Raw genomic sequence first — 55,686 nt, forward strand, 5'->3', positions numbered from 1 at the left:
ACCGATTTCTGTCCCACTCTCTATTTTTCAATGATGACAGGGCCATCTGGTGTCCCTACAATCACTTTTGAAATCATGTTCAAGAATAAACCGTGCTCTACGACGCCTACGGTGTGATCCAGTTCATTGGATAGAGCTTCTGCATCCTCGATCACCTTGAGATCCAAGTCAATGATAAAGTTACCTTGGTCGGTGACAAATCGTTGATCATCCGCCTGACGGAAAGCAGGATGGTAGCCTTTTTGCTCAAAATGACGGAAAAGATTTTCAGCCCCGTATTGCACTACTTCCACTGGAAGTTTGAAAGCACCAAGAGTTGCAACTTGTTTGGATTCATCCACGATCCAAATGCAATCTTTTGAATTGGTTGCGACGATTTTTTCCATGAGGAGAGCCCCACCGCCACCTTTGATCCCGTTTAATTGAGGATCCACTTCATCTGCGCCATCCACTGTCACATCTACCACTTCGACATCGTCGATAGCCTTGAGCGGGATGCCTAAACTTTCAGCCTGATCATAGGTCACACTCGACGTTGTGACAGCTGTGATCTGCAAGCCTTCTTCTTTGATGCGACGACCCAATTCAGCCACAAAATAATAAGCAGTTGACCCTGTACCGAGACCGACAATCATGCCGTCTTTGACAAACTCAGCCGCTTTAATTCCTACCTGTTCCTTTAGGTTTACCATCATAGACCTCCTTTTATATTCTATTACAGTATAGCATATTCTGTAATAGATTTCACTAATTATTTGAAAACCTTTCCATCTTTTAGTTCTAAAAGCAAAACCTTGCCCGTCCGCTGACTTTACGATAGAATAGAGATGAATCTACAGGAAAAGAGAAAGACATGATTACTAAAGAATTTGATACAATTGCTGCCATCTCGACTCCTCTCGGTGAGGGGGCTATCGGAATCGTCCGCTTGAGCGGGACAGACAGCTTTGCCATTGCGCAAAAGATCTTCAAAGGGAAAGATTTAAGCAAGGTGGCGAGCCACACGCTCAACTACGGCCATATTGCGGATCCTGATAAGGACGAGATTCTTGACGAAGTCATGGTGGGAGCCATGCGCTCGCCGAAGACCTTCACCCGTGAGGACATCATCGAGATCAACACCCACGGCGGGATTGCCGTAACCAATGAAATCCTGCAATTGGTCATTCGTGAAGGCGCTCGATTAGCTGAACCTGGTGAATTTACCAAGCGGGCCTTTCTGAATGGTCGGGTCGATTTGACCCAGGCTGAAGCCGTCATGGACATCATCCGCGCAAAGACCGACAAGGCTATGAACATCGCCGTGAAACAACTCGATGGTTCCCTGTCTGACCTCATCAACAACACGCGCCAAGAGATCCTCAATACCCTGGCCCAGGTTGAAGTCAATATCGACTATCCTGAGTACGATGATGTCGAAGAAGCAACCACTGAGATCATCCGTGAAAAGACCAGTGAATTTGAAGCCCTCTTGACCAACCTCCTCAAGACTGCCCGCCGTGGAAAGATCTTGCGTGAAGGGATTTCTACTGCTATCATCGGTCGTCCAAACGTTGGCAAGTCTAGCCTCCTCAATAATCTTCTTCGCGAAGAAAAAGCCATTGTTACCGATATCGAAGGGACCACCCGTGACGTTATCGAGGAATACGTCAACATCAACGGGGTTCCCCTCAAATTGGTCGATACAGCTGGTATCCGGGAGACCGAAGACATCGTTGAGCAAATCGGTGTCGAACGGTCGAAAAAAGCCCTCAAGGAAGCCGATCTAGTCCTCCTCGTTCTCAATGCTAGCGAGCCCTTGACCGATCAAGACCGCCAACTCCTTGAAATCTCTCAAGATAGCAACCGCATCATTCTCCTCAATAAGGTCGACCTCCCAGAGAAGATCGAAATCGACCAACTGCCGGAAGATCATATCAAGATTTCCGTTCTGAAAAACCAAAACATCGATCAAATTGAAGACCGGATCAATGCCCTCTTCTTCGAAAATGCTGGGCTGGTTGAGCAAGATGCGACTTATCTTTCTAATGCTCGTCACATCTCCCTCATCGAGAAAGCTGTTGAAAGCCTGCAAGCGGTCAACGAAGGCTTGGCCCTCGGTATGCCGGTAGACTTGCTTCAAGTCGACCTCACCCGCACCTGGGAAATTCTCGGAGAAATCACTGGGGATGCTGCACCAGATGAGCTCATCACCCAACTCTTCAGCCAGTTCTGTCTTGGAAAATAACAAAAATGAGGCTGGGACAAAAGTCCTAGCCTCTTAATTATTTTTGGATTGTCGAGCAAGACGCAGTGGTTGAGTGGGCTCTACTACGCTGATTTCATCAGCTTTTACAGCCCTACTCAACTGTGCGGAGGTGGGACGACGAAATCGAATTCTAACGAATTACCGATTTCTGTCCCACTCTCATTCTTTCTTTGTTTTATTTTGCTTGTTCTAATCGCTCGACGGCTTGATAAGCTTGGTAGATCAGGAAGAGCCCAGTAGCATTCAAGACTGGAATCGCAATCGGCAACTCGGTCACGATTTGTGAGAAAGGTGAATTGCCAACAAAATGGAGTCCAAACCCTGCTACTAAATATCCCCAGCCTGCTGGTGCCAGATCCTTACGTCCTCTGCTTGCTTGGACAATTAGGAAGAGCCCTAGCATAACAAGGCCTGTGTAAACCCAGTGAGACATGGGCGCATTGGCCACACGACCGAGAATCCCTGACACCGTGTAAGAGAAACCTCCTGGCAGGTCCTGACGGATATAGGCAAAGTCCTCGACGATCTGGAAACCAAGACCAGAGGCAATCGCCAAGAGGAAGATCGACTTGATGCGACGGACACTGAACAAATAGAGGACAAAGAAGATGGGAATCAACTTAAATGGTTCCTCAAAGAGGGGCGCAGCGATGGCACTCTCGTACTGGTTCCAAAAGTCGCTATTTGGAGCGATCGCTTGAATCATGTCATGGAAATAGGTATTGGCAAAGCTAGACAACCAACCGGCAACAAAGCCCCCTCCTAATAAAGAAAAGAGAACCGGTACCCAAGACAACTTCCACTTCTTCGCAAAATGAAAGAGAGCCCAAACAGCAGGAAGAGCATAAACCAAAAGGATCAGGGCAGAAAGTCCCACAATCCCGTACTGACTACCAGACATCCAGCCTTCTGTCAGTGACTGGGTCTCATAGGCTAGGCCGATCGCTAGCAAGAGTAAATAGAGAAACAAAATCGATTTGCGTTTCATAAAAGACCTTTCTAAAGTGAAATGAAAAAGGCTGGAAGACCAGTCTTTTCCGTGTAGTATCATTGTAACAGGATCAGCTTAAAAAAACAATAAATGTGGATTCGTGAGAAAAATGTAAAACGTAGATGGCGACAGATGGTTAACTAAATTTAGTTACTTAATCACCAAAGCTCCATTTTCCTCCGTTGCCAAGAGCTTCTCATCTTTATCATATATTTTAAGTTTTATACTGCTTGGTGTTTTTTGAGTTGCATTGTATTGCTTTACTATCTCTTCTTTTAAATCAAAAAGCGTCTTACAATAATCTTTTGGATTTATATTTGCTAAAGATAGCATATTTTCTGATACAGAGAAAACAAGGATCAGATACTCTTCATTATAATACACTCTCGCTATCTCATTTTCGCCATTGATTTGATTTTGAAGCATATAAGCAAATACTACATTAGGTTTTTCATTTCCAACCAATGAGGTAGGGGCTTGATTCATCCCTTTGACCACTGATTCTTTACTTTCCTTTGTAGAATCTTTTACATTCTGTTCAGTAGACTGCTCTTTTTTGTCTTCATTCTTCACTTCTTTTTGCGCGCACGACGACAGAAATAGCGAGAGAATGGTCATTGTTGCAAACATAGTTTTTTTCATAGATTTTCTCCTTTTATTTTTACAAGTAGAAAACGACCTGTAATTGACCAAAATTGCATAAGCTTCCTGTAAAAGATATTCCAAACCTTTAATCTTATAACCTAATAGGTCATTAGAACTTTAATAGTTTAAAAAATTTTTATCTAATATTATTTTACCATAATCTTTCTTACTTCAGTACTGCAAGAATCTGGCGAATCATGTCTGGATCCCCATCTGGCAAAGTCACCGTTTCAGCATGGTCCAAGATCCCTTGGGTAAATTGCGTCATAAACTCTTCACTATTAAGCTCATCCGCAGACTGTTGCCAGTGGCTCGGTACAGGATAGATCGTCACTGTCCCATCACCGTTGGATGCATAAGTGATATTTCCTTCTGCTGAATAAGAACCAAACAGATGGCGCACATCTTTTGGATAATCGACACCCAAGCCACCATTATAAATCTTTGTTCCAGCTGCACTATTTGAAATATTTAACTCTGAAGGAACGTTCTTGATCACATAAGCCCAGACACGCGCAGCTTCGACCTGAGCATCGGTGTAGCCTGGATAATCATTCTGATCCGCCTTCTTCGAAGATTTGACCTCGCTATCCGATCGAGTATTCCACTTCTTGGCCTTACTCGTCTTAGACTTACTACTGCTATCATCTGTATCTACTTGCTCCCGATCTTTCGGTTGCTCTTTCTTGCGATAGTAGAAATTGTCATCATCGCCATAAGCCGGTGACTGACCAGCCCAGATCCGATCCTTGGACTTATCCGAAGCATCGTCTTTGCCAGCTTTCTGACCCTTTGGCAGGAGCAAGAGACCGTAGCCTCCAACACCCGACTTGGCACTAACCGTCATCTCAGCGATCTGGTCCTTCTGCTTAAAGCTCGATGCATTAAGCTCAACATCCTCGCTGACCAAGCCCTTGTCATCAAAGACCAGCTCATTGCCACGCCCATCGATCCAAGTCCCCTTGATACTCGAGTAGTCCTTAGCCTTGATGGCTTTCAAATCCATACCAGACTGTTTCTTTTCCGAAGTGCTGGTCTGCTTGGTATCCGAACTCTTAGGCGACACCGTCCTATGAGGACGACCGCAGGAAGCCAAGACCAAAGCAGAAAGCACAATCACAAAACCCTTTTTCATATCAATCTCCCTTCACACACCTACTATTTTAGAAAAATAAGAAAGGAGAGTCAAAGAAAAAGAGGAGGGGGAGAATAAATTAATGACATAAAAGTCTGTAAAATTATGATTTGAATTTCTAAAGAAAAAGAAGCTCAATATATCGAGCTCCTAGACCATCATTTTTTGTTTTTCTTGTTTTGGAATCATTCGAAAGAACACAGCTCTAAAACAAGGAAACATTGATACTATCAACTCCACACATCCTACATAGACAGTTTCCCTTATTTTTTTAATATGCTTCAAAACTATATCTTGTACAAATTATTTAATCTTTCTAACTCTAATACATTCATACATACTTCTACTCCAGTACCTACCCCCTTACTATGAATAATTCCACAAGAAAACACAATCCTATCCTTACTCAAAATATTTGACAATACTACAAATGATTCCAAAACATAATTCTCTATAGTAATAAAACAATTATTTTCATCTTTAAAAAACTTTATAAATCCAATATCCTTACACCTATCACCCAAATGAAACCTAAGTGATTTTAAAAAATAATCAAAAAACACATCTCTCTCCATAGAAAACCCCTTCATTTTTAAAATATTCTGTTATATCATAAAAAAATAAGTTTTAGGACCATTCGAAACAACACGGCTCTAAAACGTCAACACTCTGTCATAAGTGAACTACTCCCCAAAAGTTAGACAGAAAAAATCTAACTTTTGGGGTGCAGTTCAACTGTCAGTTTTATCTTTTCTATCTCTGTCCCCTGCCGAAATATAAAATATGCTTAGAAAGCCTATTCTAATAGGCTTTTAGAAAATTTTGGTCTACTTTTTAGCTATCTTATTTTTTGACTGACCTTCGCTTTAATATTTTTTATCCCTCATAAATTGATTAATTTTATTCTTCTTAGTTGTTCTTTACTCCGGCAATTCCACCTTCAGGCTCATAACCGTCGGTTGTAATACTTTCTGAACAGCCGCGAGAAAGGCCAAACCGTTATCAGATGGGGAATATTGGAAAGTAATATGGATAACTTTTTTATCAAACTTATCGCCATATCTATCCACATATTGCTTGCTTTCGAGGAAGTAGATATAGTTATTGAGTTTTTCTTGCAGAATTTCCAGATGGACTGCTTCTATCTCTTCCTGCCAGCCGACTGAATCCACCAGAAGAAGCTCTAAATGATTATCAACTATACCAATAGCGTCAAGTTCGCTAGGTTCTAGTTCTGAAACAATAGTTTTTTTTACAAGAGCTTTAAACTCTTCAACATCAAACAACTCACGTTGATCTTCTATATTTGGTAGCATAGTTTCAGGATGATTACGTATATAGTTTCTATCAATATCATCTTGCTTACTTAAGGGCCAGTGCCCTGTTTCGGCATAAATCATCACCTCATATGCTTCCCTAGAAGATTGAAATGCTTTATCCATTAGTTCCTTAGTAATGGGATAGCATACTTCTGAGCCCATAGCTCCTCCAACTTCTTTAAAGAAGCTAATTTCGTAATAACCATCTGTTTCATATACAACAAATCCATCGCCTCTATGTACAATCGTATTGGAATGATTATAATCATCTAACTCATCTGCCTTTGGCCAAAGATGATGTTCACAATAAAACATTACTTCTAAAGCATCTTTTTCTGATTTTGAAACACGTTCTGCTAATTTTTGGCTAATGGGAAAGTTAAGCACTTCTTTCCCTCTACTCCACAGAATCTGATAATCATTGTTGTTTTTTAATATCGTACAATTTTTGTATTGTTGAATTTCTGTTGTCATACTATTTCTTTTTGTCTATTTCAATGGTGATACATAATCGTCTGGAAGTTTGCCTCTCCGGTCAATACATTTTTGTTCAGCAAGTGGAATTAATGTCTCAAGCTCTTCCTCAATAGGCGATGCCATCTTTTACCCATTTTCTAGTTTCTAACTCCAAATTAAAATAGAAATCTCTTCGACCAGATTTATCAAAACAATCCTCTTTAAGAGCCTCGCATACAATTCTCAGTTTCTTCTTACTTATCTCAGAAATATATAACATAGTAAATCCTGAAGGAGATTCAATTTGGTCGATTTTCTTACCTTCTAAATTATAAACCTCTAGTTCTGATGGAACGTCAAAATCGCTGGATGAGCGAAATATACTGAAGATACGCTGATATTTAGGGCTAAAGCGAAGATGATGTAAATGATGAAAACTAATCTGATGCTTCCCATTATGATTCCAATCCAGGGTTCCTTCTAGTAAATTTTGTTGCCATAACAATTTTCCTTCTAAACTAAAGTAGAAAATGATTTTGCTTACAAAGTTTTCTCCACTATAGACGATAACAATGTTCTCATCTTTATTATATTCCGCATGAATGATATCTGGTAGTTCTATCTTTATTACGCAACCATCCCACTCCCATGTGACCATCCGTTCACCGTAATCAATTTTCATCATCCTTCTCCTACTCTAACTCAGATAAATTCGAGATGTATTGTTTGCTCAGTCATCATGGAATCCACTTCCTCGACAAGTTTATCTATCTCGTTCTGTGTGATACGAATGTGGTTGTAGGTGGCTCCCAATTCTGTATACTTAACCTATATACAATAAAGCTTCCATCAGTCAACAATTCTACCTCTGCTTTTAAAGCATAGCCTTTTCATAGTCAAATGTGATGGTAGATCTTATACCAAAAATTTTCATTATTCTTCCTTTTCTTATATCTCTTTTAGGCCAAACTTGTAAATCACTTAGAAGTCTTTTAAATTTGGTATTCCAAAATGATGAGACTACCTTAAAAAATCAATGTTACGTTTTCCCCTATTATACCACACCATGGATATTTTATGACCTTTGCCAACATTTGGCTAAAGAAAAAACACTGGCGAATCAGTGTTTTACTTATCTATATTGTCCCCTGCCGGAATCGAACCAGCAACTACTCCTTAGGAGGGAGTTGTTATATCCATTGAACTAAGGGGACCGATAAAAAAAGAAGCGAGATCACTCCCGCCTCCTTGTTCGTCTTAACGACGGATTTCTTTAATACGAGCTGCTTTACCTTGCAATGCACGAAGGTAGTACAATTTCGCACGACGTACTTTACCGTAACGAACAACTTCGATCTTTTCAACACGTGGAGTGTGGATTGGGAAGATACGTTCAACACCTACACCGTTAGAGATTTTACGAACTGTGTAGTTTTCTGAGATGCCAGCACCTTTACGTGCAATAACAACACCTTCAAAAATCTGGATACGTTCACGGTTTCCTTCGACAACTTTCGCGTGTACACGAACAGTGTCACCAGGACGGAATGAAGGGATATCTGTACGAAGTTGACCTTCAGTCAAGCTTTGGATTAATGGATTCATTTTATTCTCCTATCTTTGTCAATCTTGAGGAAACTTCCTCAGCGGATAAACTGTATTTTTGTGCGTCCATTACACACAAGATACAGTTTACCAAATTTCCTAGAAAATGTAAAGAAATTTAAAGCAAAATTCCCAAAAAAATCGCCAAAAAACCAAGCAAGTAGGTTAATAATAAATAGCTATAAAATGCCTTCTTGTTACTAAGTAGTCTTTGGAGTTCATCATTCAAGGTTGAAAACGTGGTCAAACCGCCACAAAAACCTGTAGCAAGGATAAGATAGACTTCTTTTGATTCCACATGATTGTAGAATAAACCAATCAGAAAACAGCCCAAAATATTAGCTATGAGAGTTCCTAGAGGCAGTACTGAACCTTGATTATAACGTGAAAAGAAATAACGCATAAGAGCACCTAGTCCACAAGCAAGTGCTAGATAAAATACTACCATTTCTTCCTCCCTAGACAATAGGCCAATAAAAGTCCCCCGCCGACACTTAAAATTAGGTACACAAGCAAGCTAATATATCGTCCTGTGTCCAGCATTTTCACGGCGTCTAGTATAAAACTAGAAAATGTCGTTAATCCACCACAGAACCCAGTTCCAAGCGCTAGAACGACGCCTTTACTACTCCCTTTATAAACCAGATAACCTTTTACAAGATAAACCAAGCAGAAAATCCCTAGATAATTGACAAGAAGCGTCCCCCAAGGAAAATCTGGGCTTGCCGGCAACCATCTAGATACCTGATAACGAACTAATCCTCCTAACATGGCAGCTAGAAAGATTCCTAGTGAATAGAATTGTTCTTTTTTCATTTGATAGTTTTATCCTGATAATCACGCGAACGTTTGAGAATATCTGAAAAAGTCTCAACAATTGTTTCTTCGTATTTTTTATCGATGACGCGATTTCTGACTTTTTCAAAGATAACTTCTTCTCTTTTGGTATCCAAGATTAGTTTTCCTGTAGACTTTTTATAAGCAACTACACCCTCAACTAGATGCATTCTTTCTTCTAAAAGTCTTACGATTTGGTCATCAATTTGATCAATTTCTTGTCTAATAATATCTAAATCCATGTGTCTCCTCTTTATTTTGGATATAAATCGAGCCTGAAATCCATCGATCCAGCCTCTTTGTCATTAATTTGCTTTTGCTACGAGTTCTTCTGCAAAGGCTTCTAATTTTTCAATGTCTTCGTCTTCTGCAGACAAATCAACTTTGACACACTCAGAACCTTTTTCAGCACCAGTCGCAGCGAAGCAACGGTCGAAATCATCAACTGCTTTACAGAATTCATCGTAGAAGGTATCACCTGATCCTACCACACCGTAAAGTTTGCCTTTGAGATCAAGGCCAGCCAAATCTTCGTAGAAATCTTGGATCTCATCTGGAAGCTCTCCATCGCCGTATGTATAGGTCGCTACCACTGCGATATCCGCATCAAGGAAGTCCTCCGCATCCACAGTTGTACACTCATCCACATCTACTTCGACACCAAGATCACGGAATTTGTCCGCTACGATATCAGCAATTTCTTCAGTATTTCCAGTCATACTAGCAAAAACAATCTTCGCTACAGTCATAATTTCCTCCCAAAAGCTATTTCCCGTATTATACCACTTTTTCAAGCATTTTGCACGAAACCTTTCCCGATAAGCTGAAAGAAGGGACACGTTTCAAGAATTTGGACCGATTCAACCTAATCGCCCTCGTTTTCTTCTTGAATTGCTTTAATAGTTTTAATTTCTTCATCTAATTTCTTATCAAAATTAGCCTTATTTTTGAAGGGATACGAATAGGTGCGCCAAGTGTACCATTTGAGGCCTTCTTCACCCTTATAGTACCACTCGATTCTAGTAGGTAAGAATTCTTTGTTGTAGGTGATACGGACTTTGGAGAATTGGCTATCCTTGATAGAATATCTACCTTCAAATTCAGGCGGATATTCCTCTTTCATTAATTTATCATCCACAAATCTTTTCGGTGAACTTGTAATCTGATAGTTAGATTTCTTAATTTCATCAGTAGTAATTTTCTTACTTAACAGAACTGACGATAGTTCTTCATTTACTGCAGATTTGTAATACTGTTTACGATCCCAGTCCGCTTTATAACCACCATAAACTGTATCGTCTTTCACTGCCGTTTCATCATTATAGTAATATTCTTTTTTCTCAAGGTCCACCCCAACCTCAAAATGCTCATCGGTAGAATCTCCCATTTTGATCATAACAAATTGCTTTTTCTTTAAAACATTCAATGCTGATCGATTGTTACTGCAACTACTTATAAAAAACAGGGCAAGAATTGCCATCATTATTTTTGGCAAATGAAACAATAATTCCCATTTGCTTGTTAATCTTTTAATGTGTTTCATCTCTCTCATTCTAACAAAATATATACCTAAAAGGAAGTGTCTTCCTAACAATAAAGCTGGGCCCTAAATAAGCTCAGCTTTATTTCAATAACAGGTCAATCACCCTCATTTTCTTCTTGAATTTCTTTAATAGTTTCGATTTCTTCATCAAGCTTCTTATTAAATTCAGCCTTATTCTTAAATGGGTATGAATACGTGCGCCAAGTGTACCATTTTAGCCCTTCTTCACCCTTATAGTACCACTCAATTTTAGTAGGTAGAAACTCTTTGTTGTAGGTAATACGAACTTTGGAAAATTGACTATCCTTGATAGAATATCTACCTTCAAATTCTGGCGGATGTTTTTCATCTAATAATTTTTTATTGATGAATGAATCAGTTGAACGAGTGATTTGATAGTTGGAATCTTTTATATCTTCAATATTAATGTGGTGATTTAAAAGTGCTGAAGTGAGCTCAATATCCAAAGCTCTTTTATAATACTCCGCAGCACTATATTCCTGACTACCACCATACAATTTATTATTTTTTATTGCAGCTCCATGGTAATAAAAAAAATCTTTTTCTTTTAAATCAAAACCTGCACTGATTGATAATTTTTTATCATTATCTGAAATACTTTGAGTCTCAATATAACGTTTATTTATTAATATTGAATGAGTATCACTTATGCTCTTTGATGTACTCAGGGCTACGAGTATACTTATTATACCCGCGATCGCTAGGCTTAATGCCACTAGCATAACTTTTATATTTATTATACTCTTCCATTTTTTCTTTTTCTGACATTCCTTTTGTATTACGTTGCCATGCTTCATAGTCTTCATGTCCTCCTCCTTTTACAATATCCGCAAATTGACCTACATGAGCAGTTTTTTCATCTGTTTTACCCAAATCATTTTCATAGCGAAATAGTCTTTTTGCTTCAGTTCGAGTAGCTGGCTCAGGAGTACCATCCACATCAAGCATTCCATGTTTTCCTTGATAAATTCCCGAAACATCCGTATTATTACCTTTTGAAGGGCCGTAATTAAATGATTCCGTGTTAGCAATTTCCCTTAATTCATCTTTAAAATAATTATTTGGATTAGAATCATAGCGACCATTTGCTAGCTTGTGATTATCATAGGCATCCCATTGACTGTCAAACTCGCCGGTATCCAAATTCACAATAAATTCCACCATCCGGGCATTGTTCAAATCTTTTCCTTTAGCTGAATTGCCCTGAGGGACTTGAACTTTCATATTATAGGGACGTTTGAAGCCATCTTTTGGATTAAAGCGGTTATGGTAGTTAGAGCCGGTTGTGTAATCAAATTCAATATTATTTTCTTTACCATATGCTAACAGTTTCTCGTAATCATTTGCACCTTCGTAATGATTGCGAATATAGTAAATTGCTTGACGATCCAGATAGTAGCGGAAGAAATGAACTTGCTGCCTAAGTAAATCTTTTTTGTAATTAAGATGTTTATCACCGAATGCTTTTACAACATCACGTCTGAAATACATGTTGAAATCACCATGTGGTGGTAGATTCTCTGAAATCTTATGCGTTTTGCTTGTCAAATGCATAAACTGCTTTTTGTCCGTTTCTGCACCCAATTGCTTAAGAACCAGTTCTACTTTTGCTTTTGAATCTAGTTTACTACTAGCATACATTTCTGTATAGATATCGGATCCAATCTCCTTGGTTTCTGCATACAAAGCATCTCTCCTTGCATTTAACTCACTGCCTGTCTTGATATCTGCTGTTCTTTTTGAAACGCCTTTGACATAACCTTTGATGGCATCCTTATCCCAACCATCTATTTCTTTAAGGTTCACTGATTGTTCACGTAATCCCGTGAGAAATTGGTTATATTCGAAAGCTGTTACACCCTTTGGTTTCGTTGGCAAATATTCACTTTCAAACTCTTTATTCTTAATCGTTTCATTTACGAGATCTGACCAAGATAAATCCTTTGGAATAGAATACATTCCAGTATTTGGATCCCACGCTACGTTAATTTGATTGACAGCTATTTGAATAGCTTGGGCTAAAACATCAATTTCCCAGAAGATGCTTGGTGACGTTGCATTAAATGCTCTTAGTTTGTTTAATTTTTCTTGTAGTTTATTTCTAGCAGCTTTTACAATACCATCTAATATGTTTAAGCCTTGAAGTCGCTGTAATCTCTGCAACCGTTGAAAATCTCCAGCACTGGTCGATTGACTAGCTGCAATTTCATTGATCTCTGCATGAAACATAGCAATCATCCGATCACACTGTTCAATATCAGAAACCAACTTTTCTTCCTGTAAGTCCTCATCAGCCACCTCAGAGCGATAGGATTTTGGGAGCTTTTTCACACTTTCTTGTGTCGCATCCGCTAAAGCTACGCCGGCTTCTTTCAATGGCTTAACAACACTTGTCACAAAGGTTCTAAATGAGTCGTAAGCTTGGCCAGACAAGCGTGAGGCTGAGTTTTCTATTTGGGTTAATGATGTTTCTAGTGCCTCATAGGCTTTCAGTTGCTGCTCAACCATCGTCCCTGTGCTAGTAGCCTGACTATCCAAACTACCTCGATAAACTTCGATTCCCATCGTCACTCTCCTTTTCAAAGTTTAGTTTTTTTCGTTCGTGATAAATATCATTTAAATCATCTTCGATTGTTCTTTTTTGGATAGCTAATTCATCTATTTCTTCCAAATAACTAGTTGAAATTTTTCGCGATTCATGAAGGGCTTCCTCCTGAAGGTGGTCAAAAAAATTTCTAGAGGAAGGATAAGATTCAAATGCATTCCATAAAAAACGGTGTGCATCATAGCTATACGCTTCAAAGCGGTTCAAATCCTCTTCCAACTTTCTTGTTTCTTTTATAATGGCCCTTTCTTTCTGGAAAAGTTGGTCTTCTTTTTTTCTTAATTCTAACAGTCGTTGATCGTAATCCATCTTCCTACTCTTTCAACCTATTGCATGCTCGCAGCAGTCGCTTCATCCACTTCTGTAAATCCAGTTGAAACACTTTGTAGGTTGGTCCCGATTGATTCAATCGCTGCTGCAATTTCTTCTGCTTTGGTTTTAGCAGTATCAATGGCTTGATGGGCAGCATCATTACCGGATAGTTTGGTTTGTTCATCTTTTGAAGCTGATGCAACTCCCGAAAGTGTATCCCCACTATCTTTTAAAGAAGCCGCTAACTCTTGTGCTGTCTCAGCATTACTTTTAATTTCAATCATTCTAGTTCCTCCCATACTCAATCTATTCATTCATTCTACCAAAATATTGAATATCTGTAAAACCGCTTCCACTGCCCCTACATAGTGATAAATGCTTGCTGGATGGGCCTTTTTTATGTTAAAATTGACAGAGAAAATGAGGTAATGTATGAACGTAATGAATGACATTCTTGAAAAGATTCAAGCTTATGACACGATTATTATCCACCGTCATCAAAATCCAGATCCGGATGCAATTGGGAGCCAGGTGGGCTTGCGGGATCTCCTGCGTGCGCACTTCCCTCAAAAGCGGGTCTTGGCAACTGGCTATGATGAGCCGACCTTGACTTGGCTTGCTGAAATGGATGACGTCAAGGATGAGGATTATGATGGGGCTTTGGTGATTGTCTGTGACACGGCCAATACTCCCCGCATCGATGACAAGCGCTATTTGAATGGTGATTTCCTGATCAAGATCGACCACCATCCAAATGACGATGCTTATGGTGATCTGCTCTGGGTTGATACAGACTCAAGCTCTACCAGTGAGCTGATTGCACTTTTTGCTAAGGAATTAGATCTCGAACTTCCTGTTAGTGCTGCGCGTCTCCTCTATGCTGGGATTGTCGGCGATACGGGTCGCTTCCTTTATCCTGCTACTTCGACTCGGACTTTTGAGATCGCTGCAACACTTCGAAGCATTCCCTTTGATTTTACTGCCCTTGCTCGTCAAATGGATACGATCAATCTTAAAACCGCTAAGCTTCAAGGCTACGTCTATGACCATCTAGAGATCGATGAATATGGCGCTGCGCGTGTGACCTTGACACAAGAGCTCTTGAAAAAATTCGATCTACGTGATTCCGAGACTGCTGCGATTGTTGGGGCTCCTGGACGCATCGATACCGTGTCTGTTTGGGCTATTTTTGTCGAGCAGGCAGACGGTCACTTCCGTGTCCGGATGCGGAGCAAACGAAAGGTGATCAACGAGATTGCAAAACGCCATAATGGTGGTGGCCATCCACTAGCTAGTGGTGCCAACTCCTACTCTCTTGAAGAAAATGACCAAATCTACAAAGAGTTACAAGAAGTGGCTCGCACAAACGAAGGCTGAGAACGGTTTCTCAGCCTTTTTATCTTGGTAATGGGGTTTTCATTTGCGGTAGCGATTCTTAGCTCTTTCTTGCCATGGGCAAACCTTAATGCTGGAAATTTTGGTTCATACACCTGGAATGGCCTTCGCGGAGATGGATGGTTTGTTATTATCTTCGCAGTCGTTGCGATTGTCCTTGCTTGCTTGAACGATGTAAAAACTTCACTACCAAAAGGTTTTGCAATTGGTGTTATCGTATCAGGGTCTCTCTCAACTGTTGTAACATTGATCGATGTCTTCGGTGTGAACAAGTACGCTGTTAATTTCAATGGCTATGGGGTTTCAATTGGCTTTGGTTTGATCCTTGCTTTGATCGCATCAATCGCTATTGTTGTAACTGGTCTCTTGGCGATGTCAGGTGGTAAAATCACAAAAGGAACATTCGAAGAACTTTCTGAATCTGGTAAAGGATTTGCCCAATCTGTTGGACGCGTGACAACTTCTACTGTAAAAACTGCTGTAAATGAAATCAAAAAAGAATCACACGAACACACTGAGGGACAAGCTGATCAACCAGTTGAAGCACCAAAAGACCCAAATCAATCTGAACAATAATAAGATTAGATTCACCTTGGCTTAGCCAGGGTGATTTTTTTGATCATAAATTTAAATAAAATTAGTGAAAATACTTGTCAAGATCTTGGAAATTTGGTAAACTAGCTTAGTAACAATCTATGGCTCGGAAAGAGACCATGGCAGAAAGGAAATATTGCAAAATGAAAAAAGATATCCATCCAGAATATCGCCCTGTTGTCTTCATGGACACTACTACTGGTTACAAGTTCCTCAGCGGTTCAACTAAGTACTCTAGCGAGACTGTTGAATTCGAAGGTGAAACTTACCCATTGATCCGTGTTGAAATTTCATCAGACTCACACCCATTCTACACTGGACGTCAAAAGTTCACTCAAGCAGATGGACGTGTGGATCGTTTCAACAAAAAATACGGTCTCAAATAAGAACCAACACAGAACCACTTCCCTTTCGGGAGTGGTTTTTTTGATCTCCGTTTCTTTTATTGTGAACGCACAAAATAAGAGGTTAGGATGTTGATCCCAACCTCTTTTTTCATCTTAATGGAATTGCATACCACCATCCACGATAATGGTTTGACCTGTGATGTAGTTTGAGTCAGGTCCAGCAAGGAAGCTGACAGCCGCTGCTACATCTTCTGGTTCAGAAAGACGTTTCAAAGTGATATCTTTAGCGAATGTTTGCATACCCCATTCGTCATCTTTACCTGCGTTCTTACCAACTTCATGGGCAATGTCAAACATCATTGGAGTCTTGACGATACCTGGTGCGTAGGCATTGACAGTGATGCCTGAATCAGCCAAGTCACGCGCCAAAGTCTGTGTGATACCACGAACTGCAAATTTAGTACCACCATAAACAGTCAAGTTTGGATTTCCGACAACACCTGCTTGTGAAGTTGCATTGATGATTTTTCCGCCATGGCCAAGCGCTTTGAATTGAGCTTGTGCAGCTTGAGCACCCCAAATCACGCCACCAACGTTAATAGCAAATGTACGTGTAAATTGTTCTTCTGTAATTGTATCAAGTGGTGTAGTTGGCGCAACACCTGCATTGTTTACGACAACATTCAAATCTCCAAAATGGTCAACAACCTTTTGGAAAGCTGCAGCCACTTCTTCTTTTTTAGATACATCAGCAACAACCGCAAAAGCATTTTCAGCCGATAACTCAGCAACTGCTTTTTCAGCTGTTTCAGCATTGTAGTCCAATACTCCAACCTTAAAGCCATCTTGCACCAAGCGTTTTGCGATTGCAAAACCGATTCCTTGACCAGCACCTGTGACAATAGCTACTTTAGACATATGATTCCTCCTTGGTATCAACGATACCAGCAAACGTTCCTATCAGAACAGCAAGGGTTGACAATTAGTTTTGATGGGGTCTATTATAAATTTCCGACAAAACTATGCTAACAGTATACTCCTTTGTGAAAAAAGTGTCAAACTCTGGCCTGTTATTTTTTAAAAAAAGTTTATTTATATGATATTTTTATTTAGTGATAAATGAACGAAAGCGTGAAATAGAGTAAAGCTTTTAGCCAAACAGATAACTGTTCTATTCTGTAAAAGCTACATAAAAAGCCTTCTTTCGAAGGCTTCTCTTAAACTATTCGTTTGATGGGTCCCTTTAGTCATCAGATTCCGCAAATACTTGAGTGGCTTTGACTGCTTTCTTCCACCCCTTGTACAGCTCTTCCTTTCGGGATTCATTCATCTTGGGTTCAAAGATTTGGGCTGCTCCATGAAGAGATTTTAATTCTTCCAAGTCCTTCCAATAGCCTACGGTCAGACCTGCTAGGAAGGCTGCTCCTAAAGCCGTTGTTTCCAGGTTTTTCGCACGGGCAATCGCAATCCCAAGAATATCTGCCTGAAACTGCATTAAGTAATCATTTTTCGCTGCCCCTCCGTCTACTTTTAAGACAGGGATAGGAGTTTTTGCATCTACCTGCATGGTGTCGATGATATCGCGTACTTGATAGGCAATGGATTGAAGGGTTGCTTTGATAAAGTCTTCCTTGGTCGTTCCCCGGGTAAGTCCGAAGACAGAACCACGCGCCTCTTGATTCCAATATGGTGCTCCAAGACCCGTAAAGGCAGGGACCACATAGATTTCATCCTGGTTCTGGGACTTCAAAGCATAGGCCTCAGATTCAGGTGAATTGTCTATCATACGCAGGCCATCACGGAGCCATTGAATGGCACTTCCAGCGATAAAGATAGATCCTTCAAGGGCGTAGTAGACCTTGCCATTGATCCCATAACCAATCGTCGTCAGCAAGTTGTTTTCTGACAACTGCATCTCCTCACCCGTATTCATGATGATGAAAGATCCAGTTCCATAAGTATTTTTGACCATACCAGGTTCAAAGGCTAATTGACCAAAGAGAGCAGCCTGCTGGTCCCCCGCCATCCCTGCAATCGGCACTTGTCCACCGTAGAAATGGAAAGGAGCTGTCTTGCCATAGATTTCAGAGTTTGAACGCACTTCAGGAAGCATGTCTTTAGGAATGTTGAGGATTTCCAAAATCTCATCGTCCCATTTCAGTTCCTTGATATTGTAAAGCATGGTACGGGCAGCATTGGAATAGTCTGTCACGTGGGCAGCTCCATCCGTCAGCTTCCAGACCAGCCAAGTATCAATGGTTCCAAAGAGCAATTCGCCCTTCTCCGCACGCTCTTGCGCCCCTTCTACATGGTCCAAAATCCAACGAACTTTAGTCGCTGAAAAGTAGGCATCGATAACTAGACCTGTCTTTTGATGGAAGGTTTCTACATAGCCTTGGTTTTTAAGTTCCTCAGCCAGTGGAGCAGTTTGCCGTGATTGCCAGACAATGGCATTGTAAATAGGAAGCCCCGTGTTCTTATCCCAAACAACTGTCGTTTCTCGCTGATTGGTAATGCCGATTGCCTCTATTTGATTGGGCTTGATGCCACTTTCGATAAAAACCTCAGCAATCACCGACTGCACCGAGTTCCAAATTTCATTGGCATTGTGCTCCACCCAACCAGCCTGCGGAAAAATCTGAGTGAATTCCTTTTGACTAGAGCTAACTTGCTCGCCTTTTTTATTAAAAATGATAGCCCGCGAACTAGTGGTTCCCTGGTCAATCGCCATGATGAAAGTTTCTTGAGACATAAACTGCCCTCCTAAATTAGGTACTTAAAAATCTTGTTCTTTCATAAACTAGTATACTCTATTTCATCTAGAATTTGTATCCATTTTTTTAAGAAAATCCGGTCTAACATTTTCCTACTACTTCTAACTTTGTCAGACCAAGCAAAAAGAGCCCTGAGGCTCTTTTAACTAGTAGTTCAAATGCTTATCAAGATCTGCCTTGATCTAACCGATTTAAGAACTCCATGGTCGGACTGTCTTGGTAAAGCTCTTTGAGGGGAATCTTCTGATAGACCGCTATTTCATCCGCAGTCACACCGTAACGAATTAATAGATCATAAATACGATTTAAATCATGACGTAATTCATCCGTTATGAGGACATTATCGCTTGTTTCTTTTGTTTTCCAATAATAAGATGGCAGAACTTCCTTGGTTTCAATTAAAATAGTTTGCAACAAAGTCCCACCATGGCTGTCCTTCTGAGAGATATCGGCCCCAAGTTCCAACATTTTCTCAAAAACCTTGAAAGACTGGTCAGCCTTTTCCTTAGACGAATACATCTCATATTGACCATTCCAGCGTTTGATCATGCGCCGGCAGTCAAATACAGCTCGTCCACCCGCTGTTTGGAGGACTGGTTGACAAAATGGATTCAGCTCTGTCGGCTCTTCAATAAAGTTAAGATCTGCTCCTCTATCAAGAAGTAAGTCTGCAATATCTAAATGTCCCGATTTGATAGCGACTTGAAGGAGCGACTGTCCCTGATCTCTTTTAGGTTTGTCACCCGAAACAGCATTGACTTCTTCAGGCTTTTTATCCAATATCTGACGGACTCCCTCTATATCTCCTCTTCGCAACAACTGAAAGGTTTTTTGCATGGTTTTCCCCCTCTCTCATTATAGATAAGAATAACACTGTGTTGATACTTTGATCCTATCTCTAGGTTCTTCGTTAAACTGATTATAGCATTTTATGGAGTCTACATTGAAGTCCTAAAGGGTAAAGATGACAGACTCCCACCGAAAAAGTTACAATTCTATTTCTCTGATTTTCGTATAGCCACTAGCCAAGAGGCTACTAGGATTTCGAAAATAACTAGAAGGATAATCTGAGGAAGAGAACTTTGAACCAGCATAAGGACAGCCAGACTATCAATTAGCATATGAGCGAGGATACAAGGGACAGCTCCTTTCGAGTACTCCTTGAGCGCTCCAAATAGGAAGGTATTCCCTAAAATCATCAGGTAAAAGATGAGATAGTTGGACGAACCTGCTGTAATCCAAGGGAGTTGATAGATAGGAATATGCCAGAGGAACCAGACAATGGAAAGAACCATCATTTTAGGTATAAAGTGCTTACTAAAGGAAAGATGCTCTTGTAAAAACCAACGCCAACCGACTTCTTCCAGACCTCCATATAAAAAGGTCCAAGGAAAATAGAGGAAGAAGGCCAAGAGGGAGTTCCCAGTAAAGCGAACATTCATAAGCAAGATGGAAATCCCATAATAGATGACGGGGATGAAGAAAGCTAGGATCCAGGATAGGGAACTTTCTTTTTGAAGAAAAATCTTTTTGAAAAAATCACCCAAGGAGTTGACTTCACTCAACACCAGAGAAAAGACAGCAGCCACAATCATAGGAATCAAGTTCATTAGGATAAACAGTAGTGAGGTCCCCATACTACTTCCATCTGGGAAAAACCAAAGGATCACTTGCCCTACTAGAAATGTAGCAAGGAGGGCAGTCAATGCATACCAGATAGCAACTGATTGTTTTGAAATAAATTTGTTCATTTTTCCTCCTTTACAGTTACATACTTCTTTCTTGCAATCATGATTGCTAAACTAATAATAAGAATTTTACTAACGATAGATAGCCATACCTCTTCATTCACTATCATCTGAGACAAGGCATTGATACAGGCATGAGTCATGACACAGATCCATAAATTTTCCGTTTTATGATACAAGGCCGATAAGATAAAGCAGTTAGTTAGCAGACCTACTAGAAACGGAAACAATTGAATGACACCTAAAGAACCATCAATATAAAAGTATAGTAGATGCCAACTAGACCAGGCTGAAAAGGTGATCAAAGTAGCTGAAAGATAAGGTATTTTTTCCTGCAAAGTTGGCTGAAAGAAATAACGCCAGCCAATTTCTTCAATCCCACCGAAAAGAAGAGCCTTGAAAAAAAGTACTACTGGCAAGACCAACGATTGAGTGGTGATCTTACCACCTAAGATAAATGGGAAAAAGTCAAGCAACAAGAAAAAGAGCACTAAGCAATAATTTGCCAAACTGTCTTTGACTTGAAAAAAATCTTTTAGAATTTGTTTGAAACTAGATTGATGGTAAATAATGCTTGCAAGACTGCCCCACAAAGCTGATGACAAGCCACCTACAATAATAGCGATGATCCCAAATGATGATGTAAAATCAACTTTGACTCCTCCTGCTCTTAAAAACCAAACCAGAAGGCAGACTCCTAATACTTGACCAAAGGTCCCTAACAAATACATAGATAGGGCTTGCTTTCTATTCATTCGTGATTCCTTTTTCTTTCAATTAATTTCCAGTGCTATCTACCTTAAACCCATACCTGCCAGCATTTCGTTTGAGCTTCTCAACCAGAGCTTCATTCCGCTTACTTTTTCCAAAAAAGAAGGGAATAGTCTTTCCGTTTCTAAGCTCGATATAGAAAGCATAGCGAGCCCCGCCACCAGATCGTCCACGAAAAATTGCATAGGTGATTTGCTTGATCTCTTTCAGCGGGATCCTGCGACGACTGAAACACAGAGCGACATGGATATAGAAGATTCCATAGCTAATATGGAAAGGAGCAAAGAAGGGACCTCCACTACGTCTCACAATTGCCCTTCTTCTCAGGAAAAGGAGAACAGTGAAAACGAGCAAGAAAATGAGCACATATAGAATCGGAGCATACTCCATTATCTTTCTAAATTCTAACACGCTGTCTTTCATCCTCTACTTCATCTCAACCCATTTTTCATTATCCATGATAAAGGGCTTAGCCAGACCTTCGCCTGTGTAGTCTTGGTACTTGGTCTCCAAGTATTTGTAGACATCTTCCTTGGTCGTAAACTTGATGGCTTGATAGGGTTCTTCAAAGGTCAGCTTTTCGACAAAGAGATAGCCGTCCTTTGCAGGAACTAAAACGCCGACATGGCCGACAAAAAGGGTATTTCCATCCAGGTTATCATGAACGATAACAGAAAGCATGCGCGCATTTTCATTGAACTTGAAATGAGCAAAATATTCTTCCATCTTCTTGGCATGGACCTTGACATCCGTTGTCGCCTCTGTCGGAACCCGTGAATACAGAATGTTAAAGGCTTCCTTGTCTGCCTCATCGAAGATCTTCCCTTTGTCAATGGCATCATTGTCCACGAATAAAAGTTCACTATCCGCTTTCATCTTAGGAATCTCGATGCGATTCTTCAGAAGAGTATAGCTATTGATCCGGCAGTTGGTCCCGACGAAATCGCCCTTTTTCTTGGTCCACAAGTCACTGATCTTCTCAACATTGTAGTCTGTTTTCTTGAAGGTACTGAAGTCACCCGTCAAACCGACCGAGCCGACAATGCTATCGTAATCTGTTACTAGACCCAAAAACTTGTCTACACTGTCCTGATCCAAATAAGCAGACAAAAGACTCCGCACTTCTTCGACACTTGCCTTGCTATTGAGGTTGCTGTAGGTGCCCTTGTAGCGCTCCTTATCCGAACTAGATTTCTGCACAGTAGAACTTGCCTGCTTTTCCTTGGATTGCTTTTGGTTGCTACCACAAGCCGCTAAAGCAAAGATCGCCAAGGCACAGCTAGTAAGGAGCATGATTTTTTTAGATGGTTTCATAAAATGGTTCCTTCTAATGATTGTTGTAAGAATCATTTATTTTAAAGTTTCTTAAGTTCATTATAACAAGAAACAGATTGAAACAGAAAGAAAAAACATTTTACTTTTACACTGAGAATGCTAGCATTAAAATAGCTGCGGTGTTATTGACTGATGAAAAGTTGGCGATCTACTCTAATAAGAAAAAAGACAATATTAGAATTCTGGAATTCAGAAAACTAATATTATCTTTTTTATGTCAAACAAGCTTAATTTTTCAATAAAAACAATAGTATATGAAGATCATTCTTAATGAACAATAATATCTTCAGACTTTATAATATTTAATTCTTCATCAGAAATATCATTATATTGTGACAATCGATTCGCTTGGTTGGTAAAAGCCTTCTCAAAAAGATTTCTCATTTCTCTACCATTTGCAAAGTTCTCACTTTTTTCATTACTTAATTTGCTAAGGTATTGTGTTAAATAATCCCTTGCGTCGCTAGACAATCTCATATCATTTAATTTACAGAACAACTCAAAAATATCTAGAAGTTCATTTGGTGAATAATCTTCAAATGTAATACTTTTATTGAATCGAGATTTTAAACCTGGATTTGATTCTAAAAATCTATTCATGGGCTCTGAATAACCCGCAACAATTACAACAAAATCTTCACGCTGGTCCTCCATGGCTTTTAAAAGTGTATCAATAGATTCTTGTCCAAAATCATTTTCTCCTTTAGCCAAAGTATAGGCTTCATCAATAAATAGTACTCCTCCCATAGCTTCATTAATTTTCTCCTGAGTCTTAATTGCAGTTTGTCCAACATATCCTGCTACTAAACCAGATCTATCAACTTCAACTAATTGTCCTTTTTCTAACACACCCAATTTTTTATAAATTTTTGAAAGTAGTCTTGCAACTGTTGTTTTGCCTGTCCCAGGATTTCCCAAAAAAACTAAATGCTTAGAAACTTGGGGTACCTTAAACCCTCTACTTTCTCTTAATTTATTAATTTTTAATATATTTACTAAAGAGCTCACCTCTTCTTTTACACCTGCTAGACCGATCAATTCATTCAGTTCATTTAATAAATCCTCCAAAGATTCTTCTTGATCGTCATCTTTTTTATTACCATCAATTGATGTCTTATTATGTATTTCTTCATTTTTTATTATACTATTATCTAAATTTTCAAAAGCAATATTTTGAGATTCTTTATTTAACTCAGTGTACTCTTTAAGCATCTTTAAATAATTCATAAATTTTTCTTTATCAACAGTATTTTCATCTTGTTTATTTAAAGAGTAGTACTTTCCAATTTCATAGATTGTTGAAATAAATAATGACTCAATATGTGAAACCCTATTACTACTTATTTCTTTACTAAGATTAAAAAGTAATTTAAAAAATCTAGGTGTTTCTATCTCTTGAACTTTCGGATAAAGGTCAGAGTATGAAGTGTTTAGATATGTAATTTTAAAAAGAGATATTCTTTCTTCTGAATCCTCACTAGAAATGTAATGAATAAAAGATAAAATATCTTCTATCATCATCCTATCTATATCTTCTATATCTTTTGAAGATGTCTTGATTGTATTACAGATGAATAATAAGCTATCAAGGGAATTTTTAATATCAATATTCATAGGTTTCCTCACACCAAAAGAAGCTCTGCTTGTTTTATTACATTCTTGTAGATATCTGATATTTCTTTACTATCTTGATCTTTAAAGGTATCTCTAATAGTTTCATCTATCAGTTCTTTCATTTCTCTTGTACTGTTTTCACGGATAGCCTCCAAAACATGAATTTCTCCTACACACTTAATCAATTCCTGATTATCGACAACTTCCTGAAAAGCTTCATTAACTCTATCAATTAGTTCAGTATAATATATATCGACGCCAATAGTATCTAAATCCGTCTCAAATACAGCGTAATCCTGCAATTTCTCTATAAACCACTCTTCAGTTAATTCATTATAGATGCTCATCCATTTATCATGTGACGAATGCCAAACATCTGTATCTATTAGAATATTATGATTATTAAAATAATATTGCTCATCAAAATATTTTAAAGCAACAGTAAACATTGAAAGAAGTGAAAAGATGGAAACGATTAGTAGATGATTATTTGATGCAATGTCTTTTCTAAATAAGTCTGTTAGTAATTTTAAAGCAGTGTATAGTTTTTGAACTAAAAAACGCATTTGTTCTTCAGAATATGGCTGTTGACGACGTCTGCAATCAAGCATATCGGTATACTCACCTAGAACTTTTTCAAATTCATAAATAGCACGAACATCATGCTCCTGTTTGACTACATTTTTTAATTCATCAAATTGAAGCTTCATCTCTGAGCTAATATTATCAAGTTTTTCATACATAATAGCGAATCCAGCACTCGTGGCTGCTAAGTTTAAACCATTCATCACAATCCCTAATTTACTTACCGATGCAAGTTGTTGGATATTATGCATGGTAATTTGAGATATATTCATTTGATCATTAAGCATATTGGAAAAATTTTTATTAAAAACTCCAATTGCTTTTTCACTAATCTCTTTATTTCCCTTTTGTACAATATCACTTAATGCAACTTTTTGAAATGCTTTGATTCTATTTTTTTGCCCTCTAACAACTATTTCAATAATTCCTTTATCGTTTTTAAACTGATTAAATTGTTTCAAATAATCAATTACTAGTGTTTTATTCATTACTGTACTCTCCTATAATTCTTGCATCTTTGATCTTGTTAAGAAATATAATGGACAGAATTAATGAACAAACTTCGAAACTATAGAACCCTTTATCCTTTATGATTCCTTGACTTTTTTTATTAAAAATTGAAAATAAATCTTCTTCTAATATACTTTCCATACATGGAATTATGATCATTTCATCAAGACACCTGGTTGAAAAATCAAAATTGGTAACCTCTTTATTATTTTGTTTTACAATCTCTACAAGAAGGCACATCAAAATTCTATTATAATCTATTATTTGTCTCACATTATTAAACTTTAAAGCTCTTAATTGTTTAGCTTTTTCAAAATATCTTTTAGTCCTTGGAACTATAACAGACGTTATATCCTTATTCTTTCTGGTTGTTTTTTCTGGTACTCTTTTTGCAACGAAATTTTCTAAATGATTAAAATAGAATTCTAGTATTTTTTCAAATTTTTTATTATTTTTTAACTCAACCTTTTCAAAATAGTCAGTAATTTTCTCTGCTAAAATCTCTCTTGTGATTGAGCCATCTTGGATAAATTTAAAGTCAAAATAATCAGCAATCAGTGTATCTTTTAAATAAAGAAATGATTTTGACTCAAGTTCAATCACACATTCTTTTATAATTTCTCTGTAATCCATAATAACCTCTTTTTCAATGAAACACTTTATTCCTCTTGAACTACTTTAATTAGTATTATATCATGAAATATTGTTCATTTTTATTTACTAGTGTAAAAGTCTTCATACTAGTAAACAAAAAAGCGACTGCAATATTTCAACTACAATCACTCGTTCAATTGTGTGATAAAAAATTAACAAAGTATTATATAAGATTTTTTAATCTTGTGTTTGTTCATCTTTTCTTCAAAGACTTCCGTCATGATGACACGCAATTCCTCCCGTTCTTTTTCAGGAAGGTCTCTTTGACGCTTGGCCACGGCATAGAGTTCAGGATAGCGCATAGCCACACGTTCGATCGTCTTTGTTGTCGCATGCCCTCTGACAAAGAAAGGAATACGCTTGATCCATTCTTGCGGGCCAAGAGCGAGCAACTTCTTCGCCGCTTCCTTATCAGAAATCTCAGCTGTGCTCAAACCTCGATTGATTTGTTCTTGTTCTTTTTCTGTATAGTTCTAAAAGTTAAAAATGTGTTTGTTGATAAATTTGATTGTAATGGAATAACATTTAGATAAAAACATATCACTCTTATATTTTAGTTATCCCAATCTATTTTTGCATGTTCTATTGCATACTCAGCTTCTTCTTGAGTAAATTTTCTATATACAACAAGTTTTTCTAATAACTTTTCTTTCGTAATCTTACCACCGTTTGCATAAAATTCCGCTTTTTTCACAGCTTCCTCTTTCCAATCGAAATTACCTTGTTCTATGGCATAATCAGCCTCTTCTTGAGTAAATTTTTCAATATTTATAAGTTGCTCAACTAATTTTTCTTTCGAATAATGAAACTCTTGATATGATTTTGCTTTTAAAAGTGCTTGCTCTTTCCAGTCTACATTAAGCTTATTTAAAGCGTACTGAGTAGCATCCTCTGAATAGCTGCTGCCATACTTAGTAAGATAAATTTTAATTTGCTCCTTCGATAAATGCTTTTTTGACCAAGATTTAGCTTCTTCATATGCATATGTATAATCTGGATCTAGTAAAGTTGGAGGAAATAGTCTTTTCATAAACATATTCATTAATGATTCTAAATCATCCTTATTTTTTCTATCACTTGAAGAAGCGTATTCTTGTTTTGATGATTCTAAATCATCCTTATTTCCATCACTTGAAGAAGAGTATTTTTGTACAGGATTAGTCAACTGTGATCCTGAACGTGAATTTATCCATTTATTATAACTTATTTGATACTCAATTGCCATCAGAGCTAGCATTCCTGCAAATAATCCAAAAATTGTAAAAATAAATATCAAAAATTTTTTCATAATGACTACCTTTACTTGTTTTTTTCCAATGGAATCTTTCATCCTCTTGAACTACATTCATTAGTATTATACCATGAAATATTGTTCATTTTTATTTACTAGTGTAAAAGTCTCTATGCTAGTAAATAAAAAAGTGACTGCATTTCAACTGCAATCACTCGTTCAATGTGAGATAAAAAATAATAAAGGATTATTTAATCTTGTGTTTGTTCATCTTTTCTTCAAAGATGGCTGTCATAATCTTGCGGAGCTCTTCTCCTTCTTTTTCAGGAAGGTCCCCTTGACGTTTAGCCACGGCATAGAGTTCAGGGGATTGCTTGGCTACACGCTCAACTGTCTTGGTCGTCGCATGCCCTCTGACAAAGAATGGAATACGTTTGATCCATTCTTGCGGGACTAAAGCGAGCAACTTCTTCGCCGCTTCTTTATCAGTAATCTCAGCTGTACTCAAACCTTGGTTGATTTGTTCTTGTTCTTTTTCTGTAAAATCTTTTAATTCCATAGTAAATTCCTCATTTGTTTATCTAAGGACACATTATACACCTATGTAGTGAAAACTACAACTAAAGGAACCGAAAAATAGAGCAAGGGCAAGTCATCCCTCACTCTATCTCTTAATCGTAAAATCTTATGAAGGATATTAATTTCCGATTTACTGTGGAGCATCACCCTTTTGCTTTAAATAATAGTCACTTGCCTCAGTTAGTTTTTTATAATAATGATCGTAACTCTTACTAAATTGTCTAATCAGCGGAATAGCGACCTCATAGTAGTGATGGTCCATCAAAAATGTTTTCAGTTGATCTTGAATATTTTTCATTGGACTTGTTTTGTAATCATCACTGTTCAAATAGCGATCATAAATAGAAATTGTGTCCTTATTTTCATTATGCCACTTTTCATTACTTTCTATCGTAGCTATTTTAGATTCATCAGCCTCTTTTAAGTTCTTCAAATCAATAGTAAAATTATTGTTTAATTTAACCAATCTACTTGAGCATGTTCTATTGCGTACTCCGCTTCCTCTTGAGTAAATTTTCTATTTTCAACAAGTATTTCTAATAACCTTTCTTTCGAAATATTGCCACCGTTTGCAGAAGATTCCGCTTCTTTCACAGCTTCCTCTTTCCAATCGAAATGAACTTTTTCTATAGCATAGTCAGCCTCTTCTGGAGTAAATAGATCAACATCTACAAGTTGCCCAACTAACTTTTCTTTTGAATAATGAAACTTTTGATATGATTTTGCTCTTAAAACAGCCTGCTCTTTCCAGTCTATATTAAGCTTATTGACAGCGGACTGGGAAGTATACTCTGAATACCTGCCATACTTAGTAAGATAATTTTTAATTTGTTGCTTCGATAAAGGAGATTTCTCTGACCAAGATTTAGCTTTTGCATATGCCCTTGTACTTACTGGTACTAGTAAATTTTCTTTCGGTTCTGGAAAGCTTGATCTATGATGAGCCGCTTCATAAGCTCGAATATATTCATTATATATCATAGCTAACATTCCTAACATCAATCCAAACATTGTAAAAATAAATATCAAAAATTTTTTCATAATGAATACCTTTACTTGTTTTTAGTCTAATTTGTTATTTTGTGCTTAATAAAACAATATTGTCACTCAACACTAGGAGAATTAACTTCTCCAGTCACTCAAAACAATTCCTATAGAATCCTTCAATAACGGTTTTATTAATCCCTGTTTAAATATAGCAACTCATTCTTAATGATGTTAAAAAATGAGTTGGTTCCATAAAAGACTCAACATTTGTGACAGGACCACCAGGCAATGTCATTCCTTGCCTAGACTCTTTCTCACGATCCATAACAAGAACTCTATCGCCGTCTCTTACCATACAAAGATTTGTGAATTCTAGAGTCTCATTCATAGCCCTATTTCCTAGCTATGTTTCCATTTTTTCTTATCGACAGCCTAACATTTCATCCTAGTCACCTTTTAGTTGCACTTGCGTATGGGCTAGCAGGTCTCCTAGATGCCTCTTATCATTTCTAAACATTGTCATTGCCAGTAGCAAAACTGCGAGTAGAGTTGCTGAAAACGAGAGGATAATGGATAACACATCAAAATCACTATAGAAACCATGAATCGTGCCCATATGACCGAGTTGCCAAGGTAAAAATTTGATGACATTTCTAATCAAGCTAGCCTGCACTGTTTTTTTCTGGTAGACCAATTCAAGTCCCGCTTTTACCTTCCCAAAACTGCCACCATTTTTATAATCAAAGAATGTGAAAAGGAGCGTGATTGGCAAAATAGAGGTGAAAAATACAAGCCACTGCGACTGAATTTCTGTAAACTCTGGGACACCATTAAAAAAGATGATGTAAATAAGCATCGAACCTAAAAACAGAAGAACTAGGTAAGCTAAAATGAAAAGATAATCAAACAGAAATTCTGTCATTCTTTTTTTTAACGAAATAGGATTGATTGCTAACATCTTCATCACCGTCTCCCCCCTTCTCATCTCCTATTATAATATAAGGGTGCGAATAAAGATACTATTTATAAAAAGAAGCCCGCAATCTCTCGATTCCAGGCTTCTTTCTTACTAATCTTCCCTATAAATAACAAATCCATTTGGTTGGATGATCAATCGATCATCGGAAATGGTCCCATGGCTGATCAGATCTGCTTGTCTTCTTTCTAATACAAATTCTTTCTTAGAGTGGTTAAAGTAGGCTTTGAGAATGTGACCTTCATGCTGCCATTCTACTGCCACTACATCTGGCTCTACTTCTTTCAGACTCACTTTACCATGCTGGATAACGCCCGCTACTTCTTTTCGGAGCTGGATCAAGTCCTTCATAAAGTTCAGCATGTCATTGTCTGCTGACACGCGCTCCCAAGGCATGACACGCCGGCAATCCGGGTCTGGGCCGCCGATGAGGGCTAGCTCCGTCCCATAATAGATACAAGGCGTACCCCGTTGCAGATAGAGGAAGGTGAGAGCAGACTTGACAGACTGAAGATCCCCTTTGGCCGTCGTCAAGATGCGCTCTGTATCATGGGAGTCTAAGAGGTTAAACATCACCTCAGAAATCTGCTGCCTGTAATACATGGACTGGCTATTGATTTCCCAAATGAAGCGTTGCGTCTCCTTATGCCCCCGCAGGAAATAATCCTTGATACTTTCAGAGAGGGGATAGTTCATCACCGCATGGAACTCATCGCCCTTGAGCCAAGGTTGGGACGAATGCCAGATTTCCCCGAGGATATAGAGATCCGGCTTCTTGGCCAAGACCGCTTTACGGAAATCCCGCCAGAATTGATGGTCGATCTCATTGGCCACATCCAGTCGCCAAGCATCAATATCAAACTCTTCAATCCAGTAAGTCGCCACCTTCAAGAGATAGGCCTTCACCTCAGGATTAGCCGTATTGAGCTTAGGCATAAAGCCCGCAAAGGCAAAAGCATGGTAAGATAAGTTGCGACTATTCCACAGATTTTCTGAGGAGACAGGGAACTCTTTGATATGGAACCAGTCCTTGTAAATCGAATCCTCCCCGTATATGACCACATCCTGCCATTGGGGTGAATCATAGCCAATATGGTTGAAGACGGCATCCAGCATGATCTTCATCCCACGCGCATGGGCCTCTTTCACTAGCTGGCGGAAGGTCTCCTTATCTCCAAAATGTCGATCAATTTCAAAATAATCAATGGTATCGTACTTGTGATTGCTCGGCGATTCAAAAATCGGGCAAAGATAGAGCCCTGTAATCCCTAGATCCTGCAAATAGTCCAAGTGATCGATGATCCCTTGCAAATCACCACCAAAGAAATCCAATACTTGAGGAGCAATAGAGGCATCCCAAGGACGAACACCTTCTGGGGAAATGGCTGGATTCCCATTGGCAAAGCGCTCAGGAAAGATTTGGTACCAAACCGTCTGAGCCACCCAATCTGGAACAGCACACCCATCAATCTCATGGATAAAGGGAAGCTTAAAACCGTTCATGACGAAGTCCAGGTTCTCCTTGTTGTAGGCTGCCACACCCCGATCTCCGTACAAGACCTTCTCTCCCGCTGTGTCCTCTAATTCAAAGAGGTACTGGATCCGGGCATGGCGGACAGATACCGACACTTGCCAATAATCAAAGAGGTCGTCTGTCGTCACCTTGTCCATTTCCTTAGTTGCCTCATAAAGATCCTCTATAAAAACAAAGGGATCCCCATAGTGCAAGACAATCCGTTTGATATCTTCTTTCTTGGTCCGGATGCGAATATGGAGCTGGCCATCCTTATAAAGATAGGCGTACTCTGATTCAGGCCTGTGATAAATCGCTGTTAATTCCATCTGTCTCGTCTCCTACTATACTCTCTTTTCATCATTTACCGTTTTATGCAAACGATTCCATAAACTATTTCTAGTATACTACTTTATAAAAACGTTTGCAAGATTCTGAGAGATAATTTTAGATTACAAGCTTTTTAAGATTGTAATGCAACACAAAAAGCCCAGCAATTGGGCTTTCTCATTATCAAAATAACTTATACTCATTCCTTACTTGTATGCCGCTTTCCAAGACTTAGCGCTTGCTCTTCTGACATTTCAACTACTTTCGCAAAGTTGGTATTTCGTGGCATGCTATCTTTAGAATACCAATAAACATCCGCACTCCCATTTCTGGCCACATAAACCACTGGAGCTAGTTGAGGAGTTGGTGCTGCAGGCTCGACAGGTTGGACTGGCTGAGCTGGCTCTACTGCTTGACTCGGTTGAGGGGCTTGACTTGGTTGCGTCTCTACAGAAGGGCTAGCAGGTTGAGGTTGACTACTTGGTTCTGTCGGCACTAAAGATGGCTTGGCAGTCCCCTTCAGATAGTCAATGGTCGCATTCTTAGAGTAGTTATCCAAGGTAACGGTGGTAATCCCATAAGCATCTACTGACTCTTTGGGACTACTTAAATTGATTGGTAGAAGGTTGCCATCTCGATCAATTCCTACATATTGCAAGGTCACCTGCCGAGGAATCAATTCATCCCCCGTATAGACAGGCGTCACCTTATAATCCAGCCAATAATTGGGGTGGGTGGCCAGCCAGCTATCGAGTCGTTTCTCGTAGTAGAGCATGCCCTCCACATTACTATCCGCTGTCCCTTTATAATTCCCCGTATTGGTCCAGGCAGTTAGAGGAACCAGATTTTTCCCTTCATCGGTCAGTCCACTAAATTGATAACCAATCAGATGCCCTCTATGGAACAGCCAGGCCTTCTTCCCTTTGTTTCCATAAGCAATCTTATAATTGTGCCAGCCAACCGGATTATAGTTGAGACGTGGTTCTCTTTTTTTCTTTGGCTCATCCTTGTCCTGAAGCTGAATATGGGCTGAGGTCGCACGACCTAAATGATCAAAATCCCCCAGTACAAGCTGCTTACTGCCATTAAAAGGCAGTAGATGAAGGCTCTGGTAATCGAGGCCCGTTTGCTGAGCTTGAGCCCCTTGAACAACGGCCAAGGACATAAAAACCGAGACCAGCGTAACAATAACATTTTTCAAAAACCGTTTTGTAACCATGATTGAAACTCCCACATTTCTATCTAGTGATATTATAGCAGAAAAAACGGTTACAGACATAGAAGATAGGCAATTTATTCTCCTATTTCAATTAGATTTTATAATGAGTTTGTTTTTACTTTAATATTCTTTAGTATATAAAATACGGACTATTATTTTAATACATAATATGATACACAACTTTCCTAAATCAACTTATATTCATACCACTCTTCATCTACTTTCTGAAATCCCAAAGCCAAAAACATTCTTTGACTTTGAGTATTAAAAGGATAAATTTGAGCGGTTACCTTAACCATTTTTTTCTCTCTGGCCAACTGTATCATTTCAGAAATACATCGTCTTCCGATCTGTAAATTCTGATACTCTTTGCTGACCACTATTGAAAGTTCCGAGTTATCTTGAAGTGTCACATCTCCAACCAACACTCCCTCATATTGGATATAATAGCACGAACCATGTGAAGTTAGGTAATCATACATTTTATGAAGTTTTGTTACATCGTAAATCTGATCAGTATTATCCACTTGTTTGCAAACCTCACTATCCTGATACCAAAGAAGGGAGATGGCATCATTCCTATAATAAGGAATAAGAGTGATCTGTTCGTCTACTATTCTATTCATTCTTACTTTTTCTTTCATCATAAATGGTTTCTATTTCCATTTAGCTCTATCTTATCAGAAAAATAACCGGTCTTATTTCTGATGGATCTAATCCCGGATCACTTTGATTTTTCTTCTATTTGCAATGAAATTACTCAAGAAACTAATCATGGTAATCAGCCCAATGACAAGAGGGAAAATAAAAGTGAAATACATTTCAAAGCTTATCTTATTTTCTTGTAGCAATCCTGTTCTCCAAAGACCAATCGCAACAAAAATAGCTAGTCCCATCACAATCAAGGTTTGAAGGAAAGTTCTTTTTAGCATCTTTTTCTTTGCCTCTCCTACTTCATCTTCTGAAACCTCATAGATGTCGAGTTCCAAACGATGAATCACTTGCTCTTGTTGGTACAGGGAGTAGCAAAATACTAAAAACGTGATCACACTGACATAATCCGTATTAAACATGAAACTGAGCAGGAATCCAAGGATAATTCCCGACATAAAGAGCATGTACATGTTGTTCCCAAAAGTACTCAATTCTTTTTCCTTGTATTCGTCAAGCTCACCTGTAATATCGTAGAAAGCTTTCACACATTTCAATTGCCAGTTTTTATTCATCATCATCGATCCTCCAAAATAAAGAATTCAAATCCGTCCCAAGCTCTTTTGCTAGATTGATACAGAGATCTAGGGAAGGGTTATACTTCCCATTCTCAATCATATTAATCGTTTGCCTGGAAACTCCAATACTTTTTGCCAAAGCCAATTGAGAAAGTCCAAGATTGACTCTGTATTCTTTCACACGGTTCACTTGGCACCTCCTAAATGTAAATGTGTCAAATATATTTGATACATTTATTTTACAATACTAGTTGCCGGATGTCAACTATATTTGACATCATTTCCTAAAACTATTTTCTCAACTTTAAAAGCATTAAAAAACGATAGACGTCTGTAGCTATCGTTGTGATTTCTTTTATATACTATCTAGAGGTTTCTTCCGATACTTCAATATTCCCCATCAACCAATTGGACATCTTTTTTCCCTTGTCTTTATAAGGGTTGGGAGGAAACAAGGTAAATGGGGGAATGCTGGCATCGGGGAAGAATAGTTCTACGTTTATCGTTCGCTCGCGATTATGATTGACGTAGGCTGTAAAATAGATATGGTAATGTCCACTCACATCACCACCATTATCATACTCGCCCCTAGCAGTATTTGGTAATAAGGTTACAGATCCTATGTCCTGCTTTTCCTGGGCTAAGTGTGCGATGATCTCACTCTTAATAGCAGCCTCATGATTTCTGACGAAATTCCCATCATCACTGTATCCAGGATGCTCACTAAGAGAATAGAAAACAATGACCATCAGAAAAGGTAGAGAAATTAAAAAAATAATTAGCTTATTCGATTTTAACATGGGGGTCCTTACTAATCTGAATCAATATTAAGAAATCTCACCTTATAGCCATCTTTGGTATATAAAAATTCTAATTGAAGGGTCATATCCACTAATTCTGAATTAGAAGTCATCTCATAGTCAACGGCAAACCCAGAATGATCATTATAATCATAAATCTCCAATTGAGAATACTCATAAGGTGGATGGAAATTACATGCCACTCCATATTCATCAATCGTGTCAAAATCATTTAATTCAAGTGTTTTTTCAACATATCCAAAGAATTCATTTAAATCGTCAATCTCAAATTCGTCAACATAATTCTTTATATCTTCATAATTTTTTAAGTGAATATCTTTTAAAATATTTGTGATAACCTCTATAACTTTTTCTATTTTATAACTATCATCTCTCTTTTTAAATCTATCGAAAAATCCCATAGGGAAATCCTTTCTCACTGTACATATTAGTTTACTGAGATGTACTTATTCCATCGCTTTAAGGGCCTATCCAAATAAGAATAAGCCTGATTTTTTATCTAATCTAGGAATTATGAATTAATTGCACCAATTCTACTTCTGAAAGATATCCATGATTGTATAGTTTACTTAACAAGGCTTCATCTACGGTAATTTCATAATAATCTGTCACAAACTCATGAAATCTCTCAAAGCTATCAAAGAGGTAAGATAGCAACCATTCTCCGCCATCCTGATCTTGGTAAGTCTGTTGATGCGCGTGACCGTCATACCAGATAAAGAAGGTTGTTTCATCTTTTTGTTCTTCTGAATAAAGTGAGACATACTTTCCATCCAGTCCTTTATAAAAACTATCGATGATATCTTGATTCCACTCGTCAGCACCAAACTGGCTTAAACTACTTTCATGATCAAAGCCTTTTATAAGGATCATTTTATCAGTCAAAATCACATCTAAAGAATCACCAGATCCATTATCAATAAGATAGCGGACTCCATAGTCTCCCTCAGTCTTAATCACGAGTCTGAGCCAATCCTCACTCGGATCTGTCAGATATTCGTCAATGACTAGCAAGGCATCTAAGCGAGTCTTTATCTTGTCCCAATTAATCTTTCTCATCTCTAAAAAACCTCCATCTTATTCTTGCTATTTATCAAGATCACAAGCCCTATAACGAGCTGTTAGATAGCCTGAAAAGCTAATCTGAGGGATATTCCACTCATTGGGCAAATAAATGGAACAATCTACCTGATCACTTAGAGGGGAACTTGCTGAGAAGACATATCTTCCCAAATCCTCATTATTAGGATTTCTTTCAACTTGACTCAATCTGCTAGTATTGAACCAGTTTTTAAACAGTAGCCAGATTTGCTCGGCATCTTCATTAGATAACGTGGTTTTCAAGTTGTAGCTGATTCCGACCCTACAACTTTTTTTGAATCCTGACTCATCAGCCTTACAAACTTTTATCGATCCCTTATCATACTGCCAGTTATCACTATCTAATAGGGGAAATTGAACAGATAGATTGTCTTTAAATCCCTGCATAGTATCAAACAAATCTTTGGAGGCAGCTTCAAATAATTCTAGTTCATCCATAGTCTTCTCTTTAATTTTCATAGCTAATCACATTTCGATTTAATCTGCATCAACCCAGATCTGGTATTTTTGACAATGTAGACATCTAAACAAATAACCACAGATAGGCCCGTCTTTAACCAAGTAATCTTCTACATCTTTATATTCTTCACGCGCTTCGTAGTCTGCCAAGACTTGCTCAGCGATTCCCATAGCTTTCAATTCTCGAGTTCCAACTGTACCCAAGTAAGCACAGTAATCTTGGCAACAAGAAAGCCAATATTCTCCCTGCCAACTAGAGTAGCCTGGGGTCTGACAAAAAAGCAGCTGATTCTTTTCTGGATCCAATTCACCTTGCCACTCGGCATCTTGGATAAATTCTGCATCGAATTTCTTAGCTGCTAGCCCACTTTCAATACAAGTTGGGCAGAGATGTTCTATTTCTTCAATACTATAGGGTCTAAGAGCATAATAAACATTACTTTCATTCCCACAAGATGGACAAAGCTTGGCTTCTCCTTCAACAAATGAACCTGTAGCTAAGGGATCTGGATGATAGAGAAAATGAGGCAAGTTTTTTAACAAGTCCTGTCTTTGCTTCTTCTCTTCTTTTCTTAGAGGACGAGGAAGGGCAAAACGATCGCCATGACTCTGACTCATTTCTTGTAAACGGTTCAGTTTCTTTAATTGTTTTCGGTCTGGTTTATCTAAGATTTCGGTAAATAAGCTATAGGCACTAGTGTAGAGACCCAATTGGTCATAGAGGTCAACTAAGACTTTTTTAGCTTCTAAATCCTCAGACTTAGCTAATTCATCAGCCAAATCATAGAGTGCCGCAACACTGGAAGAATTTCCATCTTGTTCCAGGTATTGCTTTTTTAAAGTAATATACTTTTCTAGAAATGGATTCATGGGACTACCTTTCTAATGGAATATAAAAACCTTAACAAATAGTCACTAAGACATTCCCCTTGTGGTTTAAGATTTCCTTGTAAAAGTCTTTCATTTTGACAAAGCAGGTTAAAATATCATCCTTGATTTCTTCCTCTTCCTCAAGATAATCCCAAATATCAGGATACAAGTCGGCTTTCTTGCATGCTTCCATACTAAAGTCTTTCAAAGCCTTGTCCATATCAAATTCTTCTAAAGCTTGACTGATAGCCGCAATTCTCGATTTTTCAGTATAGGCGATATATTCAGATACATCCTCTAGAGGAGTCACCCCTAAAACAGCTTCTCTCAAGGGATTGTCATCCAAAAATTCTGAACTACTAAATCCTGTCATAACAAAGAGAAGAGCATCCCACATTTTGTCGATATCTATTAAGATATCATGAGTGTCAGCGGAGTCCTCAGCAAAGTCTAACAAGTCATCTTCTTGGTTAGAAAGAGCTTTTATTTGTTCTAATTCATTGTCTGGTAAATATTGATAATTGGCAATCATTCCCATGATTTTTCTCCTTTGAATCTTGTAGGATAATACTGATATTTCTAGCTCTATTTCTATAGAAAATGCTATAATGGAGCTAAGAAATTGTTTTATTGAATGTTAAATAAAGGGAAATAGTAATGTTCACTAGTATTGTTTTGGGTTTTTATGCTCTTTTCTTTCTATCCTTGTCCTTTACTATCTATCTCTATATCAGACTTGTAGTTGCGGTTAAAAAAGGCAAAGACATTCCCAAATGGATTTACAAACTTGGCCATGCTGTTCAAGGAAGAATTCACGTTGACTATGAAGAAATCACTGATGCTAACGCCCTTAAAGAGATTCATTGGTTCTTGCTGATCTATTTAATCGTAAATCTACTCGTATTGGCTGTCCTCTACTATCATAGTAATAGCTTTCCTCAAGCCATTTATGAATGTTTGAAAAAACAATTTTTCATCGTACTTGTTAGTATGGTTTTAAAAAGTATTGGTAAATTTGTTGTACTGGCTATAAGCAAAAACTTTCATAACAGTCATGTCTATGCATCAACCAACGCTGTTATCGGGACAGCTTTTTTAACAAGTTATGTTTTTATGTTCTGCATGATGATGAGTGGTCTTCCAGCTCAACCAGTTCCAGTAACCATTCAAGATACCACTGTCATCATCGGTGAAACCAAGGCTTCCGAGCTTTTAGACCAAGGCTATACCTTTGGAGATAAAGGCGCAGAGAGTTCCATCACCAATCCCAAAAACGACCACTTCTACTACGGTCAGCTTCTTGAAGTCAAGCGGGATGATCAGTCCTGTGGCTTTATGAGCCTTACTCCTACGGGAAGAGATACTGATCAACTCAAAAACTGCGTCATCACCTATTACAGAACACCTAAGGATAGCAAGCAACTAGAAAAAATTTCCATCAATCATGTCAAGCTAGCAAATCTCAAACTCCAAGACTTTCAAACACGAAAATTAATCGATATCTTTGAAGTCAATCCGGCTGATTATAGTGTCTCTGACACAGATGCCAACTTTATCCTAACCATCCAAACAGCAGATTACGACCTCTGGAAAAGATATCGGATTGAAGCCAAGTTCAATTCAGATGGTTCCCTAGATAGTTATGGTGTCAGGGCCCAGCATAGTCAATGGGAATGATTGACCATTTCCCCTTTTATTACATAAGCGTTAAACTGGAAAAATATCTTCGACAAGTTTATAGGTTTCGATGAATCTAAGGCCAGAGGAACCTTTATCTCTAGTGATTTCTTCATAAATATCTTCTAAATTTTGGGCAGGTGCTAGCATCCAAAGACTAAAAGGTCTAAGTTTCACCTGTCCAATTTTTTCAATATTTTCTAATAATTGCCCTAAATCTTTGTGATTGAACCAGCAATCTGTAACGAGAGCAAACTTGGTATTGTCCATCTTACAGGAGATTTGACTGGTCAAAAAATCATCGATGGTGGGCTTTTTTGTCTGTAAGAGGCGCGTGCAAGCCAGATGATACTCAAGCTTTCTAGGACTCTGATCAACCATAGATACAAAGACAAGACCATACTCATCTTGGAACTTAACAGTAAGGAGATCTCCTTCTTCAAAATAAGGTTTACGTTTAGTTTTGGCTTTAGTGACCTTTAGAGGTCTAGGATTTTCAGTTTGCAACTGGATAGCAAGTTTATCCAAGACCTTTTGCCTTTGCTTCAAAGCCTTTGAATCTATTTCCAACCAAAATGGATCAGCCCCTTTTTTGAGAAGCTCCAAGGTTTTATCTCTGATATCGTCTGTCAGGTGACCAATCTTCCACAGTGCATAAGCAAGAGCAGTCCAATAAATTTCTGTAAAAAAGTCTGTTTGACAGTAATCTTTTTCCGCATCGAGAATATCCTTGATGATATTCGCTACATGTTCACCGTCTCTATAGCGACCGACTACTTCATTGTAAATGTCATAACCTTGATCACTGTCAATGATTTTAACGCCATCAATAGCCATTCTCAACTCCTAATGTTCAATCGACATCTTATTGATAAATCTCAAAGCTTATTTAATCTTATGCTTGTTCATTTTCTCTTGGAAAATAACTGTAAGAATTTGTTGCAATTCTTGAGCTTCCTTTTCAGGAAGTTGGCCTTCTTGTTCAGCTACTGCATACAAGTCTGGATACTCGAGCGATACTCTCTTAACAGTACGTGTAATGGCATGTTTTCTAACAAAAAATGGAATCCGTTTAATCATATCTTGAGGAATTAATGCGATAATCTTATTTTACAAGATAGGTTTTCCTGATTTCCATTTTCATGATAGATATTTCTCCTTAAGAAGCTAGATAGTGCTAGATGTTTCTCTTTACTGATCAATCCGTCTACTCAAGCAGTGGCATACACTCACAAAGAACTTTGTTTGACTATTGAATATCTTCCATCGCTTCTTTCACATATTCTTCGACATCTTCAATCTCTGTAAACAAAGGATCAAGGTGACAAAAGAAGTGCCAATCTTCGGCGCCTCTTTTTCTGTAGAGAATCGCTTCGCCGTCTTCACTTCCAAAAAAGCTTCTGTCGACTTCATAACCACTACGCTCTAAGAATTCCTTCGCCTTGCAGAAGTTTACTTCTCTGGCTTCGACATAGGCTTTCACTTCATCGTTGTTAATGACATACGCGTCGATTAGCGAGTGCCCTTCGATCATTTTATCGTTTTTAACGGATAGATTCGAAATTTCTTTCCAAATAATGTCCACATTTTCCTCAGAATTAAACGAAAATCTAGATAAAGGGACAATATTTCCATTGAAGACAATCTCCATATAATCCGGTAGATTTTTTGGATTAAAATACTCCACATCAAAACTATCTTCTTTTTCTAAAGTATATCCCGGGATTTGCGCTACAAAGGCTCTTCCCTCTTCTAAAGAATCAAACACGACTAAATCTTTTGAATAATTGTTTTGGTAAAATTCTAATAGATACATCATTAATCCTTTCAATATTTAGATAGAAGATAGTTTTTTAGCAAACTAATATACTCAACACGTGAGGATAGAGATTCAAGCATTATTTTTACTAAATAGGATTGATTGCTAAAAATTTCACCAGCTTACCTCCTCTTGTCTCATCCTCAATTATAACACGTTTCCACTCACATATCAGATATTTATTATTGGACCAAATAACCTTTTGAAATAGAAAACAAGCTCACCAATTCATCAAGTCTATATTTTTTATGAGATTCTTCATTAATGCTAAAAGATTTACAGTTTAAATTTTATTAAAAATCCTTGTTTATGACCTTACGTCATGATGTATAATAGGTATGAGGAGGTGGGTAATGATGGCTAAATATAGAGCAATTCCGGAAGGATTTATGACAGTTGGGGAACTTGCTAAGAAAATGGGCGTTACCATCCGTACTCTACAATATTACGATAAAGAGGGGATGCTTTCCCCATCGGCAGAAAGTGAGGGAGGTCGCAGGCTTTATACCGATAAAGATATAGTGCTACTCCATCAGATTCTATCATTAAAATCATTAGGCTTTTCTCTCAAGGATATAAAGGGGCGTTTGATCTCTTTGAAAACACCTGATGATGTTGCCAATGCTCTTACAGAGCAAGCAGATATTCTTCGTAAAAATATTGAACAACTTAAGGATTCTTTAGTCGCAATAGAGCAGTTAAAGGCAGAAGTTTTACAAATACAGACGGTCAATTTTAAGAAGTATGCAGACATTATTGTCAATCTACAGATGAAGAATGACTCCTACTCTCTCATTAAGCGCTTTGATGATAATACACTCGACCAGATACGCAGTCGATTTGACAAGAAAAGCGGACTTGACTTTATGGACAGATTGAACCGCCTAAGTGATCAAATCGTAGAGCTTCAAAAAGAAAACGTACCAGCTGAAAGCGAACAAAGCCAACAGGTTGTGAAAGAATACTGGGGCTTGATTATGGAGTTTACAAATGGTGATATGAGCATGCTTCCTAAGTTGATGGAAGTTGGTACTATTGATACCGCCTCAAACGCTTGGGAAGAAAAGCAAAAAATCGTCAATGATTATATAGGACCCGCCCTACAAGTCTATTTTTCAAGGCTTGGAACAAATCCTTTTGAGGAGGTAGAACCATGAAAAACGCAATAGAGGTTTCTGGATTAAAGAAAAGTTATGGTAGCAATATGGTTCTTAGTGGTCTCGATTTTCAAATCAAACAAGGAGAAATCTTTGCTCTGCTCGGAGTGAACGGAGCTGGTAAAACAACAACGCTTGAATGTATCGAAGGTCTGAGAAAATATGACGAAGGCACTATAGTTGTAAATGGGAAAACCGGAATTCAACTACAGTTCTCCTCTCTACCCGTCCACATCAAACCAATGGAAGCCATAAAGCTCTTTGCAAAATGGAATCATACATACATTGATGATGCTATGCTAAAGGCCCTTGGAATAAAAGAAATTGAACAGTCGCAATACATAGAATTATCCACCGGTCAAAAAAGGAGATTACATCTTGCTCTTGCACTTATCAGTAACCCGGATATTATTTTTCTCGATGAACCGACAGCGGGACTTGATGTTGAAGGACGACTATCTCTCCATGAACAAATCCGAAAGCTCAAATCACAGGAAAAGACAATCGTCTTGGCAAGCCACGATATGGCCGAAGTTGAAACCCTATGTGACCGCATTGCTATTTTGAATAGTGGAAAGATTGTCTTTTGTGGTACTCCTTCAGAACTGACAGACAGGTTGGGAAGAAAATATTTCATCCATTTAAAGACCCGGGACGGAGAGGAATCTTTTGAAACAGATACGATCGAGGATAGCTTAATTTCATTATTGGAAGAATGCAAACAGAAAAATATCCAGATATTGGATATCAAGGTTGATCGTGGCACACTGGAGCAGCATTTCATTGAAATGGCAAGGAGGGGTTTGGAATGAATGGTTTTTTATATAGCCTAACATTACAGTGGAAATTGGACATACGAAGTAAGTCTCTCTTGGTTACTTACTATATTGTACCGATTATTTTCTTTCTTCTCATGGGTGGTATTTTTACTTCCGTTATGCCTGAAATGGGTAGCACACTTATACAGTCAATGATTGTCATGAGTGTTTCAATGGGAGCCTTTCTCGGTTTACCGCCTTCCTTGATTGAAACATACGGAAGCGACATAAAAAAGATTTATAAAGCAAATGGTGTGCCTATTCATTTAGGATTGGTGACCATAGTTCTCTCTGCCTTTGTTCATTTGATAATGACTTGCATAGTGATCCTACTACTTGCTCCAATTTTATTTAAAGCAAGTCTACCAAGTCAATTTCCCTTATTCTTTCTCGCGCTTGCCATCTACATTTTTGTATCGTTGAGTATCGGAAGTATACTGGGCCTTACTGTAAAAAATCAAGCAAAGCTGACCATGATAGCGCAACTTGTATTTTTACCCTCAATTATGCTCTCAGGAATCATGTTTCCCATCACCTTACTGCCTGATTTTCTTCAAGCAATCGGGCGTCTTTTCCCCGCTTCTTGGGGATACCGCTTGATGCTAGATCATGGTTTTGGTCTTGAAAATCTTTGGTATCTGATTCTTGTATCTTGCATTGCAATAATATCATCTATCCTCCTGTTGAATAAACAAAAATCTAACTAGATGCCTGAATAATTCCATGCCAGCTTTTACTTTAAAGCAAAAGCGAGATAGATCGTAAAATCAAATGAAGAGAACACCAACAAAAAATCATCTGTTGGTGTTCTCTTCATTTTTAGATTTCTGAAAAAACCTCTTGTCCATGTATCAGTAGGTACCCTTTAACTCTATTTTTCATGAACATTGTTTTATAAACAGTAGATTACAGTCTTAATATATATGGAGATATACAACTGTTCTATATCAACGTATATTCATACAACTTTTCATCTACTTTCTGAAATCCCAAAGCCAAAAACATTCTTTGACTTTGGGTATTAAAAGGATAAATTTGAGCAGTTACCTTAACCATCTCTTTTTCTTTGGCCAGCTGTATCATTTTAGAAATACATCGTCTTCCGATCTGTAAATTTTGATACTCTTTGCTGATCACTATAGAAAGCTCTGAATTATCTTGAAGTGTCACATCTCCAACTAACACTCCCTCATATTGGATATAATAGCAAGAACCATGTGAAGTTAGGTAATCATACATTTTATGAAGTTTTGTTAGATTGTAAATCTGATCAGTATTATCCACTTGTTTGCAAACCTCACTATCTTGATACCAAAGAAGGGAGATGTCATCATTCCTATAATAAGGGATAAGAGTGATCTTATCATCTACTATTCGATTCATCATTACTTGTTCTTATTTCTATTTAGAAGCTTCTTCCGATACTTCAATATTTCCCATCAACCAATTGGACATCTTTTTGCCTTTGTCTTTATAAGGGTTGGGAGGAAACAAGGTGAAAGGGGGGATGCTGGCATCTGGGAAGAATAGTTCTACGCTTATCGTTCGCTCGCGATTATGATTGACGTAGGCGGTAAAATAGATATGGTAATGTCCACTCACATCACCACCATTATCATACTCGCCCCTAGCAGTATTTGGTAATAAGGTCACAGATTCTATGTCCTGCTTTTCCTGCGCTAAGTGTGCGATGATCTCACTCTTAATAGCAGCCTCATGATTTCTGACGAAATTCCCATCATCACTGTATCCAGGATGCTCACTAAGAGAATAGAAAACAATGACCATCAGAAAGGGGAGAGAAATTAAAAAAATGATTAGCTTATTTGATTTTAACATGGAGGTTCCGCATCCTACTTATAAAAAATCTTGACCCAATCCTGCTTTGCACTAAGGATACGAGCAACATACACCCTATGCTTCTCAATATAATAAAATGTAAGATAGTTCTCTATTGGCATATAACGATAGGGTTTTCCATCATTCGTCATCTCACCATAGCCCCGGCTTGATACCAGAGGACAGGCTTCTGGAAAGAGTTCTAGGGTCTCAAGAGCGCTCAATAGCAAATCGACTTTGCCATCTGCAGCTTGCTGGCTATAAAAATTCACAAGAATATAGTCGTGAATGTCACGCAAGTCCTGCTTAGCACGATCTGAAAGAAAGACCTGATAACGTTTCAAGTTAGTCAAGACCAAATTCCTTTCTCACATCGGCTACAGAAGTAACTTTTCCTTGAGCGATTTCCTGATGCCCCACTAAAATCTCCTTCTTCAAATCTTCAAAGGCTACCTGATACTGTTTGTCCTGCAAATCACTCGAAACAAATTCTTCTGGATCCACAGTCCCATTAGCAATTTTTCGAAGTACTGCATTTAGGACATCTGACACAGAAATTTTTTTATCCGCAAGCACCTCTTTTGTTTTTTGGTAAAACATCGCATCTGCTCGAAAATTCACTGCTTTCGTGTTTGCCATTTCTACCTCTCCTTTGTACATACAATTTGTATATACATACTACCATAAGATAGAGAGGGGAATCAAGTAAAAAATGGATTCTTCTTTCACTAAATCTAATTAAGAGATACCGATAGCTAATCTATATTCTTTCTCTCGTGTCATCTGATACCTCCTAGAATCAACAATTTAAGTAGATTCCACATCTTAATTTGACAACTCCAAGTAATTGTAGTCAATTATATTAGATATATTTTATTAATTTCTTTATAGTAAATTACTATTTCTCTAGCCAAGAGAACGCTTGGTTTAGCATTTCTTTTGCTTGTCCAACTATACACGGTCCATGAGAAATAATAATATTCTTAGGTTCCCATTTCTTTACTATACGATAACTCTTCAATGCCTGTTTTTTACTAAATAAAAAAGTCATTCTTAAATCTCTTGGTGTTTTACCATTTGGATAGTGATTATCGCCTATTTTAAACAGTAGCTTTTCAAAAATCGATACATTCTCAGTTTCTATGTTTTCAATAAGATCCGTTAAAATCAGAGTTGAACTTTCATTATGGAAAAAAACAACCTCTTTTACATAAAAACTTCCCTCAAATGTTGTAAAAAGAATTTCTTCGTTCCAATTGGCCTTGCTTAATTCCTGACCATAATCCAAACTCATTCCCGATTTTCTGGCACGCTTTTGAACACCACTAGCTAGCCAAACTTTTGCTTCAGGAAATAGTTGATGCCATTCATCTATATAACTATAATGTAAGACATTGGGTGCAATAAGGTGTTTTACCTCACCTAATCGCTTGATTTCAAAAAGTAAATTGTCATTAGGCTTAGTCGGTGAATGCACCCAAAGACCACCGTTCTGTAGACGGATAACTGTCATTCTAGTTGAAAAAGGCACTTTGAAGAATTTAAAATCCATCAGTACTTCTTCCCCATCCACAATCCATAGATTATCTGCTATCTTTTTTAAGGAATTGAGGGGACTATATTTTCTGACTTTCATGAAACTCTGCTTTCTAAATTAATAAAGTATAATCAATCGTTATTCTCCAAAAATGGCACCACCAAATCAATCCACTCTTGAGGTAGATAAGCTGATAAATAGCCGTGGTTATAGCCCTTAGCTTCATACAGGATCGTATTGGGATGGAGCTGCTGAAATAATTTCGCCGATGCTTTCACACAGTTCAATTCTTTTTCACCATAGATATACAGAACCTGCGCCTTACTAGCAGAAATTGTCTCCTTTAGCTTGTAACGTCCCATATAGGTTTTGTAAATGGTCACCAATGTTTTGATAGGTGTCCTTGGCAGATCCTTTAAATAATATGCTTTTATCTCCTCTGGATAAGCCAGTTTAGGATAGAGTTTGTTCATCATGCTTAATTGAAGTTTGCAAGAGAATTTACTGAACATCAGTTTACCAAATAATGATACTAGAAAGATGCTGATTTTAGCTAGCTTTGGTTGAGGAATACAGAGGCTTCCATCTATGATGACCTTCTCAGCTATCTCGCTGTCTAAGGACAAAAGCTCCATGGCAATTTGACCACCAAGTGAAACGCCACCGATCGCAAACACCTTTCCACCACAGTTTGCTTTGACATAGTCTAGGATCTCCAAAGCAGAATCTTCCGTAGAAACATAATCGAGTGGATATTCTTCGCCATGGCCATTCAAAGTAGGTAAAATAACACGGTAGCCTTTTGATAAAATCCGTGCTTGACGAAGATAATTCCACCAAGAACTGCCACCGCCATGTATCAGTAAGATAGGAGGCAAATTCTTATCACCAAATTCATGGAATTTCATGTTTAAACTCCTTACTGTGAGACTTTCACTAGATACATCCTTGTTTAATCTGTTTAAAGAAGCTGTGATCTAAATACATCAATCGTTACTTTCGATAATAGTTAAACTGATCAAAAATTTAAAATATTTTTTTCTTACTAATTCTATTACTTGCTAATATTGTATAAATTAAATAAGCTATAAAAATGATAATAAAAATAAGATTAATCTTCAACACAAAATAGAGATTTAACAAATTTGCGAACGCATGAAATAAAATACAATACCCCACAGATTTCGTTTGGCGGTAAAGAAGCCCTAAAACAAAACTTAAAAATAACGTATATATAAAAAATAAAATAAAAGGAAATCCTTGATGACTTTCTCCTACTATAAACCATAAAGGCAGATGCCAAATCCCCCAAATTGATCCTACAATCAAATTAGATTGCCAATATGTATATTTTTTATCAAGTAAGGGTTGTAATATACCTCTCCATCCTAATTCTTCATGTCCACCACCAAAAAAAATTAATTGAATAAAGAATAGTGGCATCAGATATATTGGTACTCCGTTTAGTTCTAAGGAAGATACAGAAAATAGTATCAAAATTGTTAACAGGTGAATAATAAAATAAATACTAGTATTTTCTTTCTTACTAAATACAAAATGTTGAAATTTTATATTATTCCTTTTCAAATAAAAGCCACTTGCAATAGCTGGTCCAAGTGCACCTAGTATATGTAATGTTCTACCTATAATCGTTTCTAATCCCCAAATATCAGATCGTGTAAATATGGCAAGAAGCCCCCAAGTTATATAAGTAATTCCAAATGTAATATAAAGATAATTTTTTAAATTCCTTTTATCAATTTCTGTCATTTTATCTCCATATCTTGATTATAACATAGCTCAGACAGCAGTCCAAATATCAATATACCCTACAACCCAATATTAAAACAGGAGATATCTAAATCCTCCTATTTTAATATTATATAGTATGATAAAAGCAGACCTGTCTCAATTTCGAGGGAGTCTCTTTATTTTCTTTCAGATTTCCTCTTTTCTTCATGTTTATCAAGTTCTTTATTTAATTTTTTAACAAAAGACGCTCCTAGCCACTCTGCGACTTGTGCTAAGAATACCAATAAATACTCATAAAAAGTCAGCAAGAGATAACCACAGAATAGAAAAACAGTAATTAGAACAATTGAAGTAATATTACTTCCTTAATTATATCAATAAATTATTTGAGACACAATAAGCCGAATAATCGCAGTAGCGTAAAAACGACAGGCCAAACGCACGAAGAAAGTAACGTTTTCAGAAAGCTTGTTTTCTTAAAATATTGTAGATTTCCGATACAAGTTATGTTAGAATTTGGGTATGAAATACGAAAAAGATGCTTTTGTAAGACAACTGCATATTAAAAATTTGCCTTTCTAGTGAACTAGGGAGGTATATTTTTTTCATGCGTACGACGTGTAAAAACGACGACTACCATCGCTTAATAATTTATTTAGTGGTATAATGCTATAAAGAGGAGTGCGCATATGATAGATAAATATATAAGCAATACAATGAAGCTATCACAAGATGGCAAAAAATATTTTAAGAATGAGCGAGAACTACTAAACGATAAAGAACAGCCAATCGAAAAAGACGATTTTGATCATATCATAAAAGATGAGATTTTTAGTTTTATCAATCCATTCGATAATATAGTTCTATTAGCTGGCGCCGGAGCTTCTGTCGTACCTAAACAAGATGGTAAGCCTAATCCAAATTTCGGTCATACTGTAGCCATGCTTGGAAATGAGGTAAAAGCTAAACTCGTTTCGCCTACATACTATACTATCGATGAGTTATCAGAAAAATGTAGATACAACTCAGAAGAGTTTAACTTGGAAGATTTCTTATCTCATTTACAAGCGTATTTACAATTTATATCTGAAACGAAAGGAGAAAAAAAGTTTAAACAATCGTACGATGAAATTATTAAAATCATAAAACAGAAGACTTCTTATGATTACGACTCTCATCACTTCAAACATGCAACATTAATAAAACAATTAACAGAACTACTTACCACTCCAAACAGACTTTCGATAGTTACCACTAATTACGATACTATAGTCGAAGATAGTGCATATAGTCTTAATTATACTGTATTTGACGGTTTCACCTTCTCTCACAAACCAGCCTTTGATGTTGATATGTTTGATTGGTATCTATCTAAACCTATTCCGGATGTAAAATCTCAAAAAGAAGCTTATAAAAAATCAGTTATTAATTTATTGAAAATTCATGGCTCCTTAACTTGGGAGCAGGATGGAGATGAAATTATTAGAAAAGATAAAAATAGTATCAAGGAACCAATAATGGTCTTTCCGAGCTCAAATAAGTATATGCAAAGCTACGAACGACCTTATTTTGAACTATTTTCAAAATTTCAAGCATTACTACGTAAACAGAATACCGTTTTAATTACCGCTGGTTTTAGCTTTGCTGATAATCATATTTCTAGAATGATAATTCAGGCATTAAAAACAATCCCAAGTTTAAGTATATTAGTTACAGACTTCGACATTTCCCCTGCGACCCCTAATAAAAACTGGAACGAGCTAATAGATTTAATGAAGAAAGATTACAGTATTGCTTTCCTTCAAGCGACTATGAATTCAAATTTAACCGATTATTTTATAAGAGGTAATATCAATGATTGACAATCTATACACCATCGGCGACAAAAATGATTTTTATTTAGGTATGATTTCTCAAGTTTATAAAAACTCGAGCGTAGTTCAAGTCGAAAATCTTTCCTGGCTCAAATTTAGGAAAATTCGAAAAGAGTTATTGATCCCTAACACTATAAATTTTCTTGTTGTTGTTGAATCTACTCTGGGAGTCTTTCTTGGAGAGGTCTACCAGTCGAAACTTCCAAATTCGGATAGTGTTCATAGTGCACTCTTAAAAAATGATTCAGAAAAAATTTATCCAGAACTTAGCATAGATATAATTGGAGTGATGTCACATAATAGCAATAGATTTAAACTATCCGGTTTCGCTACAGTGGGACTAACAGATAGGGTCTATATTGCAAATAAAAAAATAATTGATATTTATTTACAATCGATTGAACTCAAAAGCGACAGCACAGCTAATAATGAAACTAAATTAGAATCATTCGCGAAATTTTCAAATATGTCCTCTAAAGAAGTTTCATTGTACCCTAGTACACTATTTGATAGACATCTTATGGCTATCGGAACGACGAATAGTGGAAAATCTACATCCTCTCTATCTATTTTAGATAAATTGGTTCAAAATAATAAAAAAGTACTAATAATAGATCCCACTGGAGAATATTTGCATTCGTTTGACGAAAATGAAAATGTAAGAAAATTAAACTTAGGCATTGATACGATTTTAGATACAGGTCGTTTATCATTTAGTCAATGGGCTACATTGTTTGAAACTAACGACTCTACGCAACCCGCTGTGTTAGCAGATGCAATTAAAAGTTTACGTTACCAAAAGAAAGGGGATTTAGATGGAGTATATAAGAAAGCGGGCAAAACACCCGTTAAGGTTTCTCAAGATATGTCTAGCTTAAAAGTTAAAGACACTTCTTTTGATTTATCGTTACTTTCAGCACAAATTACCGAGGAAGCCGTTGAGCTTAGTAGAGATATGAAGACATATATTGCTGGGGCGTTTCAGTTTAACCAAAAACAATGGCTTGTGCAAAAAATAGAATACAAATTATCAAATACTAGGTTATCAGAATTTTTCGGCTCAAAAACCGACGAGAACTCCGACTTAATAGAAGAGATTAATAACTTTATCAATAATAATATTCACAGCTTATATATAAATACTTCATCTATCGGTACAAGCGATAGTATCGGTGGAATGATAATTGATTTAATAAGTACTTACATTATAGATTCTAAGAAAAAAGATGATATCGCATTTGTTATGTATATCGATGAAGTCCATCGATATACTAGGTATAATCAAGAAAACAGTTATCAAATAGGTTTAACCTCTATCGCTCGAGAGGGCCGAAAAAAAGGGATCTTTCTATTCTTGACTACACAAAATCCACAAGATGTACCCAAAGAACTTCTCGGACAAGTTGGTACTTTACTCGTTCATCGTCTTACTCACCAAAATGAGCTAGAAAGCATTAAAAATCATCTATCAGAGCAATCTTATAAGCAAATCACTAAATTAAATCAAGGAGAGGCTATATTAAGTAGTATTAATTTAGTAAGGGATTTGCATTTGGAAATAATTAAAAGTAATAGAAATCATGCAAATTCTACAACATTACTATAAAGCATAGCCGCTATTATTTGCATGTTAACTAAATATTTTTAGTTACTATTGAGACCAAATACTCAGTAAAAATTATATGTTTTTACTGAGTATTTTTGTTCGCATTGCTATTCGCTTCGAGTGAAATTTTGTTGGCGTGCCACCGCAGTTTCTGAGGTGTTTAGTCAGGCGACTTATTATCTATTCTGGGTTATTTTGGAGGCCATTATGGCATTATGTATTAGTAAAAACGGCATTTCTTGAGAGTTTAAAAAGTTATCTATTAGTAGAAATAAATTAACTCAATCAAGAAACTAAAGTATTGTTATTGCTACTATTTTTTAGTTCCTAATATTAAAAGCCAATCAAGTAAATACAATCGCTTGATCTGAAAACTGTATCTAACTATTCAACGATTCCCTTTATATTTTTGTTTAATATAAAGCTATTTTTTGCCCTATTGACCATTTATTTTATTAAAATACTTTCAAACCTCTAATTCAAACCTCCAACAACAGATTGTAAAAAATACATCGAAAATAAACTGGACTTCCTTTGTGATGAGAGTTACTGATTCATCGGAGAAATATAAAACGAGCGAAAATGAACTCGCTCGTGAAAATTAGATAATGGACTGCTCGGTTAGGTATGGATATTATTTTACAAATAACATTTTTTACTGCTTCTTAGTTAGTTTCGCTATATAACTACCTATATTCTATCACAAAAACATAAAAAAGCCTTACATTCAAGGCTTTTCATATTCCCTTTCGTTCAAAGGTTTTAAGATTTTATCAGCAAAGCTACACATTTAGCGATTCGAACTTACCGTATCATTTCGTCGGTTTCCCTCCTCATTCTACGAGTCCTATCCCATGGGCGAAGCATCTATATTATAGAACGAAAGTGATAGAGTAGTTGTTTAAAATTATACTATAGAATGAAAATATTTTATAGTTACCATTTTTTAACTTTATAGTTTAGAATTATCATTTAACAAATTTACTTGCTAGCTTGTAAACTTGTTGAATCTCTTTACTTTCTAATTTCCAGCTATCAAGCTCAATTTTAATCAACTCCGGGAATTTCTTACTAATATCCCTCAAAGCATTACCGACTGAATTTCTAACGTATTCACTAGAATCTTCTTTTAATGTTGCGATTCGTTTAATAGCTTCATCTGGATTATCCTTGAAATATGGTCTACTCGTCCATATTCTCAAACCTTCTGTAACAGCTCTTCTGACATTTGGATTATTATTTTGTAGCCAGTCGTCAATAACCGGAAGAGATTTTTCATAACCTGTTTGCTTACAAAATTCATCAAATGCTTTTGCTAATACTTCTTGAACTCTCCAATTGTCATCCTTTGAAACCTCATCCCTCATAAAGATCAAAATTTCTTCATACGATGACAAATGGCCAAAGAGAAATACACTGTACATTCTAACTTGATATACATTGGATTTAAAAGCTAAAAATGCTAATTCTTTGGTATACACATTATCGTTTGATAGATAATCAGCAAGAGCTCTTTTCTCTTCTTCTTTAAATCCATTTTCTATTAAAGAGAATTCTTTTTCTAAATTTAAAATATATTCTTTCATGCTACTTGCCCCCAAAACAACATTCCAAGTTTCAAGATAATTCTCGATAGGTATTAATAAAGAATTGAATTCGTTATAATATGAGCAAATAATCTTGACATTTTTTCAAATTGATATTTAAACTCTTCTATTATTAAGCCTTTTTCTCAATCAAATACCAACTAGGAATGATTTGCTTCATATCATCATACCATTCTAAAATTTCCTTAGCTTGATGTTGCATTACTGATACTTCTTCAGCTCCGTATGGTACAGCCCATGGCAGAGCACCAACTATGTTATTTAGAATATAGATAGCGAGAAGCTTCCAAAATAAATCCGGAACCTTATGATCAAAATATCCATCTATCATACCAGACGCAAAAGAGGGAGAAACTTGAGCAGACCATACAATACGATTGAATTCCTCCCAAGGATCTCCCAGATCAAATCGATCAAAGTCAATGACATAAATTTTATGATCTTCACCAATCATGAAATTCCCGATGTGATAATCTCCATGTTGGAAAACCTGAGGTCTATCTTTTAACAATTCTCGATTTGCATTTAAAAAATCAATAAAGATCTGACTATTTTCATATTGAACGGGACATTCTTTGTATTTGGAGATTTTGTCATCAATTTTTCGATTATAAAAGCCCTCCCAATCTTCACGAACTTCTGTGACAGGGAGTGAATGAATTTTTTGAAGGATTCTTCCTGCTTCTACTCCGTAAATGTATTGTTGTTCTTTTGAAACAGTTAAAATGGTTTCTCGAGCATCTTTCCCATCTATCCATTCATGTAAAGAATGTACTTCGTCATCGCATAGTTCTATGTTAATCGGTTTACACATCGGAACTCCAAGAGAAGCTACTTTCTCCATCATATCAAATTCAAATTTTTTAGAATCTAACTTCTCCTTATCAGAGACACGCAAGAAATATTTTTGCTGATTTTTATCTGTCACACAATATTTTTTATCATCTGACCAGCCTTTATTTATAGCTATCTTACTACTAAAATCCATCAATAACTCCTCGATTAACTTTATAACATTACTATATTCTTAACTAATGAAAAGTAATTCGTAGTCCGTCCATTCTTTCACACTTCCTAAAGATACATAAATTTTGACCAAGTTCTGAAATTATAATTTCTTCTTAAAATGAATAATTCTATTTGCCTCCTGAAATCCAATATTGAGATGAAATCTTATAGAATCCGTATTCGTTAAAGTACAGTCACTTGCAAATTCCTTACATCCTTTATTTTTCGCCCATTCCTCACATTTTGTACAGAGATTTTTAGCAATATCCTTTAAACGATATTCCTCGTCGACAATAATCCCTTCTAAGAATCCAACAGGACTATATTTACAACCTTCAACATAATCAAATCTGAGTGAACATAGTGCTAGACCTACAATTGTGTCACCTTCAACTTCAGTAAAGATTGCAGTATTTTTGCCATTCGTATATCTTTTTACTTCATCAATAGCTTCTTTATCGGTCAATTGGGGCCATAATTGTTTCATTAGTTTAGCCATTTTTATAGAATCTTTTGTTATTCCATCCATATTGATGTTCCTCCGCAAATTACAAGCAAATGTTTCGAATCATGCTGTTACTTTGTTACTCATTGATTGATACCAATACCATCCCCTTCTACTTTTCGCTTTCTCAGATCGGAAGAGCAGAGCCACGCAATCAGCGACTCGGACTTACCGTATCATTTCGTCGGTTTCCCTCCTCATTCTACGAGTCCTATACCCCAGGGCACCTTCTCGACCTTCGGTCTCACCTTGTCCCATGGGCGGAACATCTACTTCTACTTCGTTGATGCCACAACTCGTACAAGCAGTGATACCGCCTCAACATGTGGTAATATGCTGCTTTTATACTAATAAACAAAAGACAATGAAAATCATTTTAAAATGATACTGTGGAACGGAAAGATTATCATCACTTCCAAAAGAAATGACATCCATAACTCCACTTAAAATTACAATTGATAATTCTCTAACATTAATCATCTAATTATAAAATCGTTACTTTCAATAATGGATAAGCTGATCTAAAATTTAAAATCCTTTTCTTTACTAATTCTATTACTAGCCAATATAGTATAAATTAAATGACCAATAAAAATGATGATAAACATAACATAGCAGCCTGACTTACAACTTACTACTTTTCATATGATAATTTACAAATGTCTTTCCAGCCACTCGATCTTTTTAAAATCCTTATTGTTATTGTGATCATTTCGATAGGAGTCTTGAGAAGAAGCTTTGTAAATACTTAGATACTGCTCCAGACTTGGAAGACGAAAAGCGATGCCTTCAATGTGAATAAGCTCTATATCCGATTCCGAAACTCCTGCAAAATCAAGTAAGGAATCGATACTTCCAAATTCAACACTCACTCTATCCTTTTGGAATTCATGCTCATGAATATCTATTAAGACGTAGCCTAAGTCTTTCATCACTTTCATTATCTTGTCCCATTCATAAATTCTGAGATGATCAGGTGCTTCCCAACCTCTAGGGTCACCAGGCACATGAATGTCAATGTCAGACGGCCCCCAATTTTCTTTCGTTCTAAACTCCAATCCCAAAGACCCCATCAGTGTCGGTGTAATTCCGACTCGATTTAAATGGAAACAAATAGTTTTAAATTCT

At 37.2% G+C, this 55,686-nt stretch carries 68 protein-coding genes and 1 tRNA gene (1 of these 69 only partly in view); 10 read left to right on the forward strand and 59 right to left on the reverse strand.

Going from position 1 to position 55,686, the window contains the following annotated elements:
- Positions 1-20: 20 nt before the first annotated feature.
- Entirely contained in the window at positions 21-692 is a 672-nt protein-coding gene (rpiA, locus tag O3646_RS02930) for a ribose-5-phosphate isomerase RpiA (protein WP_150906803.1), read from the reverse strand.
- 161 nt (positions 693-853) lie between these two features.
- Here rpiA and mnmE point away from each other — a divergent pair, with 161 nt between their 5' ends.
- Positions 854-2,227: a tRNA uridine-5-carboxymethylaminomethyl(34) synthesis GTPase MnmE gene (gene mnmE / locus O3646_RS02935; protein ID WP_049522958.1), complete on the forward strand. Its 1,374-nt coding sequence runs from the start codon at positions 854-856 to the stop codon at positions 2,225-2,227.
- Positions 2,228-2,423: 196 nt separating this feature from the next.
- Here mnmE and O3646_RS02940 read toward each other — a convergent pair whose 3' ends face one another.
- The 17 genes from O3646_RS02940 to O3646_RS03020 all read right to left on the reverse strand — a co-directional run bounded on the left by O3646_RS02940 (position 2,424) and on the right by O3646_RS03020 (position 14,001).
- Positions 2,424-3,236 carry a PrsW family glutamic-type intramembrane protease gene (locus O3646_RS02940; protein WP_223345584.1) on the reverse strand — a complete coding sequence of 271 codons (813 nt, stop codon included), beginning with the start codon at positions 3,234-3,236 and terminating at the stop codon, positions 2,424-2,426.
- A 153-nt stretch (positions 3,237-3,389) separates the two neighbouring features.
- Positions 3,390-3,881, reverse strand: coding sequence for a hypothetical protein (locus O3646_RS02945; RefSeq protein WP_031575757.1), 492 nt, complete (start codon positions 3,879-3,881; stop codon positions 3,390-3,392).
- A 169-nt stretch (positions 3,882-4,050) separates the two neighbouring features.
- Entirely contained in the window at positions 4,051-5,019 is a 969-nt protein-coding gene (locus tag O3646_RS02950; protein ID WP_049485841.1) for a DUF6287 domain-containing protein, read from the reverse strand.
- A 287-nt stretch (positions 5,020-5,306) separates the two neighbouring features.
- Complete coding sequence (locus tag O3646_RS02955) at positions 5,307-5,594, reverse strand: hypothetical protein (protein WP_254727664.1); 288 nt, start codon at positions 5,592-5,594, stop codon at positions 5,307-5,309.
- Between the two features lie 345 nt (positions 5,595-5,939).
- Complete coding sequence (locus tag O3646_RS02960; RefSeq protein ID WP_272106810.1) at positions 5,940-6,653, reverse strand: DUF6572 domain-containing protein; 714 nt, start codon at positions 6,651-6,653, stop codon at positions 5,940-5,942.
- A gap of 268 nt (positions 6,654-6,921) precedes the next feature.
- The gene (locus O3646_RS02965; RefSeq protein WP_049513781.1) at positions 6,922-7,476 is read right to left on the reverse strand and encodes a hypothetical protein; all 555 of its coding nucleotides are present in this window, start codon (positions 7,474-7,476) and stop codon (positions 6,922-6,924) included.
- Positions 7,477-7,936: 460 nt separating this feature from the next.
- Positions 7,937-8,008: transfer RNA gene (locus tag O3646_RS02970), tRNA-Arg, on the reverse strand.
- A gap of 43 nt (positions 8,009-8,051) precedes the next feature.
- Positions 8,052-8,399 (reverse strand): 50S ribosomal protein L19, encoded by a 348-nt coding sequence (gene rplS, locus O3646_RS02975; protein WP_001068669.1) that lies wholly within the window; start codon positions 8,397-8,399, stop codon positions 8,052-8,054.
- Between the two features lie 118 nt (positions 8,400-8,517).
- The gene (gene crcB, locus O3646_RS02980; RefSeq protein ID WP_195423112.1) at positions 8,518-8,847 is read right to left on the reverse strand and encodes a fluoride efflux transporter CrcB; all 330 of its coding nucleotides are present in this window, start codon (positions 8,845-8,847) and stop codon (positions 8,518-8,520) included.
- The gene (gene crcB / locus O3646_RS02985) at positions 8,841-9,215 is read right to left on the reverse strand and encodes a fluoride efflux transporter CrcB (protein ID WP_195423110.1); all 375 of its coding nucleotides are present in this window, start codon (positions 9,213-9,215) and stop codon (positions 8,841-8,843) included. The genes crcB (O3646_RS02980) and crcB (O3646_RS02985) overlap by 7 nt, the downstream gene beginning before the upstream one ends.
- A complete protein-coding gene (locus O3646_RS02990; RefSeq protein ID WP_195423107.1) occupies positions 9,212-9,478 on the reverse strand; it encodes a chorismate mutase in 267 nt (88 codons plus the stop codon). Before O3646_RS02990 ends, crcB (O3646_RS02985) begins: the two co-directional genes overlap by 4 nt.
- A gap of 63 nt (positions 9,479-9,541) precedes the next feature.
- Complete coding sequence (locus O3646_RS02995) at positions 9,542-9,985, reverse strand: flavodoxin (protein WP_003007049.1); 444 nt, start codon at positions 9,983-9,985, stop codon at positions 9,542-9,544.
- Between the two features lie 116 nt (positions 9,986-10,101).
- Positions 10,102-10,779 (reverse strand): hypothetical protein, encoded by a 678-nt coding sequence (locus tag O3646_RS03000; RefSeq protein WP_371610513.1) that lies wholly within the window; start codon positions 10,777-10,779, stop codon positions 10,102-10,104.
- A 95-nt stretch (positions 10,780-10,874) separates the two neighbouring features.
- Positions 10,875-11,522, reverse strand: a complete 648-nt coding sequence (locus O3646_RS03005) for a hypothetical protein (protein WP_371610514.1) — start codon at positions 11,520-11,522, stop codon at positions 10,875-10,877.
- The gene (locus tag O3646_RS03010) at positions 11,443-13,365 is read right to left on the reverse strand and encodes a DUF3114 domain-containing protein (protein WP_371610515.1); all 1,923 of its coding nucleotides are present in this window, start codon (positions 13,363-13,365) and stop codon (positions 11,443-11,445) included. Before O3646_RS03010 ends, O3646_RS03005 begins: the two co-directional genes overlap by 80 nt.
- Positions 13,340-13,714, reverse strand: a complete 375-nt coding sequence (locus O3646_RS03015) for a DUF3958 family protein (protein WP_023917933.1) — start codon at positions 13,712-13,714, stop codon at positions 13,340-13,342. Before O3646_RS03015 ends, O3646_RS03010 begins: the two co-directional genes overlap by 26 nt.
- A 17-nt stretch (positions 13,715-13,731) precedes the next feature.
- Complete coding sequence (locus tag O3646_RS03020) at positions 13,732-14,001, reverse strand: TIGR04197 family type VII secretion effector (protein ID WP_023917931.1); 270 nt, start codon at positions 13,999-14,001, stop codon at positions 13,732-13,734.
- Positions 14,002-14,149: 148 nt separating this feature from the next.
- Here O3646_RS03020 and O3646_RS03025 point away from each other — a divergent pair, with 148 nt between their 5' ends.
- The 3 genes from O3646_RS03025 (at position 14,150) to O3646_RS03035 (ending at position 16,092) form a co-directional block, all read left to right on the forward strand.
- On the forward strand, positions 14,150-15,094 hold the full coding sequence (locus tag O3646_RS03025; RefSeq protein ID WP_371610516.1) for a bifunctional oligoribonuclease/PAP phosphatase NrnA: 945 nt from the start codon (positions 14,150-14,152) through the stop codon (positions 15,092-15,094).
- 30 nt (positions 15,095-15,124) lie between these two features.
- Positions 15,125-15,688 (forward strand): lantibiotic ABC transporter permease, encoded by a 564-nt coding sequence (locus O3646_RS03030; RefSeq protein ID WP_277839359.1) that lies wholly within the window; start codon positions 15,125-15,127, stop codon positions 15,686-15,688.
- A gap of 161 nt (positions 15,689-15,849) precedes the next feature.
- Positions 15,850-16,092, forward strand: a complete 243-nt coding sequence (locus O3646_RS03035) for a type B 50S ribosomal protein L31 (protein WP_003016441.1) — start codon at positions 15,850-15,852, stop codon at positions 16,090-16,092.
- Between the two features lie 114 nt (positions 16,093-16,206).
- Here O3646_RS03035 and O3646_RS03040 read toward each other — a convergent pair whose 3' ends face one another.
- The 27 genes from O3646_RS03040 to O3646_RS03170 form a co-directional block, all read right to left on the reverse strand.
- On the reverse strand, positions 16,207-16,971 hold the full coding sequence (locus tag O3646_RS03040; protein ID WP_049472783.1) for a (S)-acetoin forming diacetyl reductase: 765 nt from the start codon (positions 16,969-16,971) through the stop codon (positions 16,207-16,209).
- Between the two features lie 325 nt (positions 16,972-17,296).
- A complete protein-coding gene (gene glpK / locus O3646_RS03045; RefSeq protein ID WP_070589154.1) occupies positions 17,297-18,805 on the reverse strand; it encodes a glycerol kinase GlpK in 1,509 nt (502 codons plus the stop codon).
- 187 nt (positions 18,806-18,992) lie between these two features.
- Positions 18,993-19,664 carry a hypothetical protein gene (locus O3646_RS03050; RefSeq protein WP_070589156.1) on the reverse strand — a complete coding sequence of 224 codons (672 nt, stop codon included), beginning with the start codon at positions 19,662-19,664 and terminating at the stop codon, positions 18,993-18,995.
- A 158-nt stretch (positions 19,665-19,822) separates the two neighbouring features.
- Complete coding sequence (locus O3646_RS03055; RefSeq protein ID WP_371610517.1) at positions 19,823-20,578, reverse strand: CPBP family intramembrane glutamic endopeptidase; 756 nt, start codon at positions 20,576-20,578, stop codon at positions 19,823-19,825.
- Positions 20,575-21,330 carry a CPBP family intramembrane glutamic endopeptidase gene (locus tag O3646_RS03060; RefSeq protein ID WP_272143604.1) on the reverse strand — a complete coding sequence of 252 codons (756 nt, stop codon included), beginning with the start codon at positions 21,328-21,330 and terminating at the stop codon, positions 20,575-20,577. Before O3646_RS03060 ends, O3646_RS03055 begins: the two co-directional genes overlap by 4 nt.
- Positions 21,331-21,352: 22 nt before the next feature.
- Complete coding sequence (locus tag O3646_RS03065) at positions 21,353-21,769, reverse strand: hypothetical protein (protein ID WP_272143606.1); 417 nt, start codon at positions 21,767-21,769, stop codon at positions 21,353-21,355.
- A gap of 3 nt (positions 21,770-21,772) precedes the next feature.
- Positions 21,773-22,660, reverse strand: a complete 888-nt coding sequence (locus O3646_RS03070) for a DUF4300 family protein (RefSeq protein ID WP_371610518.1) — start codon at positions 22,658-22,660, stop codon at positions 21,773-21,775.
- A gap of 288 nt (positions 22,661-22,948) precedes the next feature.
- A complete protein-coding gene (locus tag O3646_RS03075; RefSeq protein WP_023917906.1) occupies positions 22,949-24,295 on the reverse strand; it encodes an AAA family ATPase in 1,347 nt (448 codons plus the stop codon).
- 8 nt (positions 24,296-24,303) lie between these two features.
- Complete coding sequence (locus tag O3646_RS03080; RefSeq protein WP_070505662.1) at positions 24,304-25,368, reverse strand: hypothetical protein; 1,065 nt, start codon at positions 25,366-25,368, stop codon at positions 24,304-24,306.
- Positions 25,361-26,023 carry a hypothetical protein gene (locus tag O3646_RS03085; protein WP_023917903.1) on the reverse strand — a complete coding sequence of 221 codons (663 nt, stop codon included), beginning with the start codon at positions 26,021-26,023 and terminating at the stop codon, positions 25,361-25,363. Before O3646_RS03085 ends, O3646_RS03080 begins: the two co-directional genes overlap by 8 nt.
- 173 nt (positions 26,024-26,196) lie before the next feature.
- Positions 26,197-26,478: a hypothetical protein gene (locus tag O3646_RS03090; RefSeq protein WP_023917901.1), complete on the reverse strand. Its 282-nt coding sequence runs from the start codon at positions 26,476-26,478 to the stop codon at positions 26,197-26,199.
- Positions 26,479-26,597: 119 nt separating this feature from the next.
- A complete protein-coding gene (locus tag O3646_RS03095) occupies positions 26,598-27,374 on the reverse strand; it encodes an Ltp family lipoprotein (RefSeq protein ID WP_371610519.1) in 777 nt (258 codons plus the stop codon).
- Positions 27,375-27,522: 148 nt separating this feature from the next.
- Positions 27,523-27,834: a hypothetical protein gene (locus tag O3646_RS03100; RefSeq protein WP_049485929.1), complete on the reverse strand. Its 312-nt coding sequence runs from the start codon at positions 27,832-27,834 to the stop codon at positions 27,523-27,525.
- A gap of 150 nt (positions 27,835-27,984) precedes the next feature.
- Positions 27,985-28,320, reverse strand: a complete 336-nt coding sequence (locus O3646_RS03105; protein ID WP_003006842.1) for a hypothetical protein — start codon at positions 28,318-28,320, stop codon at positions 27,985-27,987.
- Positions 28,308-28,895 (reverse strand): Ltp family lipoprotein, encoded by a 588-nt coding sequence (locus O3646_RS03110; RefSeq protein WP_049483180.1) that lies wholly within the window; start codon positions 28,893-28,895, stop codon positions 28,308-28,310. The genes O3646_RS03105 and O3646_RS03110 overlap by 13 nt, the downstream gene beginning before the upstream one ends.
- A 391-nt stretch (positions 28,896-29,286) precedes the next feature.
- On the reverse strand, positions 29,287-29,826 hold the full coding sequence (locus O3646_RS03115; protein ID WP_049483183.1) for an RDD family protein: 540 nt from the start codon (positions 29,824-29,826) through the stop codon (positions 29,287-29,289).
- A gap of 84 nt (positions 29,827-29,910) precedes the next feature.
- Positions 29,911-31,659, reverse strand: a complete 1,749-nt coding sequence (locus tag O3646_RS03120; protein WP_371610520.1) for a glycoside hydrolase family 13 protein — start codon at positions 31,657-31,659, stop codon at positions 29,911-29,913.
- A 200-nt stretch (positions 31,660-31,859) separates the two neighbouring features.
- Positions 31,860-32,879 carry a DNA/RNA non-specific endonuclease gene (locus tag O3646_RS03125; RefSeq protein ID WP_371610521.1) on the reverse strand — a complete coding sequence of 340 codons (1,020 nt, stop codon included), beginning with the start codon at positions 32,877-32,879 and terminating at the stop codon, positions 31,860-31,862.
- 185 nt (positions 32,880-33,064) lie between these two features.
- Complete coding sequence (locus tag O3646_RS03130) at positions 33,065-33,505, reverse strand: GNAT family N-acetyltransferase (RefSeq protein WP_049513988.1); 441 nt, start codon at positions 33,503-33,505, stop codon at positions 33,065-33,067.
- A gap of 87 nt (positions 33,506-33,592) precedes the next feature.
- Entirely contained in the window at positions 33,593-34,111 is a 519-nt protein-coding gene (locus O3646_RS03135) for a DUF3278 domain-containing protein (RefSeq protein ID WP_037615666.1), read from the reverse strand.
- Positions 34,098-34,298: a helix-turn-helix transcriptional regulator gene (locus O3646_RS03140; protein WP_003003382.1), complete on the reverse strand. Its 201-nt coding sequence runs from the start codon at positions 34,296-34,298 to the stop codon at positions 34,098-34,100. Before O3646_RS03140 ends, O3646_RS03135 begins: the two co-directional genes overlap by 14 nt.
- Before the next feature lie 172 nt (positions 34,299-34,470).
- Positions 34,471-34,908 (reverse strand): hypothetical protein, encoded by a 438-nt coding sequence (locus O3646_RS03145; RefSeq protein ID WP_049513956.1) that lies wholly within the window; start codon positions 34,906-34,908, stop codon positions 34,471-34,473.
- A gap of 11 nt (positions 34,909-34,919) precedes the next feature.
- Positions 34,920-35,330: a hypothetical protein gene (locus tag O3646_RS03150; RefSeq protein WP_371610522.1), complete on the reverse strand. Its 411-nt coding sequence runs from the start codon at positions 35,328-35,330 to the stop codon at positions 34,920-34,922.
- Between the two features lie 103 nt (positions 35,331-35,433).
- A complete protein-coding gene (locus tag O3646_RS03155; protein WP_371610523.1) occupies positions 35,434-35,988 on the reverse strand; it encodes a hypothetical protein in 555 nt (184 codons plus the stop codon).
- Positions 35,989-36,015: 27 nt separating this feature from the next.
- Positions 36,016-36,489 (reverse strand): hypothetical protein, encoded by a 474-nt coding sequence (locus tag O3646_RS03160; protein ID WP_371610524.1) that lies wholly within the window; start codon positions 36,487-36,489, stop codon positions 36,016-36,018.
- An 18-nt stretch (positions 36,490-36,507) separates the two neighbouring features.
- Entirely contained in the window at positions 36,508-37,359 is an 852-nt protein-coding gene (locus O3646_RS03165; RefSeq protein ID WP_371610525.1) for a CbrC family protein, read from the reverse strand.
- 31 nt (positions 37,360-37,390) lie between these two features.
- Entirely contained in the window at positions 37,391-37,897 is a 507-nt protein-coding gene (locus O3646_RS03170) for a YfbM family protein (protein ID WP_371610526.1), read from the reverse strand.
- A gap of 119 nt (positions 37,898-38,016) precedes the next feature.
- On the opposite strand from O3646_RS03170, the gene O3646_RS03175 reads away from it, so the two are divergent.
- Entirely contained in the window at positions 38,017-39,036 is a 1,020-nt protein-coding gene (locus tag O3646_RS03175) for a hypothetical protein (protein WP_371610527.1), read from the forward strand.
- Positions 39,037-39,066: 30 nt separating this feature from the next.
- Here O3646_RS03175 and O3646_RS03180 read toward each other — a convergent pair whose 3' ends face one another.
- The 3 genes from O3646_RS03180 to O3646_RS03190 form a co-directional block, all read right to left on the reverse strand.
- Complete coding sequence (locus O3646_RS03180; protein ID WP_371610528.1) at positions 39,067-39,873, reverse strand: hypothetical protein; 807 nt, start codon at positions 39,871-39,873, stop codon at positions 39,067-39,069.
- 48 nt (positions 39,874-39,921) lie between these two features.
- Positions 39,922-40,116 carry a hypothetical protein gene (locus O3646_RS03185; protein WP_371610529.1) on the reverse strand — a complete coding sequence of 65 codons (195 nt, stop codon included), beginning with the start codon at positions 40,114-40,116 and terminating at the stop codon, positions 39,922-39,924.
- Positions 40,117-40,285: 169 nt separating this feature from the next.
- Positions 40,286-40,852 (reverse strand): hypothetical protein, encoded by a 567-nt coding sequence (locus O3646_RS03190; RefSeq protein ID WP_371610530.1) that lies wholly within the window; start codon positions 40,850-40,852, stop codon positions 40,286-40,288.
- 356 nt (positions 40,853-41,208) lie between these two features.
- On the opposite strand from O3646_RS03190, the gene O3646_RS03195 reads away from it, so the two are divergent.
- Genes O3646_RS03195 through O3646_RS03205 form a run of 3 tightly spaced genes read left to right on the forward strand, consistent with a single transcriptional unit; the run spans position 41,209 to position 43,537 of the window.
- Positions 41,209-42,012, forward strand: a complete 804-nt coding sequence (locus O3646_RS03195; RefSeq protein WP_371610531.1) for a MerR family transcriptional regulator — start codon at positions 41,209-41,211, stop codon at positions 42,010-42,012.
- Positions 42,009-42,824, forward strand: a complete 816-nt coding sequence (locus tag O3646_RS03200; RefSeq protein ID WP_023917889.1) for an ABC transporter ATP-binding protein — start codon at positions 42,009-42,011, stop codon at positions 42,822-42,824. Before O3646_RS03195 ends, O3646_RS03200 begins: the two co-directional genes overlap by 4 nt.
- Positions 42,821-43,537: an ABC transporter permease gene (locus O3646_RS03205; RefSeq protein WP_023917887.1), complete on the forward strand. Its 717-nt coding sequence runs from the start codon at positions 42,821-42,823 to the stop codon at positions 43,535-43,537. The genes O3646_RS03200 and O3646_RS03205 overlap by 4 nt, the downstream gene beginning before the upstream one ends.
- A 235-nt stretch (positions 43,538-43,772) precedes the next feature.
- Here O3646_RS03205 and O3646_RS03210 read toward each other — a convergent pair whose 3' ends face one another.
- The 7 genes from O3646_RS03210 to O3646_RS03240 form a co-directional block, all read right to left on the reverse strand.
- Positions 43,773-44,216, reverse strand: coding sequence for a GNAT family N-acetyltransferase (locus tag O3646_RS03210; RefSeq protein ID WP_371610532.1), 444 nt, complete (start codon positions 44,214-44,216; stop codon positions 43,773-43,775).
- A 15-nt stretch (positions 44,217-44,231) separates the two neighbouring features.
- Positions 44,232-44,669 (reverse strand): hypothetical protein, encoded by a 438-nt coding sequence (locus tag O3646_RS03215; protein WP_254727686.1) that lies wholly within the window; start codon positions 44,667-44,669, stop codon positions 44,232-44,234.
- A 14-nt stretch (positions 44,670-44,683) separates the two neighbouring features.
- Entirely contained in the window at positions 44,684-45,022 is a 339-nt protein-coding gene (locus O3646_RS03220) for a type II toxin-antitoxin system RelE/ParE family toxin (protein WP_247926245.1), read from the reverse strand.
- The gene (locus tag O3646_RS03225; protein WP_023917881.1) at positions 45,015-45,308 is read right to left on the reverse strand and encodes a hypothetical protein; all 294 of its coding nucleotides are present in this window, start codon (positions 45,306-45,308) and stop codon (positions 45,015-45,017) included. Before O3646_RS03225 ends, O3646_RS03220 begins: the two co-directional genes overlap by 8 nt.
- 259 nt (positions 45,309-45,567) lie before the next feature.
- Positions 45,568-46,305, reverse strand: coding sequence for a DUF4336 domain-containing protein (locus O3646_RS03230; RefSeq protein ID WP_023917879.1), 738 nt, complete (start codon positions 46,303-46,305; stop codon positions 45,568-45,570).
- A gap of 32 nt (positions 46,306-46,337) precedes the next feature.
- On the reverse strand, positions 46,338-47,114 hold the full coding sequence (locus O3646_RS03235; RefSeq protein WP_247926244.1) for an alpha/beta fold hydrolase: 777 nt from the start codon (positions 47,112-47,114) through the stop codon (positions 46,338-46,340).
- Between the two features lie 118 nt (positions 47,115-47,232).
- A complete protein-coding gene (locus tag O3646_RS03240; RefSeq protein WP_371610533.1) occupies positions 47,233-47,976 on the reverse strand; it encodes a lysostaphin resistance A-like protein in 744 nt (247 codons plus the stop codon).
- 671 nt (positions 47,977-48,647) lie between these two features.
- Here O3646_RS03240 and O3646_RS03245 point away from each other — a divergent pair.
- Positions 48,648-49,820, forward strand: a complete 1,173-nt coding sequence (locus tag O3646_RS03245; protein ID WP_342983801.1) for an SIR2 family protein — start codon at positions 48,648-48,650, stop codon at positions 49,818-49,820.
- Positions 49,813-51,438 carry a helicase HerA-like domain-containing protein gene (locus tag O3646_RS03250; protein WP_342983802.1) on the forward strand — a complete coding sequence of 542 codons (1,626 nt, stop codon included), beginning with the start codon at positions 49,813-49,815 and terminating at the stop codon, positions 51,436-51,438. Before O3646_RS03245 ends, O3646_RS03250 begins: the two co-directional genes overlap by 8 nt.
- A 968-nt stretch (positions 51,439-52,406) precedes the next feature.
- Here O3646_RS03250 and O3646_RS03255 read toward each other — a convergent pair.
- The 4 genes from O3646_RS03255 to O3646_RS03270 form a co-directional block, all read right to left on the reverse strand.
- Entirely contained in the window at positions 52,407-53,024 is a 618-nt protein-coding gene (locus O3646_RS03255) for a DNA alkylation repair protein (RefSeq protein ID WP_371610534.1), read from the reverse strand.
- A gap of 133 nt (positions 53,025-53,157) precedes the next feature.
- A complete protein-coding gene (locus O3646_RS03260) occupies positions 53,158-54,033 on the reverse strand; it encodes a phosphotransferase (RefSeq protein ID WP_342983804.1) in 876 nt (291 codons plus the stop codon).
- Between the two features lie 120 nt (positions 54,034-54,153).
- Positions 54,154-54,582: an aminoglycoside 6'-N-acetyltransferase gene (aac(6'), locus tag O3646_RS03265; protein WP_061564071.1), complete on the reverse strand. Its 429-nt coding sequence runs from the start codon at positions 54,580-54,582 to the stop codon at positions 54,154-54,156.
- 629 nt (positions 54,583-55,211) lie between these two features.
- On the reverse strand, positions 55,212-55,686 hold the 3' portion of the coding sequence (locus O3646_RS03270; protein ID WP_048789075.1) for a phosphoribosylanthranilate isomerase. Its footprint extends 17 nt past the window's final position; only the last 475 of its 492 coding nucleotides appear in the window; its start codon lies beyond the right edge, outside the window; it ends in the stop codon at positions 55,212-55,214.

This window comes from Streptococcus sp. 27098_8_148 (assembly GCF_041432105.1).
GTDB lineage: Bacteria > Bacillota > Bacilli > Lactobacillales > Streptococcaceae > Streptococcus > Streptococcus parasanguinis_AE.

What these genes read in the sequence shown, in the direction of transcription:
- rpiA (WP_150906803.1), bottom strand. Translation starts at nt 692, where the DNA reads ATGGTAAACCTAAAGGAACAGGTAGGAATTAAAGCGGCTGAGTTTGTC.
- mnmE (WP_049522958.1), top strand. Translation starts at nt 854, where the DNA reads ATGATTACTAAAGAATTTGATACAATTGCTGCCATCTCGACTCCTCTC.
- O3646_RS02940 (WP_223345584.1), bottom strand. Translation starts at nt 3,236, where the DNA reads ATGAAACGCAAATCGATTTTGTTTCTCTATTTACTCTTGCTAGCGATC.
- O3646_RS02945 (WP_031575757.1), bottom strand. Translation starts at nt 3,881, where the DNA reads ATGAAAAAAACTATGTTTGCAACAATGACCATTCTCTCGCTATTTCTG.
- O3646_RS02950 (WP_049485841.1), bottom strand. Translation starts at nt 5,019, where the DNA reads ATGAAAAAGGGTTTTGTGATTGTGCTTTCTGCTTTGGTCTTGGCTTCC.
- O3646_RS02955 (WP_254727664.1), bottom strand. Translation starts at nt 5,594, where the DNA reads ATGGAGAGAGATGTGTTTTTTGATTATTTTTTAAAATCACTTAGGTTT.
- O3646_RS02960 (WP_272106810.1), bottom strand. Translation starts at nt 6,653, where the DNA reads ATGTTTTATTGTGAACATCATCTTTGGCCAAAGGCAGATGAGTTAGAT.
- O3646_RS02965 (WP_049513781.1), bottom strand. Translation starts at nt 7,476, where the DNA reads ATGAAAATTGATTACGGTGAACGGATGGTCACATGGGAGTGGGATGGT.
- rplS (WP_001068669.1), bottom strand. Translation starts at nt 8,399, where the DNA reads ATGAATCCATTAATCCAAAGCTTGACTGAAGGTCAACTTCGTACAGAT.
- crcB (WP_195423112.1), bottom strand. Translation starts at nt 8,847, where the DNA reads ATGGTAGTATTTTATCTAGCACTTGCTTGTGGACTAGGTGCTCTTATG.
- crcB (WP_195423110.1), bottom strand. Translation starts at nt 9,215, where the DNA reads ATGAAAAAAGAACAATTCTATTCACTAGGAATCTTTCTAGCTGCCATG.
- O3646_RS02990 (WP_195423107.1), bottom strand. Translation starts at nt 9,478, where the DNA reads ATGGATTTAGATATTATTAGACAAGAAATTGATCAAATTGATGACCAA.
- O3646_RS02995 (WP_003007049.1), bottom strand. Translation starts at nt 9,985, where the DNA reads ATGACTGTAGCGAAGATTGTTTTTGCTAGTATGACTGGAAATACTGAA.
- O3646_RS03000 (WP_371610513.1), bottom strand. Translation starts at nt 10,779, where the DNA reads ATGAAACACATTAAAAGATTAACAAGCAAATGGGAATTATTGTTTCAT.
- O3646_RS03005 (WP_371610514.1), bottom strand. Translation starts at nt 11,522, where the DNA reads ATGCTAGTGGCATTAAGCCTAGCGATCGCGGGTATAATAAGTATACTC.
- O3646_RS03010 (WP_371610515.1), bottom strand. Translation starts at nt 13,365, where the DNA reads ATGGGAATCGAAGTTTATCGAGGTAGTTTGGATAGTCAGGCTACTAGC.
- O3646_RS03015 (WP_023917933.1), bottom strand. Translation starts at nt 13,714, where the DNA reads ATGGATTACGATCAACGACTGTTAGAATTAAGAAAAAAAGAAGACCAA.
- O3646_RS03020 (WP_023917931.1), bottom strand. Translation starts at nt 14,001, where the DNA reads ATGATTGAAATTAAAAGTAATGCTGAGACAGCACAAGAGTTAGCGGCT.
- O3646_RS03025 (WP_371610516.1), top strand. Translation starts at nt 14,150, where the DNA reads ATGAACGTAATGAATGACATTCTTGAAAAGATTCAAGCTTATGACACG.
- O3646_RS03030 (WP_277839359.1), top strand. Translation starts at nt 15,125, where the DNA reads ATGGGGTTTTCATTTGCGGTAGCGATTCTTAGCTCTTTCTTGCCATGG.
- O3646_RS03035 (WP_003016441.1), top strand. Translation starts at nt 15,850, where the DNA reads ATGAAAAAAGATATCCATCCAGAATATCGCCCTGTTGTCTTCATGGAC.
- O3646_RS03040 (WP_049472783.1), bottom strand. Translation starts at nt 16,971, where the DNA reads ATGTCTAAAGTAGCTATTGTCACAGGTGCTGGTCAAGGAATCGGTTTT.
- glpK (WP_070589154.1), bottom strand. Translation starts at nt 18,805, where the DNA reads ATGTCTCAAGAAACTTTCATCATGGCGATTGACCAGGGAACCACTAGT.
- O3646_RS03050 (WP_070589156.1), bottom strand. Translation starts at nt 19,664, where the DNA reads ATGCAAAAAACCTTTCAGTTGTTGCGAAGAGGAGATATAGAGGGAGTC.
- O3646_RS03055 (WP_371610517.1), bottom strand. Translation starts at nt 20,578, where the DNA reads ATGAACAAATTTATTTCAAAACAATCAGTTGCTATCTGGTATGCATTG.
- O3646_RS03060 (WP_272143604.1), bottom strand. Translation starts at nt 21,330, where the DNA reads ATGAATAGAAAGCAAGCCCTATCTATGTATTTGTTAGGGACCTTTGGT.
- O3646_RS03065 (WP_272143606.1), bottom strand. Translation starts at nt 21,769, where the DNA reads ATGAAAGACAGCGTGTTAGAATTTAGAAAGATAATGGAGTATGCTCCG.
- O3646_RS03070 (WP_371610518.1), bottom strand. Translation starts at nt 22,660, where the DNA reads ATGAAACCATCTAAAAAAATCATGCTCCTTACTAGCTGTGCCTTGGCG.
- O3646_RS03075 (WP_023917906.1), bottom strand. Translation starts at nt 24,295, where the DNA reads ATGAATATTGATATTAAAAATTCCCTTGATAGCTTATTATTCATCTGT.
- O3646_RS03080 (WP_070505662.1), bottom strand. Translation starts at nt 25,368, where the DNA reads ATGAATAAAACACTAGTAATTGATTATTTGAAACAATTTAATCAGTTT.
- O3646_RS03085 (WP_023917903.1), bottom strand. Translation starts at nt 26,023, where the DNA reads ATGGATTACAGAGAAATTATAAAAGAATGTGTGATTGAACTTGAGTCA.
- O3646_RS03095 (WP_371610519.1), bottom strand. Translation starts at nt 27,374, where the DNA reads ATGAAAGATTCCATTGGAAAAAAACAAGTAAAGGTAGTCATTATGAAA.
- O3646_RS03100 (WP_049485929.1), bottom strand. Translation starts at nt 27,834, where the DNA reads ATGGAATTAAAAGATTTTACAGAAAAAGAACAAGAACAAATCAACCAA.
- O3646_RS03110 (WP_049483180.1), bottom strand. Translation starts at nt 28,895, where the DNA reads ATGAAAAAATTTTTGATATTTATTTTTACAATGTTTGGATTGATGTTA.
- O3646_RS03115 (WP_049483183.1), bottom strand. Translation starts at nt 29,826, where the DNA reads ATGAGAAGGGGGGAGACGGTGATGAAGATGTTAGCAATCAATCCTATT.
- O3646_RS03120 (WP_371610520.1), bottom strand. Translation starts at nt 31,659, where the DNA reads ATGGAATTAACAGCGATTTATCACAGGCCTGAATCAGAGTACGCCTAT.
- O3646_RS03125 (WP_371610521.1), bottom strand. Translation starts at nt 32,879, where the DNA reads ATGGTTACAAAACGGTTTTTGAAAAATGTTATTGTTACGCTGGTCTCG.
- O3646_RS03130 (WP_049513988.1), bottom strand. Translation starts at nt 33,505, where the DNA reads ATGAATAGAATAGTAGACGAACAGATCACTCTTATTCCTTATTATAGG.
- O3646_RS03135 (WP_037615666.1), bottom strand. Translation starts at nt 34,111, where the DNA reads ATGATGATGAATAAAAACTGGCAATTGAAATGTGTGAAAGCTTTCTAC.
- O3646_RS03145 (WP_049513956.1), bottom strand. Translation starts at nt 34,908, where the DNA reads ATGTTAAAATCGAATAAGCTAATTATTTTTTTAATTTCTCTACCTTTT.
- O3646_RS03150 (WP_371610522.1), bottom strand. Translation starts at nt 35,330, where the DNA reads ATGGGATTTTTCGATAGATTTAAAAAGAGAGATGATAGTTATAAAATA.
- O3646_RS03155 (WP_371610523.1), bottom strand. Translation starts at nt 35,988, where the DNA reads ATGAGAAAGATTAATTGGGACAAGATAAAGACTCGCTTAGATGCCTTG.
- O3646_RS03160 (WP_371610524.1), bottom strand. Translation starts at nt 36,489, where the DNA reads ATGAAAATTAAAGAGAAGACTATGGATGAACTAGAATTATTTGAAGCT.
- O3646_RS03165 (WP_371610525.1), bottom strand. Translation starts at nt 37,359, where the DNA reads ATGAATCCATTTCTAGAAAAGTATATTACTTTAAAAAAGCAATACCTG.
- O3646_RS03170 (WP_371610526.1), bottom strand. Translation starts at nt 37,897, where the DNA reads ATGGGAATGATTGCCAATTATCAATATTTACCAGACAATGAATTAGAA.
- O3646_RS03175 (WP_371610527.1), top strand. Translation starts at nt 38,017, where the DNA reads ATGTTCACTAGTATTGTTTTGGGTTTTTATGCTCTTTTCTTTCTATCC.
- O3646_RS03180 (WP_371610528.1), bottom strand. Translation starts at nt 39,873, where the DNA reads ATGGCTATTGATGGCGTTAAAATCATTGACAGTGATCAAGGTTATGAC.
- O3646_RS03185 (WP_371610529.1), bottom strand. Translation starts at nt 40,116, where the DNA reads ATGATTAAACGGATTCCATTTTTTGTTAGAAAACATGCCATTACACGT.
- O3646_RS03190 (WP_371610530.1), bottom strand. Translation starts at nt 40,852, where the DNA reads ATGTATCTATTAGAATTTTACCAAAACAATTATTCAAAAGATTTAGTC.
- O3646_RS03195 (WP_371610531.1), top strand. Translation starts at nt 41,209, where the DNA reads ATGATGGCTAAATATAGAGCAATTCCGGAAGGATTTATGACAGTTGGG.
- O3646_RS03200 (WP_023917889.1), top strand. Translation starts at nt 42,009, where the DNA reads ATGAAAAACGCAATAGAGGTTTCTGGATTAAAGAAAAGTTATGGTAGC.
- O3646_RS03205 (WP_023917887.1), top strand. Translation starts at nt 42,821, where the DNA reads ATGAATGGTTTTTTATATAGCCTAACATTACAGTGGAAATTGGACATA.
- O3646_RS03210 (WP_371610532.1), bottom strand. Translation starts at nt 44,216, where the DNA reads ATGATGAATCGAATAGTAGATGATAAGATCACTCTTATCCCTTATTAT.
- O3646_RS03215 (WP_254727686.1), bottom strand. Translation starts at nt 44,669, where the DNA reads ATGTTAAAATCAAATAAGCTAATCATTTTTTTAATTTCTCTCCCCTTT.
- O3646_RS03225 (WP_023917881.1), bottom strand. Translation starts at nt 45,308, where the DNA reads ATGGCAAACACGAAAGCAGTGAATTTTCGAGCAGATGCGATGTTTTAC.
- O3646_RS03230 (WP_023917879.1), bottom strand. Translation starts at nt 46,305, where the DNA reads ATGAAAGTCAGAAAATATAGTCCCCTCAATTCCTTAAAAAAGATAGCA.
- O3646_RS03235 (WP_247926244.1), bottom strand. Translation starts at nt 47,114, where the DNA reads ATGAAATTCCATGAATTTGGTGATAAGAATTTGCCTCCTATCTTACTG.
- O3646_RS03240 (WP_371610533.1), bottom strand. Translation starts at nt 47,976, where the DNA reads ATGACAGAAATTGATAAAAGGAATTTAAAAAATTATCTTTATATTACA.
- O3646_RS03245 (WP_342983801.1), top strand. Translation starts at nt 48,648, where the DNA reads ATGATAGATAAATATATAAGCAATACAATGAAGCTATCACAAGATGGC.
- O3646_RS03250 (WP_342983802.1), top strand. Translation starts at nt 49,813, where the DNA reads ATGATTGACAATCTATACACCATCGGCGACAAAAATGATTTTTATTTA.
- O3646_RS03255 (WP_371610534.1), bottom strand. Translation starts at nt 53,024, where the DNA reads ATGAAAGAATATATTTTAAATTTAGAAAAAGAATTCTCTTTAATAGAA.
- O3646_RS03260 (WP_342983804.1), bottom strand. Translation starts at nt 54,033, where the DNA reads ATGGATTTTAGTAGTAAGATAGCTATAAATAAAGGCTGGTCAGATGAT.